This is a genomic window from Vibrio sp. KUL80, assembly GCF_059725495.1.
In genome coordinates, this window is the sequence record NZ_AP045841.1 from 1,784,660 (window position 1) to 1,842,330 (window position 57,671).

Genomic DNA, 57,671 nt, shown 5'->3' on the forward strand with positions numbered 1-57,671 from the left:
TGATGTTCAATTTACCTTTGATGTATCCGACGGTGACCAAATCGTCACAACGAATCTGGATCTTACTGTCTCACCAGTTAACGATGGTCCCGTGGCACAAGACCTCGCTTATACTGTCGAAGAAGATGGTTCTCTCACCTTTACCGATGCACAGCTACTTGCCAATGCAACTGATGTCGATGGCGACGCGCTTACTGTTGAATCTGTTGACTACAACGGCGCCGAAGGGGTCTTTACTAACAACGGTGACGGCACCTATACCTTTGCGCCAAATGAGAACTTCTCTGGCGATGTTGATCTATCATTCCAAGTTTCAGATGGTACAGAGACAGTCACTGCCAATATCGATATCACCGTCACCGAAGTGAATGATGCGCCTGTCGCTGGTTCGACATCCTATTCGGTTCTTGAAGATAATTCGATCACTATTAATGATGGTCAGCTCCTTGCGAACTCAAGCGATGTAGAGGGAGGAGTGTCTGTTTCAGAGGTAACATACAGTGGCACCGATGGCGTGTTTGCCGATAACGGTGATGGCACTTATACCTTCACGCCAAACGAAAACTTCTCCGGTGATATCAGCCTAGATGTCAAAGTGGCAGATGAAACTGGTGAAGTGGTAGAAACAAGCGCTGGTATTAACGTTATAGAAGTTAATGATCCTCCAATAGCAGGTCCAACTTCATACACCATCAACGAAGATAGTGTCTTAACATTTAACGAGTCTCAGGTTCTTGCGAATGCTTCAGATATTGAAGGCGAAGTATCGCTCGTTGGCGTGAGTTATGACGGTCCAGATGGTATCTTCTCGGTCAACGATGATGGTACTTGTAGCTTTGCTCCGAACGAAAACTTCAACGGTGAAGTCCAGCTTAATGTTACGATTCAAGATGAAGACGGCGCCACGGTCGATACAGTCATTAATGTTGATGTACTGCCTATTAACGATGCACCAGTTTCTGGAGATTTGGCTTACTCAGTAGATGAAGATGGCAGTGTTACATTGTCACAAGAACAGCTTCTGTCACAAGCATCTGACGTAGAAGGTGATGATTTAACCGCTTCAAATCTCACCGCTGGCGATAATGCAACCGTCACCGTGAACGAAGACGGCTCATTTACCATTACACCTGACGCCGACTTCAATGGCGATATCGACCTAAGCTTCGATATTTCTGACGGCACTGATACAACCGTTGCGACTGCTGATCTGACTGTTAATCCGGTTAATGATGCGGCCGTGGTAGAAAATGTCGGCTACACCATCCAAGAAGATGGTTCATTGACGTTTACTGATGAGCAACTCCTCGCTGGCGCCTCGGATATTGACGGCGATGATTTATCCGTAGCCGATGTTTCATACACAGGTACAGACGGTGTGTTCACCGACAATGGTGACGGTACCTACACATTCTCACCAAACGAAAACTTCAATGGTGACGTAGACTTAAGCTTCTCCGTTAGCGATGGCACAACAACCACCGAAGCAAACATTGATGTCACTGTAGAATCGGTGAATGACGTTCCGGTTGCAGGCTCAACGTCATATTCAGTAGACGAAGATGGCATCATCACACTGTCTGATGACCAGCTTCTTGCCAATAGTTCCGATGTTGAGGGCGACGTGAGCGTTAGTGACGTCTCATACTCTGGAGCGGATGGTATCTTCACGGATAACGGCGATGGTACCTATAGTTTTGCACCAAACGAAAACTTCAATGGAAATGTAGCACTCGATGTAACCATCGTCGATGAAGATGGTGCAACGGCAGAGACGACCGCAGGCATTGACGTTATCGCTGTAAATGATGCGCCAGTATCGGGCAATTTAGCCTACAGCGTTGATGAAGATGGTTCGATAACCATCAGTCAAGAACAGCTATTGGCACAAGCATCGGATGTCGAAGGTGACGTACTTACTGCCGCGAACCTTGAAGCAGGAGACAATGCGACAGTTACGGCGAATGATGATGGCTCATTTACCATCACACCGGATGCAGATTTTAACGGCGATATCGACCTGACTTTTGATATCTCGGATGGTACAGACACCATCGTGGCTAACGCTGATCTCACAGTCAACCCGATGAACGATGCGGCTGTTGTAGAAGATGTTGGCTATACGATTCAAGAGGATGGGTCGCTTACCTTTACAGACGAACAGCTATTGGCTGGCGCTTCGGATATAGATGGCGATGACCTGTCTGTGGCCGATGTGTATTATACCGGCGCTGATGGTGTCTTCACTGATAATGGCGACGGCACCTATACCTTCTCACCAAACGAAAACTTCAATGGCGAAGTGGACCTAAACTTCTCAGTAAGTGATGGCACGACTACGACTGAAGCTAATATCGATGTGACTGTTGAGTCGGTAAACGATATCCCTGTGGCAGGTTCAACATCTTACTCTGTAAATGAAGATGGTGTTATTACCATCTCTGACGACCAGCTTCTTGCAAACAGCTCCGATGTCGAAGGAGAGGTCGCGGTTGATGATGTCTCTTACTCAGGTTCTGATGGTATCTTCACCGATAACGGCGATGGTACATACAGCTTCGCACCTAACGAGAACTTTAACGGTAATGTGAGCTTAGACGTCGTCGTGGTCGATGAAGACGGCGCATCGGTCAGTACCTCTGCGGGTATAGAAGTCATTGCTGTCAATGATGCTCCGGTCTCCGGTGACTTAGCGTATAGCATTGAAGAAGATGGTTCTATCACGCTATCGCAAGAGCAGCTATTGTCACAAGCAAGCGATGTCGATGGTGATGAACTGACGGCTGCAAACCTAAGTGCAGGAGCAAACGCTACAGTCACTGAAAATGAAGATGGGTCATTTACCATCACGCCAGATGCGAACTTCAATGGCAGCATCGACCTAAGCTTCGATATCTCTGACGGCACTGAAACCATCAATGCGGGCGTGGATTTAACTGTCGATCCTGTCAATGATCTACCAACTACTTCCGATACATCGGCTAGGGTAGATGAAGACCACTCAATTACTATCACTCAAGAGCAGTTGTTGGCGAACGCGGCTGATATCGATGGTGATGATTTAACAGCTTATGATCTCACGGCTGAGAATGCGACTATCGCCGATAATGGCGACGGTATGTTCACTATTACACCGGATGAAAACTTCAATGGATACATCGATGTAGGTTACAGCATTAGCGATGGTGATACTCCAATCGCTGCTAATTTAGGTCTAACCGTCGATCCGGTTAACGACGCACCAATAGTCTCTGCCGATGTAGCCATCACCATTGAAGAAGATGGCTCGTACACCATCACCCAAGAAGAGCTACTGCAGTTTGCGACTGATATCGAAGACGATGATATGACCGCAATCATCGGCGAGCAGGGTGATGACACGACTGTCACTGGTACTGTATTGGATGCTGAAACCAGTAATCCAATAGTTGGAGCAGAAGTAACGCTCACAGATTCGGCAGGCAACAGCTATACCACAGTGACGGATGAATCAGGTAACTACTCAGTTAGCGGCTCTGTCGTCGACCAAGGTACCGTATCCATTGAACAAGAAGGTTCTATCAGCACCAGCTTTATTGTCCCTGCAGGTGAAGACACTAACGGTGGTGTGACTGCACTATCGGAAGTGTTAGAAGAAACTGATATGCGTGTTGTTGTCACCTGGGGTCAGCAGCCAACGGATATGGATAACCACCTATGGCTATATGACACCGAGACAGGCGCAGAGCTTGACCACATCTTCTGGGCGGACATGAGCCATGACCTAGGCGAGGGTAACGTTGTCCAACAAGACGTTGACGACGTGAATGGGCATGGTCCAGAAACCATTACTATCCCTAACTATCAAGATGCCAATATGCACTATTCGGTGCATAACTACTCTGACCGCAGTTGGGATGTCGATGGCGTTGAAGATGTACAGGTACAGATCTTTGTAGGTGATACACTTGTCCAAACCTTTACCCCAGATCTTCCTGATAATCCTACCGGTGATCACTGGCACGTATTCGACATCGTCGATGGCGTAATCATCCCAAGCCAAGATGTAGGGTCGATGTCTAGCTTCGAACTCCCTACGTCAGAAGAAGCAGCGAATGCCGAAAACGGCATCGATATTTCTGAAGTAATGTCGCCAGAGAGTGATGACGACAGTTCTGCAAGCGAAGAAGGTGGCAACGAACAGAGTATCAGCGACATTGCCATTGAGAACGCACTAATCACCGACAACGGTGATGGCACCTATACCATTACCCCAGAAGAAAACTTCAATGGTGAGTTCTCGATAAGCTACAACGTGGATGACGGCAATGGTGGTGTTACACCAGCAGAACTAGACGTCACAGTTACAGCGGCCAATGATGAATCGATAATCTACGATCATGACTACACCATTAACGAAGACGGCTCACTCACCTTTACCGATGAGCAGCTTCTTCAAGGTGCAACGGATATTGATGGTGATGTCCTGACCGTAGAATCCGTCAACTACGATGGCGCGGAAGGTGTGTTTACCGACAACGGAGATGGCACTTATACCTTCGCTCCAAACGAGAACTTCAACGGTAGCGTTGACCTAAGCTATAGCGTTAGCGATGGTACAGACACAGTCACTGCAAACATTGATGTCCAAGTAGTGCCTATTAATGATGTGCCAGTTGCAGGTTCAACCACTTACTCGGTTGAAGAAGACAACTCGATCACTATTTCAGACGAGCAATTACTGGCAAATAGCTCTGACGTCGAGGGCGAAGTATCCGTTCAAGATGTCTCTTACTCAGGAACAGATGGCGTCTTTGCCGACAATGGAGATGGAACCTATACCTTCACACCAAATGAGAACTTCTCTGGCGATGTCAGTTTCGATGTCACTATTGAGGACTCAGAAGGCGCGACGGCAACCACTACTGCTGGGCTAGATGTCATAGAAGTTAACGACCCACCAATCGCTGGACCAACGTCTTACACCGTAAACGAAGATAGCGTGTTGACCTTCAATGAGTCTCAAGTACTGGCAAATGCTTCTGACATCGAGGGAGATGTATCGCTCGTCGGTATTAGCTATGACGGGCCAGATGGTATTTTCTCTGTAAACGGTGATGGTACCTGCAGTTTTGCTCCCAATGAAAATTTCAATGGAGAAGTGCAGCTTAACGTCACCATTCAAGATGAAGATGGCGCAACGGTAGACACTGTAATCAATGTCGACGTATTGCCGGTTAATGACCTACCAATCGCAGGCACGACTTCATATTCGGTTGATGAAGATGGCGTAATCACATTAAGCGAAGATCAGCTACTAGCGAACAGTACTGATGTTGAGGGCGAGCTTTCAGTCAGCGACTTATCATACTCTGGAGACAACGGTACGCTAACTGCCAATGATGACGGTACCTATAGTTTTGCGCCGAGCGAAAACTTCAGTGGTGACCTCACACTTGATATGACCGTTGTAGATTCAGACGGAGCAACGGCAGAAGCCAGCGTCGGTATTGAAGTTCAATCCATTGTTGATATGCCTGAACTGTCTATCACGCCAGATCTCTCTATTACACCGGATCTTATCCTTGCAACCGACAACTTTGAGTCTGGATCTGAGGGTTGGAACACGGGCACTGAGAGCTCTCAAGGCTTTGATAGTGGCGATATGCTCGGTCGAATAGGTGGCACGGACGGCGAAGAAGCGGTCAGTAAAACCTATAATATTCCGACTGATGTCGATGAGGTCGATATTTCATTCAGTTTCTATGAAATAGATTCTTGGGATGGTGAATCATTCCAGATCTTCGTTGGGGGTGAAGAGCTAACATCGTTCGATAATTCTGCATTTAGAACACAAGATGGCACCACAACACTTTATGACTCAGATGGAAATGAAGTAGGCGAAGTCGTGCATGGCACTTCACAAGGCGAAGGTTTCAGTGGTTGGAATGAACAAGCGCATGAGGTTCACCTCACAGTGCCAATTGAAGACGGACAACTTCAACTCGGGTTTGGTTCGACACTCAACCAAGAGCTAAGAGATGAATCCTTCGGTATCGATAATATCGAGATTTCAGTCGCTAATGCCGACTTCCAAATCATTGGTGTTGAAGACTCGAGTATTCCTATCGAGATTAACGCGAATCTAACCGACACAGATGGCTCCGAAGCACTATCAATCCTCATTGAAAACGTTCCAGAGGATGGCGCGCTTTCCGCAGGTACTGATAACGGTGATGGAACATGGTCGCTTGAGCCCGGAGAGCTTGAAGGGTTGGAATTCACGCCAGCGGCTGATTTCAGTGGCAGCGTTTCTCTGACAGTGAATGCAACCTCAACAGATCTTAATACCGGGGATACCGCCACTGCCACGGAAGAAGTAAATATTTATGTATCTCCAATCAATGATGGCCCAGAAGCTGAGGATAAGGCTTACACCATAGAAGAGGATGGCTCGCTTACCTTTACCAATGAGCAATTGCTGGTTGGAGCCACCGATATCGAAGGGGATGACCTGTCTATCGCCGATGTTTCTTATTCGGGAACAGATGGTGTGTTTACCGACAATGGTGATGGAACCTATACCTTCTCTCCAAACGAGAACTTTAATGGCGAAGTCGACATCAGCTTCTCTGTCAGTGATGGTACTGACACGACCCAAGCTAACATCGATATTACCGTTGACGCGGTGAACGATATACCAGTCGCTGGGTCTACAACGTATTCTGTCAATGAAGATGGCATCATAACCATTTCGGACGCTCAGCTTCTCGCTAATAGTTCAGATGTCGAAGGTGAGGTGAGTGTAAGCGATGTCTCTTACTCAGGTACGGACGGTATCTTTACCGACAATGGTGACGGCACGTATAGCTTCGCTCCAAATGAAAACTTCAACAGAGATGTCTCTCTCGACGTAACAATTGTTGATGAAGATGGTGCCACAGCCGATACAACGGCCGGGATTGAAGTCATTGCTATCAATGATGCACCGGTCTCCGGAGACTTGGCTTACTCTGTCGATGAAGACGGTTCAATCACACTATCTCAAGAACAATTGCTGTCCCAAGCATCGGATGTTGATGGTGATGATCTTACGGCCTCTAATCTAAATGCAGGCGACAACGCCACAGTGACGCAAAATGAAGATGGTTCATTCACTATCACACCAAATGCGGATTTCAATGGCGATATCGATTTAAGCTTCGAAATCTCAGACGGTACAGACACCATCGTTGCTAACGCTGATCTCACAGTTAATCCTGTCAATGATGCTGCTGTGGTAGAAGATGTCGGTTATACCATCGAAGAGGATGGCTCACTTACGTTTACTGACGAGCAATTGCTTGCTGGAGCCTCAGATGTAGACGGTGATGACCTGACTGTGGCTGACGTGTCGTATACCGGCACTGACGGTATCTTCACTGACAACGGAGACGGTACTTACACCTTTGCACCAAACGAGAACTTCAATGGTGAAGTCGACCTAAGTTTCTCGGTCAGCGACGGCACGACAACGACTGATGCAAACATCGATGTTACTGTTAATTCGGTGAATGATCTTCCAATAGCGGGGTCAACGACGTATTCAGTTGATGAAGACGGCGTCATTACCTTAAGTGAAGCGCAACTACTCGCGAATAGTTCGGATGTAGAAGGGGAGCTCTCTGTCAGTGATGTGTCTTATAGCGGTGATAATGGAACCTTAACGCCAAACGATGATGGCAGCTATAGTTTCGCGCCGAGCGAAAACTTCAGCGGCGACTTGACGTTGAACATGACAGTGGTTGACTCTGACGGTGCCACTGCTGAAACGACAGTGGGTATTGAAGTTCAGTCCGTAGTGGATATGCCGGAGCTATCGGTAACACCAGACTTGTCTATCACTCCAGATTTAATTTTGGCAACCGACAATTTTGAATCAGGCTCTGAAGGGTGGAATGCTGGCACCGAAAGTTCTCAGGGCTTTGATAGCGGAGACATGTTGGGTCGAATTGGTGGTACAGACGGCGAAGAGGCCGTCAGTAAAACCTACAACATTCCTACCGATGTCGATGAAGTCGATATCTCGTTCAGCTTCTATGAGATAGATTCTTGGGATGGTGAATCATTCCAGATATTTGTTGGCGGTGAACCACTAACTTCTTTCGATAACTCCGCATTTAACACGCAAGACGGAACGACCACACTGTATGACTCTGAAGGCAACCAAGTCGGCGAAGTCATTCATGGAGGCACACAAGGTGAAGGGTTCAGTCAATGGAACGAGCAATCTCATGAAGTACACCTCACTGTTCCAATCGAGGATGGCCAGTTGCAATTGGGCTTTGGCTCAACGCTAAATCAAGAACTTAGCGATGAGTCATTTGGCATCGATAACATCGAGATATCTGTCGCTAACGCTGACTTCCAGATCATCGGTGTTGAAGACTCGACAATTCCAATCGAAATCAACGCAAACCTTACCGATACAGATGGCTCTGAAGCTCTGTCGATTCTCATTGAAAATGTACCTGAAGATGGCGAGCTATCAGCTGGTATCAATAATGGAGACGGAACTTGGTCGCTGGAACCACAAGATCTAGCCGGACTTGAATTTACGCCTGCGAGTGACTTTAGCGGTAGCGTTTCACTCACTGTAAATGCCACATCTACTGACCTAAACACAGGTGACACAGCAACTGCGACCGAAGAGGTCAATATCTATGTGTCTCCAATCAACGATGGTCCAGAAGCAGAAGACAAAACATACACTATCGAAGAGGATGGTTCGCTTACCTTTACCAATGAACAGCTATTAGTAGGGGCGACGGACATCGAAGGTGACGATTTGTCTATCGCTGATGTTTCGTATTCTGGCACTGATGGTGTGTTTACCGATAATGGCGACGGCACCTATACCTTCGCACCAAATGAGAACTTCAGTGGCAACGTTGAACTGCTGTTCGAGGTATCGGATGGTGAAGATGTTACTCCTGCAACCATTGACGTCACCGTGACTGAAGTTAACGATGCGCCTGTTGCCGGCTCGACGTCTTACAGCGTTGACGAAGATAATGTGCTCACTTTCAGTAACGAACAGCTTCTCGCCAACAGCTCTGATATCGAAGGCGAGGTAGCGGTAAGTGACGTAAGTTACTCCGGCTCAGATGGCATATTCACCGACAATGGTGATGGCACCTACAGTTTTGCACCGAACGAAAACTTCAATGGAGATGTGTCTCTCGATGTTAGCGTTGTTGATGAAAGCGGAGAAGTCGTCAATACAAGCGCAAACATAGAAGTGATCGCGGTGAATGATGCTCCGGTCACTGGAGATTTGTCTTACTCAGTCAGTGAAGATGGCGCGATTACTCTGTCGCAAGAACAGCTCCTATCTCAAGCATCTGATATCGACGGAGATGACTTAACAGCAACCGACCTAAGTGCCGGCGGTAATGCGACTATAACCGCAAATGAAGATGGTTCATTTACCGTTACTCCAGATGCGGATTTCAACGGCAATATTGACTTAACCTTCAATATCTCAGACGGCACGGATACGATCGTAGCGAATGCAGATCTCACTGTTAATCCAGAGAATGACGCAGCGGTTGTTGAAGATGTGGGTTACACCATTCAAGAAGATGGCTCGTTAACCTTTACTGATGAACAACTACTTGCTGGCGCGTCAGATATTGATGGTGATGACTTGTCTGTCGCTGACGTCAGTTATTCTGGTACAGAGGGTGTGTTCACCGACAATGGTGACGGTACCTATACCTTTGCTCCTAACGAGAACTTCAATGGCGAGGTAGACCTAAGCTTCTCGGTAAGTGACGGTACTACCACTACTGAAGCCAACATTGATGTAACTGTTGAATCGGTGAATGATATCCCAGTTGCTGGGCCAACTTCATACACCGTCAATGAAGACAGTGTGCTGACATTCAGTGAGTCTCAAGTACTTGCCAATGCATCTGACATAGAAGGCGATGTATCTCTAGTCGGTATCAGCTACGATGGACCACACGGAATCTTCTCAGTCAATGGTGATGGAACTTGTAGCTTTGCGCCAAATGAAAACTTCAATGGCGAGGTTCAATTAAACGTCACCATTCAAGATGAAGATGGTGCTACTGTTGATACTGTGATTAACGTAGATGTGCTTCCAATCAACGACGCACCGGTATCAGGTGATCTAGCGTACAGTGTTGATGAAGATGGAAGTGTGACATTGTCACAAGAACAGCTTCTATCACAAGCGAGTGATGTAGAAGGTGATGACCTCACAGCAGCCAACCTAAGTGCTGGCGACAACGCTACGGTGATGGCTAACGAAGACGGCTCATTCACCATTACACCGGATGCGGACTTCAATGGCGACATTGACCTAAGCTTCGACATCTCTGATGGTACAGATACCATCGTGGCGAATGCTGACCTCACTGTGAATCCGGTGAACGATGCAACAGTTGTCGAAGATGTGGGTTACACCATCCAAGAAGACGGTTCATTGACCTTCACTGATGAGCAGCTTCTTGCTGGCGCGTCAGATATTGATGGCGATGACCTATCTGTAGCGGATGTTAGCTACTCAGGTACAGAAGGTGTGTTTACCGACAATGGTGATGGCACGTATACCTTCGCTCCAAATGAAAACTTCAATGGCGAAGTCGACTTAAGTTTCTCCGTAAGTGACGGAACAACCACCACAGAAGCCAACATCGATGTCACAGTTGAGTCTGTTAATGACATTCCAGTTGCAGGTTCGACCACGTACTCAGTCGATGAAGACGGCATCATCACTATTTCTGATGACCAACTCCTCGCGAACAGCTCAGACGTTGAAGGTGAAGTCGCGGTTGATGATGTTTCTTACTCAGGTACAGACGGTATCTTTACGGACAACGGTGATGGCACCTACAGCTTCGCACCAAACGAAAACTTCAACGGCAATGTCTCGCTTGATGTCACTGTTGCTGACGAAGATGGGGCAACGGCAGAGACCACAGCGGGTATTGACGTCATCGCAGTGAACGACGCACCAGTATCAGGTGACCTAGCTTACTCAGTTGATGAAGATGGCTCGATTACTCTGACTCAAGAGCAATTGTTATCGCAAGCGAGTGATGTGGACGGCGATGATCTCACTGCGGCTAACCTAAGCGCAGGTGATAACGCCACGGTCACGGCTAACGAAGACGGCTCATTCACCATCACACCGGATACGGATTTCAATGGTGACATTGACCTCAGAATCGATATCTCTGATGGCACCGACACCATCGTCGCCAATGCAGATTTGACTGTGAATCCAGTGAATGACGCAGCGGTTGTTGAAGATGTGGGTTACACCATCCAAGAAGATGGCTCGTTGACCTTTACTGATGAGCAACTTTTAGCAGGTGCATCCGATATTGATGGAGACGACCTATCAGTTGCTGATGTTAGCTACTCAGGCACAGAAGGTGTGTTCACCGACAATGGTGATGGCACTTATACCTTTGCGCCAAACGAGAACTTCAATGGTGACGTGGACTTGAGCTTCTCAGTAAGTGATGGCACGACCACCACAGAAGCTAACATTGGTGTGACCGTAGAGTCTGTCAATGACATTCCAGTTGCTGGCTCAACCACGTACTCAGTCGATGAAGATGGCATCATCACCATCTCTGACGACCAATTGCTTGCTAACTCAAGTGATGTTGAAGGCGAGGTGAGTGTCAGTGATGTGTCGTACTCAGGCACTGATGGTATCTTCACTGACAACGGTGACGGTACCTACAGCTTCGCACCAAACGAGAATTTCAACGGCAACGTTTCTCTTGACGTGACCATTGCTGATGAAGATGGTGCAACGGCAGAAACTACGGCAGGTATTGACGTCATCGCAGTGAACGATGCACCAGTCTCAGGTGACTTAGCTTACTCGGTTGACGAAGACGGCTCTATCACGCTGACTCAAGAGCAACTTCTGTCACAAGCAAGTGATGTGGACGGTGATGATCTGACGGCCGCTAACTTGTCAGCAGGTGACAATGCTACAGTTACCGCCAACGAAGACGGATCATTCACTATTACTCCCGATGCGGACTTCAATGGTGACATTGACCTCAGCTTCGACATTTCTGATGGCACCGATACCATCGTCGCCAATGCAGATTTGACTGTGAATCCAGTTAATGACGCAGCAGTCGTGGAAGATGTCGGTTACACCATCCAAGAAGATGGCTCGTTGACCTTTACTGACGAGCAACTCCTTGCGGGTGCGTCTGATATTGATGGCGACGAGCTATCTGTTGCGGATGTTAGCTACTCAGGCACGGAAGGTGTGTTCACTGACAACGGTGATGGCACTTATACCTTTGCACCAAACGAGAACTTCAACGGTGAAGTGGACCTAAGCTTCTCAGTAAGTGACGGTACAACCACCACAGAAGCTAACATTGATGTGACGGTTGAGTCGGTAAACGACATTCCTGTGGCCGGTTCTACCACATACTCAGTCAATGAAGACGGCATTATCACTATCTCAGATGATCAGCTTCTAGCGAACAGCTCAGACGTTGAAGGCGAGGTGAGTGTCAGTGATGTGTCTTACTCAGGCACAGACGGTATCTTCACTGATAATGGTGATGGTACGTATAGCTTCGCGCCAAACGAAAACTTCAACGGCAACGTATCGCTTGATGTGACTATTGTTGACGAAGACGGTGCAACGGCAGATACCACTGCGGGTATTGATGTCATCGCAGTGAACGATGCGCCAGTCTCAGGTGACTTAGCTTACTCAGTTGATGAAGATGGCTCGATTACTCTGACTCAAGAGCAATTACTATCACAAGCGAGTGATGTAGACGGTGATGACCTCACAGCGGCCAACCTGAGCGCGGGTGACAACGCCACAGTCACTGCCAACGAAGATGGGTCATTTACCATCACACCAGATGCAGACTTCAATGGCGACATTGACTTAAGCTTCGATATCTCTGATGGCACCGACACCATCGTCGCCAATGCTGACCTCACTGTGAACCCAGTGAATGACGCAGCGGTTGTTGAAGATGTGGGTTACACCATCCAGGAGGATGGTTCATTGACGTTTACTGACGAACAGCTTCTTGCTGGCGCGTCAGATATTGATGGCGATGACCTATCTGTAGCGGATGTTAGCTACTCAGGAACAGAGGGTGTGTTTACCGACAACGGTGACGGCACATATACCTTCGCTCCAAATGAAAACTTCAACGGTGACGTGGACTTGAGCTTCTCCGTAAGTGACGGAACAACCACCACAGAGGCCAACATTGATGTGACTGTAGAGTCGGTCAACGATATTCCGGTGGCGGGCTCAACCACATACTCAGTCAATGAAGACGGCATTATCACTATCTCAGATGATCAGCTTCTAGCGAACAGCTCAGACGTTGAAGGCGAGGTGAGCGTAAGTGATGTGTCTTACTCAGGCACTGACGGAATCTTCACAGACAACGGCGACGGCACCTACAGCTTCGCGCCAAACGAAAACTTCAACGGCAATGTCTCGCTTGATGTCACTGTTGCTGACGAAGATGGGGCAACGGCAGAGACCACCGCGGGTATTGATGTTATCGCTGTAAACGATGCTCCGGTATCAGGCGATTTAGCATACTCGGTCGATGAAGATGGTTCTATTACGCTGACTCAAGATCAATTGCTCGCTCAAGCAGGGGACGTCGATGGAGATGCGCTAACTGCATCGAACCTCAGTGCGGGAGACAACGCAACAGTAACGGACAATGGCGATGGTAGCTTTACTATTACGCCAGATGCCAATTTCAACGGAGATATCGACCTTAACTTTGATATCTCTGACGGAGCAGAAACGATCGTTGCAAACGCTGATCTTACGGTCAATCCGGTAAATGACGCTGCAACATCGGATCCTGTGAGTCTTGAAGGTGTAGAAGACAACGCCATCATCATTTCTCAAGAAGATTTGTTGAAGCATGCTCAAGACATTGATGGAGACGACCTAACCGCGAAAGATCTATCTATCGATGAATCGTTTGGTTCACTGGTTGATAATACTGATGGCACTTGGACATTCACACCAACGGAAAACTTCAACGGCGACGTTCCATTCAACTTTAACGTTGATGACGGTACTGAGCTGACACCGGTTCAAGGCAATATCGACATTGCTGCTGTTAACGATGAACCTCAGGCTCCTGCAATCGAAATGCAGGGAGAGGAAGACCAAGTTATGGTCATCGATCCTGAATTCATCTTGGCACAAGCAAGTGACTTAGATGGCGACGAACTCACACTTGAAAGTATCAGTGTTAAGTCACCACAAAATGCGCAGTTGCAACAGCAACCGGATGGTATGTATCACCTCGTTACTTCACAAGATTTCAACGGATTAGTTGAACTGGCTTACGAAATCACAGATGGAGAAGCGACGGCAGAAGGCTCGTTAAATGTTGATGTCATTCCTGTAAATGATGCTCCATTTGCAGATGGAAACGCCTTCTTAACGACCAATGAGGATGGGGCATTTACCTTCGATTCATCCGATATGCTCGACCTGTTTGGCGATATAGACACCGAGAACCTAGTTATTTCACGCATCATCATGCCAGATGGTGAGGATGCCGGTGATCTGAATGACAACGGTGATGGTACCTGGACATTCACACCAACGGGTGATTTCGCCGGAACGTCAGGGCTTCAGGTTATCGCTTCAGATGGAGAGTTTGAAACCTCACTCGATGTCCCTGTATTTGTTCGTCCAGTAGCGGATGGAGCCGTTATTACAACCGATCATGACGGACCATTGGTGTTCTCTGAAGATTCAACCGGTCACTTAGGGCTTAACGTTGACCTCATTGATGATTCGGAAATGCTCAGCAACTTGGTTATGACTGGTTTCCCTGTCGGGTTTGAAGTAAGCGACGGTGAAAATACTGTCATTATTACAGAACCTGGACAAATGATCAGTATCACCAATTGGAATATAGATGATCTACAGTTAACACCACCTGAAGACTTCTCTGGAAACTTCTTCGTGACTGTCAGTGCAACCACGGTTGACTATGGTGATGAACCGTTGCCAGAACCAGAAGGTAGTGAAATTGCAGGCGACTTTGATACAACGCTAGGCGAACCAATTATCCTCACAGAAGAAGACTTAATTGGCATGGCACAAAACATCGACGCTAATGATGATGACGCTATCCAGATGGTTCACTTGGTTGATCCTAACCAAGGTTCGATGGTTGACAATGGTGACGGTACCTGGACCTTCAGCCCGGCCGATGGCTTTACAGGCGAAGTAGACTTTGCGTATGTCGTTGAACGTGATGGCATTCTTCATGATGAACAAAGCACTATTGGTGTTCACGAAAATGAAGAACAAATCAACGATGGACCGCAGATTGAATCAATCGCTTCTGCTAATGTTGAAGAAAGTGAACCACTTAACTTCACAGATAGCGATATGCTAAGCACCTTAAGCTCCGACACTGGAGAAATGAGCATTGAATCCGTTACATTGCTTGAAGGTGAAGGGCTAATTGAATCTGACGGGCAGGGTGGTTATCAGTTCACCCCGGCTGAAGGATACACTGGAAGTGCTCAAATCGGCTTTGTCGCGAGTGATGGTGAGAACAGTGTCGAAAGCCACTTCAATATCAATGTTGACGAGCAAGAACCTTCAACGGTTGAAGCGCTAAGTCAAGCGGATGATGGTTCGGTTAGCATCAGTGGCGAACAAGTGCTTTCAAGTCTTGATGTCGCGGACGATGTAAGCTTATCTGACCTAAGCTATACAGGCGACGAAGGCGCACTAGTTCCTGCTGGAGAAGATCAATGGACATTCTGGCCAGACTCTGAGTTTAGCGGTGATATTCCGCTGGAAGCAACCGTTCAATCTGGTGGCGAAGAGCAAACTCTAACTACAACAATGAACGTTGAGACTGCACCTGAATCGACAGAAGCAGCTACTGAGCAAGCGACGGCTGAAACAGAAACTATACAAGAATCTGTAGAAGCTTCAGCAAGCGACGATTCAGCCACACAAGATGACGAAGCCGCTGACGTGACAGCTGCGCCAGGCGATGATGTCAGTCTATCAATTCCTGATGAGGTAGCGTCAGTTGAAGGTGTTGAACAGGTTGAACTATCGGGTATTCCAGATGGTGCATCTGTGAGTGGAGCGCTAGATAATGGCGATGGTACTTACACGGTATCTGGTGACTTGTCACAACCGGTCACGATGTCGCTGGGTGATTCGTTTGAAGGTGAAGCAGAGATCTCGTTCCAAGGTGTGGATGAACTTGATACTCCAATAGATGGCGCTTCGGCAACAACAACAATTGAAGTTGATGACCAGTATGCGATGCAAGCAAGTAGCCAAAGTCCGGCAGATACGTCAGGTCTACAAGATGCAGGCGGCAACGGCGATTGGACATCTGGAGACAACACTGATACTGGTGTTGACTTTACAGATGACTCCGGAAGCTTCGGTCATGATGATCAATCATCAGGAGGCAGTCAACACGACTTTGACGATAACAACTTCTAGTGAGTAGTTGATAAGAACTAGAGTTATAAAGCCCATGTGAATTATTGAAATGATCATGGGCTTTTTCTAATGGTCACAGTTACTAATCTCTGATTAAGTAATGTGATTATTAGGTATTTTATGGTAAATCATGATTATCGTTAAATACGATGATGAAACGAGGGAATAGTGGCTAGAACAAAATATATTTCAATCTCACACAAACACAGCTTATTTAACATAAGATAGATAATACGCACTTAATGTGGGAGCAAAGTAGAAATGTCCTAATCAACTAAAAACGCCTTCGAATACTGGACTCAAAGGCGTTTTGTTCGACACTCACAAAACTTAAAAGCAAGAGCGGCCTAGCAGGATGAAGGTTTTCGATTCAATCAAAATCATCGAATGCTAACCGCGCCCATTAGCAACAGTGACCAAATTAGATTATGTGCGGGGCTTGGTGCCTCGGTCGCGCACACGCTCCCTTATATCGCTACGCGATTCTAGTCTAGCAATCGCCTTTTCTAAGTCGCAAAGCCGCAAATACAAATCATACGTTGGCCTCTGCATGTACTTTGCGCGAACATAATAAAGATCACGATACAAATTATTAACCATTGTACTTTTTACATTACACATCAAATCCCCATCATATCGACAATACCTTTGTTGGTATCTGCCATCTGCTTACATGTAATAATCGTTTCGTTACTATCCCATATTAACTTAAAGACACATTCAGATAGCATCTCTATTTTATAACCAACGCTTGATAGTTGTATGTTATCGCTACTAAATAAAAGCTCACTACCTTTGTAGATATCGACATATACTTTGAAAAACGTCAAATCACTAACCAATTCTCCAGACCCAGATCCTCGATTTGTCATTGCGAGCTGCTTTGCGTAACCTGTTACGTAAAACTGTACATCTCCCAACGGACCCAATTTACCACCGCTCCTTCTGCCAACAGTTCTCTTTGTAACCTCCTCTACGACTACTTTGGTTTCAGTTCTATTAGACGTCTCAGGGATAATTGGATCTTTAAACGTGATCGCAAGTGCTACTAGCCCAACAGGTACCAAAACAGCACTGCCAATCACCGGCCAACGTTTCCAAAACGGTACTATGTCCTTTCCTTGAGCCTCCATAACCGCATTGTTAGATTGTGAATGGCTTTTATAAAACGGAAAATAAACCTTCTCATACTTTCTGATAGATTCATTCACGACGTCGCCAGAGGAACCATCACGAACCTTACGAACATAGCGATTTGAGCTACCCAACGCAGTTGCTTTAGTACACTGATAAGTAACCTCAATCATATCCTTAATATCACGGTTCAACTTTCTAAGGTTTTGGGTAATGACCACAATATCTAAGCCGTAATGACGGTGCATTGAATACCATTCAAGTATCTCTGCATTTGTTTGCCTACCCAAAGGCAAGTGGGCCTCATCAATTAAATATAAAGGCCCTTGCCCCTTTTCATTTCTCCAGTCATCTTGATAATCTTCGATTGCACTGAAAGGCCGCGTTCTGCTACCAAACTCCTCTAATTTTCCATCTACAATTTTTATCAGTGACTTTATATCCTCCCCGAAGAACTTTACAAAATGGTCTATGTTCAACGTTAAATTTGTTATGACTTTTCTACCATCCTTTAGCGCTGGAATAACATGATAAGCAACTGCCTCGTAACTTTTCCCCCGCCGGGCCTTCCCACTATCGCGTATATCATGACCCCAACCTCGTAAACGGTATTAATTGCATCAACAATCTTATCCCTATTGCAGACATCACTATAACCAAACATTGTGGAATCCCGATTGCAGATAACATCCATGATACAGAAGGAGGAAATCCCGTTAAATATTGACTTATATCTATAGGCTCAAACATCGCTAACACTAAACCTAAAATTGAATCCAAAGCGTTAAAAACTTGCTCAATCGCCCATAGAAAAACGTCCTTAATCATATCAACCAAAGACAAGATCAACTTATAAAGAAATTCCAATAGATAATTAAATAAATCAACAACCCATCCCATAATCAACCTCCAAATATCAACTTTCTTGCAGTCATCGCAGCATAGAAAAGCATACAAACCCTTATAAATGAAAATATAAATGATAAGTCTATATAATCTTCAATATTGAACACCCCAAAATCAAGTATTGGGAACTCAAAACTAGGTCTAGCCGCATTGCTCACGTCTAACGTACCAAATGAACTAACGAATTTATCTACAACATTTACTTGCAAATTAGACATATGCTCATTCAACAAGCCCGTTAAACCTTCAGGATACTTACTATCGTAGAAACCTTCACAGTTTCCATTAGTGATACAACTACCTTCAATACCAACGTTACTCGTATCTACGCTTACCAAACTCTCTATTCTATCGCCAAGCTCCCCAATTGCTTCCACATTGCTATCCCCAGATTCAATAGAGCCTATAGCACTTACAATGCGGTCTGCACTATTATGTATTGCGGATTCAGTAGAAACACGATTCGAATCTATTGCGTTAACCATATTGCTATCGTCACTATCCTTGTTTACTAACTTATTAACGTATTCTGTGTTTTGTCGAACATTTGCATTTAATAACCGTAACTGATAGTCGTTATTACCCTTAAACCTCACAAAATTCTCATTTAGCGCATACAGTTGATTCGTATTGTCAAAATAAAAATCAGCTAACAAACCAGCCATAACATCGTCGGGTAATTGAGTACCAGGACGACCTGGGGGATCTGTAGGATCTATAACTGGGGGCGGAACATCTATATCTGGTACTTCATTACCACCACCACCTTCTTCTTTGCTCACGAAATCAGTGCAAGTTGCATCCTTGCAAAAACTATCGTCACTACTCTCTGATAAATTGCACTCTGGGCCAATCACTGTGTATTTTGCAATACAATCGTATTGACCAACAGAAACTGTACCGCAAAAATGCGTACCCGCGTTATAAGCCGCAATACAACCACCGCCACTAGACGCACACCAATAGTTAGATACCAAATCTTTACCGTAAACAGTTGAGAACCAACCTACATCTAAATCCGTCCCTGTCACCGCGCCACATTGTGAAGGATTAGGACCTGTATATTCACAATAATCATCCTCCTTTCCGTTACATCCTTCTCTCGACACCACGTACGTTCCCGTCGTATAACAAATACCCGCTTCTGTGCACCGCTCATATACGTATCTGGTTTCTGTCTGACTTTTTATTTGTACTGAAAAACAACTAGATTGGTCGCCACAACGTAGCATCGCTACGGCAAAAGATGTGGAAGCATTGAATCCGCCACTTGTCCAATAATAACCTTGAACTTGCGTTTTATCGTCATCTTCGCCATATGCACGAGTGGATGAAAGCATAATTACGAGCAATATTAATTTAATTATATCCGTGTATTTTTTCATAATAGGCCTACAAAAAAAGGAGGGTAATACCCTCCTCCTCCATTACCTGAAATTTTGCGTTGCTACGTAACCAGCTAAGCCACCTAACAACACAAATATCATCAACTGAACGTCATGCAATACTATTAACATTAGGCTTTATTAACGGCTTTCTTACCAATAGTAATTGCTTTAAACGCCATCGCGATACCGATAATAATAATACCTAGAGCGATGATCTTTGCGGAAAGCCCACTCAAATCAATAGCATCGAATATGGCATCTGTTGGGTCACCTTCTGTTGAAGCAAAAGTAGGCAAACTAACCATACAACACGCTAAAACATAAAAATAAACACTTTTAATTTTCTTAAACATAGACAATGTCCTTATATTAATCTTATAAGTTTAAGGGCAACTTTCACCCCATACGTTGAGAGGTAGCCAATACCAAAGACTAATGCAAAACCTAAGCTAAAATATTCAGCTGCCTCAGAACCCGTTAAGCGTGTATAATCCATCAAAAAAATTGTATTCGTCATAAGTAACTAATATATAACTTTGACAATCTTCTAACTCGACTTGTGAAGGTACTAATAAGTATCCTTCGTCATCAATTAATACACACTTTGGCATCTTGATATCTCCTTAACCTTTCGATTTTAAAGATGTTTCAAAATGCTTTTTGATTTCGTCGTCAACTGGAATAAGCTCGACAACCTTTGCACCTGCAAGTGGGTCCTCATAGTCAAGTTGAGTATCTACCTCATACTCGCGCCTAGGAACTAGTGCCCCCGTATCACGCAACTTAGCCGCGTAGTCGTAATCAATAACAAGAGGATTATCGAATTGCATATTCACCTCACCAGATTCACCATAAACTTCACGTTTAAAATTCTCAGTATCGATTGGGCGAAGTGGACGAGATATATTAAGCACTGCCGTTTTTCCGCGCTTCCCATCCATGAAGGTAATACCAAGAACAAATAAGCCTTTTTTCATTTTATGTTTCCTCAATAAGAACTTAAGATTTCATCAACCAAGTGGTTGTAAGTGTCAGGGAATCCGATTTTCGGACTACCACGGCAAAGCATCCCTAATGCTTTTTCAGCATCCCCATTACAAACGTCGAGAACATCATTAACTACCCGTCCCCACTGACGACGGAGCCAGTAAGTAGAAGACAGAACATCTAACGCCGCACGTTTTTCGGGTTTGGGTTTTGTATCGAAAGGTTCAGAGCTAACGATTGAAGCGGCAAAATCATTGATGGCCGCAAAAGCCCCTTCAATATCTTTGAGGACATCGACAGTCCATTTTTTCAATTCAACTTCAGAGCGATACCAGCTCAACGAAGTATCAGAAAGATTCTGTTCGAGCGCTTTGTTGTAAATACGCCAGTAGATTTGAGATTGACGAGAGCCAACAGAAACTTGTTCCTTACAAAATTCTTTAGAACCATCAGCAAGAATGTTGTATTCGAAATCCTCTTTGACTTTCGGATTACGTCCACGAACGGAAGGCTTGAAAGCACCCTCATAGGCAGCAATCAGGGCATATTTACAAGTAAATAGCCCGTGAAAATCGTCAAAGGCCAAGTCACAGCGAGACAGAGAAGTGCAGTGAAGGACATTGTTAAGCCAGTGATATAAAGAGAATAGAGAACGCCTAGCAAGAACATGCTTACAGCCAACGCCGTTGATAGAAATATGTACAGTATCATTTTGCCCACCGATACCAATTTTGCCGCAGTGACTTTCGCCGCAAGGGGAAACCAAGTTAAAGGAATCGTCGTAAAACTGAAATGATTTACCGGTGGGAGCAGAGAGGGAAAGACCAAGAACCTTAGTAATGAAAACCTTAAGGCATTCTTCCAAATACTGACGCATCACAGCATCAGTGTAAGCTTTGTAATCTTCAAAACTTTGACCGTCACGGATAAGCTGACGATGAATTTTTGGAGCCTTAGGGAAGTAAGGCTGAGTCTTACTGGTAAAGCCCATAAAACCAGCTTTTTCGCAGTGACGCAGGTCTTTAAGCTTAATGGTGAAAGCTAACCAGTCGAGCTTAACAGATTCAGAGTTACCCTCACCTGTTAAGTTAGCTTGAATCTGTTGTGCACTATTCATCAGCTAACCCCATGATGGCCAAACGCTCATCGAGTGTTGTGTTAGTCACCGAAACAAGCTCGAAATCGTCGTAACTATCCTCACAGTAACTAATCAGATTTTGGTACGAAGCAAAGAAATCCCAATGACCATCTAGGTAAACCGAGACGGTGTAATCAGGTTGCATGTCGTAGTAAATCGTTACCATTTCAAAATCTGTCAAGTTCAATTTATAGTGATACGATATACCAATTTTTTGTGATTGAAAAGTAATGTTCAAAAAAACAGGGATTATAATGTGCAGGAAATCATACCTAAGTAAGGGTTTTACGATGTTCACATCAAAAATTAGGGAACTGAGGCTCAAAAAGGACTTAAGCCAAGAGGACGTAGCAAATGGAATTGGAGTAGGTAAAAACACCTATCTTGCATATGAAAAAGGGACACAGTCGCCAAAACTAGAGACCATTAAAAAAAATCGCCATGTTCTATGGAGTACCAGTTTTCGAACTAGTTTGCGAAGAGGAGGCAGATTTAGACGAAGCGTTAAAATCAAAGCTACATATGATCAAAAACCTAGGGGAAAAAGAAAAAGAATCCTTACTGATCATTATGGAAAGTTTGTTCATGAGAAACCAAAACTTAGCAATACACGAACAGTTTAAAGAGACTCGCTAACGCTCAAACACTGGCGCACTACGTTTGCGGATACATGGGGAAAGCCCATAGTATGGTGGAATAAACCCCCGTATTACTAGACGGGGGTTTTCTCCGTTTCGGGGCCCTCCCGACGAAACGGGCCCCTCCCAAAACGGAAGAAAACGCGCATTTAATATGAATGCGTTTATAAGGAGATAAACACATGTCTACAGTACTTACAAAAACAACAATCATCCTATTGCTTTTAGTTATCGGATGGATCAATTGGGAAGGTCAAAGAAACAAAATCATACTATCTGCAATAGTGATACTGATGCTACTAGTCGCTAAAGCTTAAGAAAACACCTCAAGTGCGTATTGTCAGAATTATGTTACGGGCTTCGTTTCTAAAGCGATTCTCCCTCCTAACATGTACGGCTATGCAGCCGACAATGAGTAAGGCACTCGCCCACCCTTTAGTTCTCTCAGGCCTACGGCAAACCTCAACATAACTCTTACTGATAATACGCACTTAATGTGGGAGCAAAGTAGAAATGTCCTAATCAACTAAAAACGCCTTCGAATACTGGACTCAAAGGCGTTTTGTTCGACACTCACAAAACTTAAAAGCAAGAGCGGCCTAGCAGGATGAAGGTTTTCGATTCAATCAAAATCATCGAATGCTAACCGCGCCCATTAGCAACAGTGACCAAATTAGATTATGTGCGGGGCTTGGTGCCTCGGTCGCGCACACGCTCCCTTATATCGCTACGCGATTCTAGTCTAGCAATCGCCTTTTCTAAGTCGCAAAGCCGCAAATACAAATCATACGTTGGCCTCTGCATGTACTTTGCGCGAACATAATAAAGATCACGATACAAATTATTAACCATTGTACTTTTTACATTACACATCAAATCCCCATCATATCGACAATACCTTTGTTGGTATCTGCCATCTGCTTACATGTAATAATCGTTTCGTTACTATCCCATATTAACTTAAAGACACATTCAGATAGCATCTCTATTTTATAACCAACGCTTGATAGTTGTATGTTATCGCTACTAAATAAAAGCTCACTACCTTTGTAGATATCGACATATACTTTGAAAAACGTCAAATCACTAACCAATTCTCCAGACCCAGATCCTCGATTTGTCATTGCGAGCTGCTTTGCGTAACCTGTTACGTAAAACTGTACATCTCCCAACGGACCCAATTTACCACCGCTCCTTCTGCCAACAGTTCTCTTTGTAACCTCCTCTACGACTACTTTGGTTTCAGTTCTATTAGACGTCTCAGGGATAATTGGATCTTTAAACGTGATCGCAAGTGCTACTAGCCCAACAGGTACCAAAACAGCACTGCCAATCACCGGCCAACGTTTCCAAAACGGTACTATGTCCTTTCCTTGAGCCTCCATAACCGCATTGTTAGATTGTGAATGGCTTTTATAAAACGGAAAATAAACCTTCTCATACTTTCTGATAGATTCATTCACGACGTCGCCAGAGGAACCATCACGAACCTTACGAACATAGCGATTTGAGCTACCCAACGCAGTTGCTTTAGTACACTGATAAGTAACCTCAATCATATCCTTAATATCACGGTTCAACTTTCTAAGGTTTTGGGTAATGACCACAATATCTAAGCCGTAATGACGGTGCATTGAATACCATTCAAGTATCTCTGCATTTGTTTGCCTACCCAAAGGCAAGTGGGCCTCATCAATTAAATATAAAGGCCCTTGCCCCTTTTCATTTCTCCAGTCATCTTGATAATCTTCGATTGCACTGAAAGGCCGCGTTCTGCTACCAAACTCCTCTAATTTTCCATCTACAATTTTTATCAGTGACTTTATATCCTCCCCGAAGAACTTTACAAAATGGTCTATGTTCAACGTTAAATTTGTTATGACTTTTCTACCATCCTTTAGCGCTGGAATAACATGATAAGCAACTGCCTCGTAACTTTTCCCCCCGCCGGGCCTTCCCACTATCGCGTATATCATGACCCCAACCTCGTAAACGGTATTAATTGCATCAACAATCTTATCCCTATTGCAGACATCACTATAACCAAACATTGTGGAATCCCGATTGCAGATAACATCCATGATACAGAAGGAGGAAATCCCGTTAAATATTGACTTATATCTATAGGCTCAAACATCGCTAACACTAAACCTAAAATTGAATCCAAAGCGTTAAAAACTTGCTCAATCGCCCATAGAAAAACGTCCTTAATCATATCAACCAAAGACAAGATCAACTTATAAAGAAATTCCAATAGATAATTAAATAAATCAACAACCCATCCCATAATCAACCTCCAAATATCAACTTTCTTGCAGTCATCGCAGCATAGAAAAGCATACAAACCCTTATAAATGAAAATATAAATGATAAGTCTATATAATCTTCAATATTGAACACCCCAAAATCAAGTATTGGGAACTCAAAACTAGGTCTAGCCGCATTGCTCACGTCTAACGTACCAAATGAACTAACGAATTTATCTACAACATTTACTTGCAAATTAGACATATGCTCATTCAACAAGCCCGTTAAACCTTCAGGATACTTACTATCGTAGAAACCTTCACAGTTTCCATTAGTGATACAACTACCTTCAATACCAACGTTACTCGTATCTACGCTTACCAAACTCTCTATTCTATCGCCAAGCTCCCCAATTGCTTCCACATTGCTATCCCCAGATTCAATAGAGCCTATAGCACTTACAATGCGGTCTGCACTATTATGTATTGCGGATTCAGTAGAAACACGATTCGAATCTATTGCGTTAACCATATTGCTATCGTCACTATCCTTGTTTACTAACTTATTAACGTATTCTGTGTTTTGTCGAACATTTGCATTTAATAACCGTAACTGATAGTCGTTATTACCCTTAAACCTCACAAAATTCTCATTTAGCGCATACAGTTGATTCGTATTGTCAAAATAAAAATCAGCTAACAAACCAGCCATAACATCGTCGGGTAATTGAGTACCAGGACGACCTGGGGGATCTGTAGGATCTATAACTGGGGGCGGAACATCTATATCTGGTACTTCATTACCACCACCACCTTCTTCTTTGCTCACGAAATCAGTGCAAGTTGCATCCTTGCAAAAACTATCGTCACTACTCTCTGATAAATTGCACTCTGGGCCAATCACTGTGTATTTTGCAATACAATCGTATTGACCAACAGAAACTGTACCGCAAAAATGCGTACCCGCGTTATAAGCCGCAATACAACCACCGCCACTAGACGCACACCAATAGTTAGATACCAAATCTTTACCGTAAACAGTTGAGAACCAACCTACATCTAAATCCGTCCCTGTCACCGCGCCACATTGTGAAGGATTAGGACCTGTATATTCACAATAATCATCCTCCTTTCCGTTACATCCTTCTCTCGACACCACGTACGTTCCCGTCGTATAACAAATACCCGCTTCTGTGCACCGCTCATATACGTATCTGGTTTCTGTCTGACTTTTTATTTGTACTGAAAAACAACTAGATTGGTCGCCACAACGTAGCATCGCTACGGCAAAAGATGTGGAAGCATTGAATCCGCCACTTGTCCAATAATAACCTTGAACTTGCGTTTTATCGTCATCTTCGCCATATGCACGAGTGGATGAAAGCATAATTACGAGCAATATTAATTTAATTATATCCGTGTATTTTTTCATAATAGGCCTACAAAAAAAAGGAGGGTAATACCCTCCTCCTCCATTACCTGAAATTTTGCGTTGCTACGTAACCAGCTAAGCCACCTAACAACACAAATATCATCAACTGAACGTCATGCAATACTATTAACATTAGGCTTTATTAACGGCTTTCTTACCAATAGTAATTGCTTTAAACGCCATCGCGATACCGATAATAATAATACCTAGAGCGATGATCTTTGCGGAAAGCCCACTCAAATCAATAGCATCGAATATGGCATCTGTTGGGTCACCTTCTGTTGAAGCAAAAGTAGGCAAACTAACCATACAACACGCTAAAACATAAAAATAAACACTTTTAATTTTCTTAAACATAGACAATGTCCTTATATTAATCTTATAAGTTTAAGGGCAACTTTCACCCCATACGTTGAGAGGTAGCCAATACCAAAGACTAATGCAAAACCTAAGCTAAAATATTCAGCTGCCTCAGAACCCGTTAAGCGTGTATAATCCATCAAAAAATTGTATTCGTCATAAGTAACTAATATATAACTTTGACAATCTTCTAACTCGACTTGTGAAGGTACTAATAAGTATCCTTCGTCATCAATTAATACACACTTTGGCATCTTGATATCTCCTTAACCTTTCGATTTTAAAGATGTTTCAAAATGCTTTTTGATTTCGTCGTCAACTGGAATAAGCTCGACAACCTTTGCACCTGCAAGTGGGTCCTCATAGTCAAGTTGAGTATCTACCTCATACTCGCGCCTAGGAACTAGTGCCCCCGTATCACGCAACTTAGCCGCGTAGTCGTAATCAATAACAAGAGGATTATCGAATTGCATATTCACCTCACCAGATTCACCATAAACTTCACGTTTAAAATTCTCAGTATCGATTGGGCGAAGTGGACGAGATATATTAAGCACTGCCGTTTTTCCGCGCTTCCCATCCATGAAGGTAATACCAAGAACAAATAAGCCTTTTTCATTTTATGTTTCCTCAATAAGAACTTAAGATTTCATCAACCAAGTGGTTGTAAGTGTCAGGGAATCCGATTTTCGGACTACCACGGCAAAGCATCCCTAATGCTTTTTCAGCATCCCCATTACAAACGTCGAGAACATCATTAACTACCCGTCCCCACTGACGACGGAGCCAGTAAGTAGAAGACAGAACATCTAACGCCGCACGTTTTTCGGGTTTGGGTTTTGTATCGAAAGGTTCAGAGCTAACGATTGAAGCGGCAAAATCATTGATGGCCGCAAAAGCCCCTTCAATATCTTTGAGGACATCGACAGTCCATTTTTTCAATTCAACTTCAGAGCGATACCAGCTCAACGAAGTATCAGAAAGATTCTGTTCGAGCGCTTTGTTGTAAATACGCCAGTAGATTTGAGATTGACGAGAGCCAACAGAAACTTGTTCCTTACAAAATTCTTTAGAACCATCAGCAAGAATGTTGTATTCGAAATCCTCTTTGACTTTCGGATTACGTCCACGAACGGAAGGCTTGAAAGCACCCTCATAGGCAGCAATCAGGGCATATTTACAAGTAAATAGCCCGTGAAAATCGTCAAAGGCCAAGTCACAGCGAGACAGAGAAGTGCAGTGAAGGACATTGTTAAGCCAGTGATATAAAGAGAATAGAGAACGCCTAGCAAGAACATGCTTACAGCCAACGCCGTTGATAGAAATATGTACAGTATCATTTTGCCCACCGATACCAATTTTGCCGCAGTGACTTTCGCCGCAAGGGGAAACCAAGTTAAAGGAATCGTCGTAAAACTGAAATGATTTACCGGTGGGAGCAGAGAGGGAAAGACCAAGAACCTTAGTAATGAAAACCTTAAGGCATTCTTCCAAATACTGACGCATCACAGCATCAGTGTAAGCTTTGTAATCTTCAAAACTTTGACCGTCACGGATAAGCTGACGATGAATTTTTGGAGCCTTAGGGAAGTAAGGCTGAGTCTTACTGGTAAAGCCCATAAAACCAGCTTTTTCGCAGTGACGCAGGTCTTTAAGCTTAATGGTGAAAGCTAACCAGTCGAGCTTAACAGATTCAGAGTTACCCTCACCTGTTAAGTTAGCTTGAATCTGTTGTGCACTATTCATCAGCTAACCCCATGATGGCCAAACGCTCATCGAGTGTTGTGTTAGTCACCGAAACAAGCTCGAAATCGTCGTAACTATCCTCACAGTAACTAATCAGATTTTGGTACGAAGCAAAGAAATCCCAATGACCATCTAGGTAAACCGAGACGGTGTAATCAGGTTGCATGTCGTAGTAAATCGTTACCATTTCAAAATCTGTCAAGTTCAATTTATAGTGATACGATATACCAATTTTTTGTGATTGAAAAGTAATGTTCAAAAAAACAGGGATTATAATGTGCAGGAAATCATACCTAAGTAAGGGTTTTACGATGTTCACATCAAAAATTAGGGAACTGAGGCTCAAAAAGGACTTAAGCCAAGAGGACGTAGCAAATGGAATTGGAGTAGGTAAAAACACCTATCTTGCATATGAAAAAGGGACACAGTCGCCAAAACTAGAGACCATTAAAAAAATCGCCATGTTCTATGGAGTACCAGTTTTCGAACTAGTTTGCGAAGAGGAGGCAGATTTAGACGAAGCGTTAAAATCAAAGCTACATATGATCAAAAACCTAGGGGAAAAAGAAAAAGAATCCTTACTGATCATTATGGAAAGTTTGTTCATGAGAAACCAAAACTTAGCAATACACGAACAGTTTAAAGAGACTCGCTAACGCTCAAACACTGGCGCACTACGTTTGCGGATACATGGGGAAAGCCCATAGTATGGTGGAATAAACCCCCGTATTACTAGACGGGGGTTTTCTCCGTTTCGGGGCCCTCCCGACGAAACGGGCCCCTCCCAAAACGGAAGAAAACGCGCATTTAATATGAATGCGTTTATAAGGAGATAAACACATGTCTACAGTACTTACAAAAACAACAATCATCCTATTGCTTTTAGTTATCGGATGGATCAATTGGGAAGGTCAAAGAAACAAAATCATACTATCTGCAATAGTGATACTGATGCTACTAGTCGCTAAAGCTTAAGAAAACACCTCAAGTGCGTATTGTCAGAATTATGTTACGGGCTTCGTTTCTAAAGCGATTCTCCCTCCTAACATGTACGGCTATGCAGCCGACAATGAGTAAGGCACTCGCCCACCCTTTAGTTCTCTCAGGCCTACGGCAAACCCTCAACATAACTCTTACTGATAATACGCACTTAATGTGGGAGCAAAGTAGAAATGTCCTAATCAACTAAAAACGCCTTCGAATACTGGACTCAAAGGCGTTTTGTTCGACACTCACAAAACTTAAAAGCAAGAGCGGCCTAGCAGGATGAAGGTTTTCGATTCAATCAAAATCATCGAATGCTAACCGCGCCCATTAGCAACAGTGACCAAATTAGATTATGTGCGGGGCTTGGTGCCTCGGTCGCGCACACGCTCCCTTATATCGCTACGCGATTCTAGTCTAGCAATCGCCTTTTCTAAGTCGCAAAGCCGCAAATACAAATCATACGTTGGCCTCTGCATGTACTTTGCGCGAACATAATAAAGATCACGATACAAATTATTAACCATTGTACTTTTTACATTACACATCAAATCCCCATCATATCGACAATACCTTTGTTGGTATCTGCCATCTGCTTACATGTAATAATCGTTTCGTTACTATCCCATATTAACTTAAAGACACATTCAGATAGCATCTCTATTTTATAACCAACGCTTGATAGTTGTATGTTATCGCTACTAAATAAAAGCTCACTACCTTTGTAGATATCGACATATACTTTGAAAAACGTCAAATCACTAACCAATTCTCCAGACCCAGATCCTCGATTTGTCATTGCGAGCTGCTTTGCGTAACCTGTTACGTAAAACTGTACATCTCCCAACGGACCCAATTTACCACCGCTCCTTCTGCCAACAGTTCTCTTTTGTAACCTCCTCTACGACTACTTTGGTTTCAGTTCTATTAGACGTCTCAGGGATAATTGGATCTTTAAACGTGATCGCAAGTGCTACTAGCCCAACAGGTACCAAAACAGCACTGCCAATCACCGGCCAACGTTTCCAAAACGGTACTATGTCCTTTCCTTGAGCCTCCATAACCGCATTGTTAGATTGTGAATGGCTTTTATAAAACGGAAAATAAACCTTCTCATACTTTCTGATAGATTCATTCACGACGTCGCCAGAGGAACCATCACGAACCTTACGAACATAGCGATTTGAGCTACCCAACGCAGTTGCTTTAGTACACTGATAAGTAACCTCAATCATATCCTTAATATCACGGTTCAACTTTCTAAGGTTTTGGGTAATGACCACAATATCTAAGCCGTAATGACGGTGCATTGAATACCATTCAAGTATCTCTGCATTTGTTTGCCTACCCAAAGGCAAGTGGGCCTCATCAATTAAATATAAAGGCCCTTGCCCTTTTCATTTCTCCAGTCATCTTGATAATCTTCGATTGCACTGAAAGGCCGCGTTCTGCTACCAAACTCCTCTAATTTTCCATCTACAATTTTTATCAGTGACTTTATATCCTCCCCGAAGAACTTTACAAAATGGTCTATGTTCAACGTTAAATTTGTTATGACTTTTCTACCATCCTTTAGCGCTGGAATAACATGATAAGCAACTGCCTCGTAACTTTTCCCCCGCCGGGCCTTCCCACTATCGCGTATATCATGACCCCAACCTCGTAAACGGTATTAATTGCATCAACAATCTTATCCCTATTGCAGACATCACTATAACCAAACATTGTGGAATCCCGATTGCAGATAACATCCATGATACAGAAGGAGGAAATCCCGTTAAATATTGACTTATATCTATAGGCTCAAACATCGCTAACACTAAACCTAAAATTGAATCCAAAGCGTTAAAAACTTGCTCAATCGCCCATAGAAAAACGTCCTTAATCATATCAACCAAAGACAAGATCAACTTATAAAGAAATTCCAATAGATAATTAAATAAATCAACAACCCATCCCATAATCAACCTCCAAATATCAACTTTCTTGCAGTCATCGCAGCATAGAAAAGCATACAAACCCTTATAAATGAAAATATAAATGATAAGTCTATATAATCTTCAATATTGAACACCCCAAAATCAAGTATTGGGAACTCAAAACTAGGTCTAGCCGCATTGCTCACGTCTAACGTACCAAATGAACTAACGAATTTATCTACAACATTTACTTGCAAATTAGACATATGCTCATTCAACAAGCCCGTTAAACCTTCAGGATACTTACTATCGTAGAAACCTTCACAGTTTCCATTAGTGATACAACTACCTTCAATACCAACGTTACTCGTATCTACGCTTACCAAACTCTCTATTCTATCGCCAAGCTCCCCAATTGCTTCCACATTGCTATCCCCAGATTCAATAGAGCCTATAGCACTTACAATGCGGTCTGCACTATTATGTATTGCGGATTCAGTAGAAACACGATTCGAATCTATTGCGTTAACCATATTGCTATCGTCACTATCCTTGTTTACTAACTTATTAACGTATTCTGTGTTTTGTCGAACATTTGCATTTAATAACCGTAACTGATAGTCGTTATTACCCTTAAACCTCACAAAATTCTCATTTAGCGCATACAGTTGATTCGTATTGTCAAAATAAAAATCAGCTAACAAACCAGCCATAACATCGTCGGGTAATTGAGTACCAGGACGACCTGGGGGATCTGTAGGATCTATAACTGGGGGCGGAACATCTATATCTGGTACTTCATTACCACCACCACCTTCTTCTTTGCTCACGAAATCAGTGCAAGTTGCATCCTTGCAAAAACTATCGTCACTACTCTCTGATAAATTGCACTCTGGGCCAATCACTGTGTATTTTGCAATACAATCGTATTGACCAACAGAAACTGTACCGCAAAAATGCGTACCCGCGTTATAAGCCGCAATACAACCACCGCCACTAGACGCACACCAATAGTTAGATACCAAATCTTTACCGTAAACAGTTGAGAACCAACCTACATCTAAATCCGTCCCTGTCACCGCGCCACATTGTGAAGGATTAGGACCTGTATATTCACAATAATCATCCTCCTTTCCGTTACATCCTTCTCTCGACACCACGTACGTTCCCGTCGTATAACAAATACCCGCTTCTGTGCACCGCTCATATACGTATCTGGTTTCTGTCTGACTTTTTATTTGTACTGAAAAACAACTAGATTGGTCGCCACAACGTAGCATCGCTACGGCAAAAGATGTGGAAGCATTGAATCCGCCACTTGTCCAATAATAACCTTGAACTTGCGTTTTATCGTCATCTTCGCCATATGCACGAGTGGATGAAAGCATAATTACGAGCAATATTAATTTAATTATATCCGTGTATTTTTTCATAATAGGCCTACAAAAAAAAAGGAGGGTAATACCCTCCTCCTCCATTACCTGAAATTTTGCGTTGCTACGTAACCAGCTAAGCCACCTAACAACACAAATATCATCAACTGAACGTCATGCAATACTATTAACATTAGGCTTTATTAACGGCTTTCTTACCAATAGTAATTGCTTTAAACGCCATCGCGATACCGATAATAATAATACCTAGAGCGATGATCTTTTGCGGAAAGCCCACTCAAATCAATAGCATCGAATATGGCATCTGTTGGGTCACCTTCTGTTGAAGCAAAAGTAGGCAAACTAACCATACAACACGCTAAAACATAAAAATAAACACTTTTAATTTTCTTAAACATAGACAATGTCCTTATATTAATCTTATAAGTTTAAGGGCAACTTTCACCCCATACGTTGAGAGGTAGCCAATACCAAAGACTAATGCAAAACCTAAGCTAAAATATTCAGCTGCCTCAGAACCCGTTAAGCGTGTATAATCCATCAAAAAATTGTATTCGTCATAAGTAACTAATATATAACTTTGACAATCTTCTAACTCGACTTGTGAAGGTACTAATAAGTATCCTTCGTCATCAATTAATACACACTTTGGCATCTTGATATCTCCTTAACCTTTCGATTTTAAAGATGTTTCAAAATGCTTTTTGATTTCGTCGTCAACTGGAATAAGCTCGACAACCTTTGCACCTGCAAGTGGGTCCTCATAGTCAAGTTGAGTATCTACCTCATACTCGCGCCTAGGAACTAGTGCCCCCGTATCACGCAACTTAGCCGCGTAGTCGTAATCAATAACAAGAGGATTATCGAATTGCATATTCACCTCACCAGATTCACCATAAACTTCACGTTTAAAATTCTCAGTATCGATTGGGCGAAGTGGACGAGATATATTAAGCACTGCCGTTTTTCCGCGCTTCCCATCCATGAAGGTAATACCAAGAACAAATAAGCCTTTTTTCATTTTATGTTTCCTCAATAAGAACTTAAGATTTCATCAACCAAGTGGTTGTAAGTGTCAGGGAATCCGATTTTCGGACTACCACGGCAAAGCATCCCTAATGCTTTTTCAGCATCCCCATTACAAACGTCGAGAACATCATTAACTACCCGTCCCCACTGACGACGGAGCCAGTAAGTAGAAGACAGAACATCTAACGCCGCACGTTTTTCGGGTTTGGGTTTTGTATCGAAAGGTTCAGAGCTAACGATTGAAGCGGCAAAATCATTGATGGCCGCAAAAGCCCCTTCAATATCTTTGAGGACATCGACAGTCCATTTTTTCAATTCAACTTCAGAGCGATACCAGCTCAACGAAGTATCAGAAAGATTCTGTTCGAGCGCTTTGTTGTAAATACGCCAGTAGATTTGAGATTGACGAGAGCCAACAGAAACTTGTTCCTTACAAAATTCTTTAGAACCATCAGCAAGAATGTTGTATTCGAAATCCTCTTTGACTTTCGGATTACGTCCACGAACGGAAGGCTTGAAAGCACCCTCATAGGCAGCAATCAGGGCATATTTACAAGTAAATAGCCCGTGAAAATCGTCAAAGGCCAAGTCACAGCGAGACAGAGAAGTGCAGTGAAGGACATTGTTAAGCCAGTGATATAAAGAGAATAGAGAACGCCTAGCAAGAACATGCTTACAGCCAACGCCGTTGATAGAAATATGTACAGTATCATTTTGCCCACCGATACCAATTTTGCCGCAGTGACTTTCGCCGCAAGGGGAAACCAAGTTAAAGGAATCGTCGTAAAACTGAAATGATTTACCGGTGGGAGCAGAGAGGGAAAGACCAAGAACCTTAGTAATGAAAACCTTAAGGCATTCTTCCAAATACTGACGCATCACAGCATCAGTGTAAGCTTTGTAATCTTCAAAACTTTGACCGTCACGGATAAGCTGACGATGAATTTTTGGAGCCTTAGGGAAGTAAGGCTGAGTCTTACTGGTAAAGCCCATAAAACCAGCTTTTTCGCAGTGACGCAGGTCTTTAAGCTTAATGGTGAAAGCTAACCAGTCGAGCTTAACAGATTCAGAGTTACCCTCACCTGTTAAGTTAGCTTGAATCTGTTGTGCACTATTCATCAGCTAACCCCATGATGGCCAAACGCTCATCGAGTGTTGTGTTAGTCACCGAAACAAGCTCGAAATCGTCGTAACTATCCTCACAGTAACTAATCAGATTTTGGTACGAAGCAAAGAAATCCCAATGACCATCTAGGTAAACCGAGACGGTGTAATCAGGTTGCATGTCGTAGTAAATCGTTACCATTTCCAAAATCTGTCAAGTTCAATTTATAGTGATACGATATACCAATTTTTTGTGATTGAAAAGTAATGTTCAAAAAAACAGGGATTATAATGTGCAGGAAATCATACCTAAGTAAGGGTTTTACGATGTTCACATCAAAAATTAGGGAACTGAGGCTCAAAAAGGACTTAAGCCAAGAGGACGTAGCAAATGGAATTGGAGTAGGTAAAAACACCTATCTTGCATATGAAAAAGGGACACAGTCGCCAAAACTAGAGACCATTAAAAAAAATCGCCATGTTCTATGGAGTACCAGTTTTCGAACTAGTTTGCGAAGAGGAGGCAGATTTAGACGAAGCGTTAAAATCAAAGCTACATATGATCAAAAACCTAGGGGAAAAAGAAAAAGAATCCTTACTGATCATTATGGAAAGTTTGTTCATGAGAAACCAAAACTTAGCAATACACGAACAGTTTAAAGAGACTCGCTAACGCTCAAACACTGGCGCACTACGTTTGCGGATACATGGGGAAAGCCCATAGTATGGTGGAATAAACCCCCGTATTACTAGACGGGGGTTTTCTCCGTTTCGGGGCCCTCCCGACGAAACGGGCCCCTCCCAAAACGGAAGAAAACGCGCATTTAATATGAATGCGTTTATAAGGAGATAAACACATGTCTACAGTACTTACAAAAACAACAATCATCCTATTGCTTTTAGTTATCGGATGGATCAATTGGGAAGGTCAAAGAAACAAAATCATACTATCTGCAATAGTGATACTGATGCTACTAGTCGCTAAAGCTTAAGAAAACACCTCAAGTGCGTATTGTCAGAATTATGTTACGGGCTTCGTTTCTAAAGCGATTCTCCCTCCTAACATGTACGGCTATGCAGCCGACAATGAGTAAGGCACTCGCCCACCCTTTAGTTCTCTCAGGCCTACGGCAAACCCTCAACATAACTCTTACTGATAATACGCACTTAATGTGGGAGCAAAGTAGAAATGTCCTAATCAACTAAAAACGCCTTCGAATACTGGACTCAAAGGCGTTTTGTTCGACACTCACAAAACTTAAAAGCAAGAGCGGCCTAGCAGGATGAAGGTTTTCGATTCAATCAAAATCATCGAATGCTAACCGCGCCCATTAGCAACAGTGACCAAATTAGATTATGTGCGGGGCTTGGTGCCTCGGTCGCGCACACGCTCCCTTATATCGCTACGCGATTCTAGTCTAGCAATCGCCTTTTCTAAGTCGCAAAGCCGCAAATACAAATCATACGTTGGCCTCTGCATGTACTTTGCGCGAACATAATAAAGATCACGATACAAATTATTAACCATTGTACTTTTTACATTACACATCAAATCCCCATCATATCGACAATACCTTTGTTGGTATCTGCCATCTGCTTACATGTAATAATCGTTTCGTTACTATCCCATATTAACTTAAAGACACATTCAGATAGCATCTCTATTTTATAACCAACGCTTGATAGTTGTATGTTATCGCTACTAAATAAAAGCTCACTACCTTTGTAGATATCGACATATACTTTGAAAAACGTCAAATCACTAACCAATTCTCCAGACCCAGATCCTCGATTTGTCATTGCGAGCTGCTTTGCGTAACCTGTTACGTAAAACTGTACATCTCCCAACGGACCCAATTTACCACCGCTCCTTCTGCCAACAGTTCTCTTTGTAACCTCCTCTACGACTACTTTGGTTTCAGTTCTATTAGACGTCTCAGGGATAATTGGATCTTTAAACGTGATCGCAAGTGCTACTAGCCCAACAGGTACCAAAACAGCACTGCCAATCACCGGCCAACGTTTCCAAAACGGTACTATGTCCTTTCCTTGAGCCTCCATAACCGCATTGTTAGATTGTGAATGGCTTTTATAAAACGGAAAATAAACCTTCTCATACTTTCTGATAGATTCATTCACGACGTCGCCAGAGGAACCATCACGAACCTTACGAACATAGCGATTTGAGCTACCCAACGCAGTTGCTTTAGTACACTGATAAGTAACCTCAATCATATCCTTAATATCACGGTTCAACTTTCTAAGGTTTTGGGTAATGACCACAATATCTAAGCCGTAATGACGGTGCATTGAATACCATTCAAGTATCTCTGCATTTGTTTGCCTACCCAAAGGCAAGTGGGCCTCATCAATTAAATATAAAGGCCCTTGCCCCTTTTCATTTCTCCAGTCATCTTGATAATCTTCGATTGCACTGAAAGGCCGCGTTCTGCTACCAAACTCCTCTAATTTTCCATCTACAATTTTTATCAGTGACTTTATATCCTCCCCGAAGAACTTTACAAAATGGTCTATGTTCAACGTTAAATTTGTTATGACTTTTCTACCATCCTTTAGCGCTGGAATAACATGATAAGCAACTGCCTCGTAACTTTTCCCCCGCCGGGCCTTCCCACTATCGCGTATATCATGACCCCAACCTCGTAAACGGTATTAATTGCATCAACAATCTTATCCCTATTGCAGACATCACTATAACCAAACATTGTGGAATCCCGATTGCAGATAACATCCATGATACAGAAGGAGGAAATCCCGTTAAATATTGACTTATATCTATAGGCTCAAACATCGCTAACACTAAACCTAAAATTGAATCCAAAGCGTTAAAAACTTGCTCAATCGCCCATAGAAAAACGTCCTTAATCATATCAACCAAAGACAAGATCAACTTATAAAGAAATTCCAATAGATAATTAAATAAATCAACAACCCATCCCATAATCAACCTCCAAATATCAACTTTCTTGCAGTCATCGCAGCATAGAAAAGCATACAAACCCTTATAAATGAAAATATAAATGATAAGTCTATATAATCTTCAATATTGAACACCCCAAAATCAAGTATTGGGAACTCAAAACTAGGTCTAGCCGCATTGCTCACGTCTAACGTACCAAATGAACTAACGAATTTATCTACAACATTTACTTGCAAATTAGACATATGCTCATTCAACAAGCCCGTTAAACCTTCAGGATACTTACTATCGTAGAAACCTTCACAGTTTCCATTAGTGATACAACTACCTTCAATACCAACGTTACTCGTATCTACGCTTACCAAACTCTCTATTCTATCGCCAAGCTCCCCAATTGCTTCCACATTGCTATCCCCAGATTCAATAGAGCCTATAGCACTTACAATGCGGTCTGCACTATTATGTATTGCGGATTCAGTAGAAACACGATTCGAATCTATTGCGTTAACCATATTGCTATCGTCACTATCCTTGTTTACTAACTTATTAACGTATTCTGTGTTTTGTCGAACATTTGCATTTAATAACCGTAACTGATAGTCGTTATTACCCTTAAACCTCACAAAATTCTCATTTAGCGCATACAGTTGATTCGTATTGTCAAAATAAAAATCAGCTAACAAACCAGCCATAACATCGTCGGGTAATTGAGTACCAGGACGACCTGGGGGATCTGTAGGATCTATAACTGGGGGCGGAACATCTATATCTGGTACTTCATTACCACCACCACCTTCTTCTTTGCTCACGAAATCAGTGCAAGTTGCATCCTTGCAAAAACTATCGTCACTACTCTCTGATAAATTGCACTCTGGGCCAATCACTGTGTATTTTGCAATACAATCGTATTGACCAACAGAAACTGTACCGCAAAAATGCGTACCCGCGTTATAAGCCGCAATACAACCACCGCCACTAGACGCACACCAATAGTTAGATACCAAATCTTTACCGTAAACAGTTGAGAACCAACCTACATCTAAATCCGTCCCTGTCACCGCGCCACATTGTGAAGGATTAGGACCTGTATATTCACAATAATCATCCTCCTTTCCGTTACATCCTTCTCTCGACACCACGTACGTTCCCGTCGTATAACAAATACCCGCTTCTGTGCACCGCTCATATACGTATCTGGTTTCTGTCTGACTTTTTATTTGTACTGAAAAACAACTAGATTGGTCGCCACAACGTAGCATCGCTACGGCAAAAGATGTGGAAGCATTGAATCCGCCACTTGTCCAATAATAACCTTGAACTTGCGTTTTATCGTCATCTTCGCCATATGCACGAGTGGATGAAAGCATAATTACGAGCAATATTAATTTAATTATATCCGTGTATTTTTTCATAATAGGCCTACAAAAAAAAGGAGGGTAATACCCTCCTCCTCCATTACCTGAAATTTTGCGTTGCTACGTAACCAGCTAAGCCACCTAACAACACAAATATCATCAACTGAACGTCATGCAATACTATTAACATTAGGCTTTATTAACGGCTTTCTTACCAATAGTAATTGCTTTAAACGCCATCGCGATACCGATAATAATAATACCTAGAGCGATGATCTTTGCGGAAAGCCCACTCAAATCAATAGCATCGAATATGGCATCTGTTGGGTCACCTTCTGTTGAAGCAAAAGTAGGCAAACTAACCATACAACACGCTAAAACATAAAAATAAACACTTTTAATTTTCTTAAACATAGACAATGTCCTTATATTAATCTTATAAGTTTAAGGGCAACTTTCACCCCATACGTTGAGAGGTAGCCAATACCAAAGACTAATGCAAAACCTAAGCTAAAATATTCAGCTGCCTCAGAACCCGTTAAGCGTGTATAATCCATCAAAAAATTGTATTCGTCATAAGTAACTAATATATAACTTTGACAATCTTCTAACTCGACTTGTGAAGGTACTAATAAGTATCCTTCGTCATCAATTAATACACACTTTGGCATCTTGATATCTCCTTAACCTTTCGATTTTAAAGATGTTTCAAAATGCTTTTTGATTTCGTCGTCAACTGGAATAAGCTCGACAACCTTTGCACCTGCAAGTGGGTCCTCATAGTCAAGTTGAGTATCTACCTCATACTCGCGCCTAGGAACTAGTGCCCCCGTATCACGCAACTTAGCCGCGTAGTCGTAATCAATAACAAGAGGATTATCGAATTGCATATTCACCTCACCAGATTCACCATAAACTTCACGTTTAAAATTCTCAGTATCGATTGGGCGAAGTGGACGAGATATATTAAGCACTGCCGTTTTTCCGCGCTTCCCATCCATGAAGGTAATACCAAGAACAAATAAGCCTTTTTTCATTTTATGTTTCCTCAATAAGAACTTAAGATTTCATCAACCAAGTGGTTGTAAGTGTCAGGGAATCCGATTTTCGGACTACCACGGCAAAGCATCCCTAATGCTTTTTCAGCATCCCCATTACAAACGTCGAGAACATCATTAACTACCCGTCCCCACTGACGACGGAGCCAGTAAGTAGAAGACAGAACATCTAACGCCGCACGTTTTTCGGGTTTGGGTTTTGTATCGAAAGGTTCAGAGCTAACGATTGAAGCGGCAAAATCATTGATGGCCGCAAAAGCCCCTTCAATATCTTTGAGGACATCGACAGTCCATTTTTTCAATTCAACTTCAGAGCGATACCAGCTCAACGAAGTATCAGAAAGATTCTGTTCGAGCGCTTTGTTGTAAATACGCCAGTAGATTTGAGATTGACGAGAGCCAACAGAAACTTGTTCCTTACAAAATTCTTTAGAACCATCAGCAAGAATGTTGTATTCGAAATCCTCTTTGACTTTCGGATTACGTCCACGAACGGAAGGCTTGAAAGCACCCTCATAGGCAGCAATCAGGGCATATTTACAAGTAAATAGCCCGTGAAAATCGTCAAAGGCCAAGTCACAGCGAGACAGAGAAGTGCAGTGAAGGACATTGTTAAGCCAGTGATATAAAGAGAATAGAGAACGCCTAGCAAGAACATGCTTACAGCCAACGCCGTTGATAGAAATATGTACAGTATCATTTTGCCCACCGATACCAATTTTGCCGCAGTGACTTTCGCCGCAAGGGGAAACCAAGTTAAAGGAATCGTCGTAAAACTGAAATGATTTACCGGTGGGAGCAGAGAGGGAAAGACCAAGAACCTTAGTAATGAAAACCTTAAGGCATTCTTCCAAATACTGACGCATCACAGCATCAGTGTAAGCTTTGTAATCTTCAAAACTTTGACCGTCACGGATAAGCTGACGATGAATTTTTGGAGCCTTAGGGAAGTAAGGCTGAGTCTTACTGGTAAAGCCCATAAAACCAGCTTTTTCGCAGTGACGCAGGTCTTTAAGCTTAATGGTGAAAGCTAACCAGTCGAGCTTAACAGATTCAGAGTTACCCTCACCTGTTAAGTTAGCTTGAATCTGTTGTGCACTATTCATCAGCTAACCCCATGATGGCCAAACGCTCATCGAGTGTTGTGTTAGTCACCGAAACAAGCTCGAAATCGTCGTAACTATCCTCACAGTAACTAATCAGATTTTGGTACGAAGCAAAGAAATCCCAATGACCATCTAGGTAAACCGAGACGGTGTAATCAGGTTGCATGTCGTAGTAAATCGTTACCATTTCAAAATCTGTCAAGTTCAATTTATAGTGATACGATATACCAATTTTTTTGTGATTGAAAAGTAATGTTCAAAAAAACAGGGATTATAATGTGCAGGAAATCATACCTAAGTAAGGGTTTTACGATGTTCACATCAAAAATTAGGGAACTGAGGCTCAAAAAGGACTTAAGCCAAGAGGACGTAGCAAATGGAATTGGAGTAGGTAAAAACACCTATCTTGCATATGAAAAAGGGACACAGTCGCCAAAACTAGAGACCATTAAAAAAAATCGCCATGTTCTATGGAGTACCAGTTTTCGAACTAGTTTGCGAAGAGGAGGCAGATTTAGACGAAGCGTTAAAATCAAAGCTACATATGATCAAAAACCTAGGGGAAAAAGAAAAAGAATCCTTACTGATCATTATGGAAAGTTTGTTCATGAGAAACCAAAACTTAGCAATACACGAACAGTTTAAAGAGACTCGCTAACGCTCAAACACTGGCGCACTACGTTTGCGGATACATGGGGAAAGCCCATAGTATGGTGGAATAAACCCCCGTATTACTAGACGGGGGTTTTCTCCGTTTCGGGGCCCTCCCGACGAAACGGGCCCCTCCCAAAACGGAAGAAAACGCGCATTTAATATGAATGCGTTTATAAGGAGATAAACACATGTCTACAGTACTTACAAAAACAACAATCATCCTATTGCTTTTAGTTATCGGATGGATCAATTGGGAAGGTCAAAGAAACAAAATCATACTATCTGCAATAGTGATACTGATGCTACTAGTCGCTAAAGCTTAAGAAAACACCTCAAGTGCGTATTGTCAGAATTATGTTACGGGCTTCGTTTCTAAAGCGATTCTCCCTCCTAACATGTACGGCTATGCAGCCGACAATGAGTAAGGCACTCGCCCACCCTTTAGTTCTCTCAGGCCTACGGCAAACCCTCAACATAACTCTTACTGATAATACGCACTTAATGTGGGAGCAAAGTAGAAATGTCCTAATCAACTAAAAACGCCTTCGAATACTGGACTCAAAGGCGTTTTGTTCGACACTCACAAAACTTAAAAGCAAGAGCGGCCTAGCAGGATGAAGGTTTTCGATTCAATCAAAATCATCGAATGCTAACCGCGCCCATTAGCAACAGTGACCAAATTAGATTATGTGCGGGGCTTGGTGCCTCGGTCGCGCACACGCTCCCTTATATCGCTACGCGATTCTAGTCTAGCAATCGCCTTTTCTAAGTCGCAAAGCCGCAAATACAAATCATACGTTGGCCTCTGCATGTACTTTGCGCGAACATAATAAAGATCACGATACAAATTATTAACCATTGTACTTTTTACATTACACATCAAATCCCCATCATATCGACAATACCTTTGTTGGTATCTGCCATCTGCTTACATGTAATAATCGTTTCGTTACTATCCCATATTAACTTAAAGACACATTCAGATAGCATCTCTATTTTATAACCAACGCTTGATAGTTGTATGTTATCGCTACTAAATAAAAGCTCACTACCTTTGTAGATATCGACATATACTTTGAAAAACGTCAAATCACTAACCAATTCTCCAGACCCAGATCCTCGATTTGTCATTGCGAGCTGCTTTGCGTAACCTGTTACGTAAAACTGTACATCTCCCAACGGACCCAATTTACCACCGCTCCTTCTGCCAACAGTTCTCTTTGTAACCTCCTCTACGACTACTTTGGTTTCAGTTCTATTAGACGTCTCAGGGATAATTGGATCTTTAAACGTGATCGCAAGTGCTACTAGCCCAACAGGTACCAAAACAGCACTGCCAATCACCGGCCAACGTTTCCAAAACGGTACTATGTCCTTTCCTTGAGCCTCCATAACCGCATTGTTAGATTGTGAATGGCTTTTATAAAACGGAAAATAAACCTTCTCATACTTTCTGATAGATTCATTCACGACGTCGCCAGAGGAACCATCACGAACCTTACGAACATAGCGATTTGAGCTACCCAACGCAGTTGCTTTAGTACACTGATAAGTAACCTCAATCATATCCTTAATATCACGGTTCAACTTTCTAAGGTTTTGGGTAATGACCACAATATCTAAGCCGTAATGACGGTGCATTGAATACCATTCAAGTATCTCTGCATTTGTTTGCCTACCCAAAGGCAAGTGGGCCTCATCAATTAAATATAAAGGCCCTTGCCCCTTTTCATTTCTCCAGTCATCTTGATAATCTTCGATTGCACTGAAAGGCCGCGTTCTGCTACCAAACTCCTCTAATTTTCCATCTACAATTTTTATCAGTGACTTTATATCCTCCCCGAAGAACTTTACAAAATGGTCTATGTTCAACGTTAAATTTGTTATGACTTTTCTACCATCCTTTAGCGCTGGAATAACATGATAAGCAACTGCCTCGTAACTTTTCCCCCCGCCGGGCCTTCCCACTATCGCGTATATCATGACCCCAACCTCGTAAACGGTATTAATTGCATCAACAATCTTATCCCTATTGCAGACATCACTATAACCAAACATTGTGGAATCCCGATTGCAGATAACATCCATGATACAGAAGGAGGAAATCCCGTTAAATATTGACTTATATCTATAGGCTCAAACATCGCTAACACTAAACCTAAAATTGAATCCAAAGCGTTAAAAACTTGCTCAATCGCCCATAGAAAAACGTCCTTAATCATATCAACCAAAGACAAGATCAACTTATAAAGAAATTCCAATAGATAATTAAATAAATCAACAACCCATCCCATAATCAACCTCCAAATATCAACTTTCTTGCAGTCATCGCAGCATAGAAAAGCATACAAACCCTTATAAATGAAAATATAAATGATAAGTCTATATAATCTTCAATATTGAACACCCCAAAATCAAGTATTGGGAACTCAAAACTAGGTCTAGCCGCATTGCTCACGTCTAACGTACCAAATGAACTAACGAATTTATCTACAACATTTACTTGCAAATTAGACATATGCTCATTCAACAAGCCCGTTAAACCTTCAGGATACTTACTATCGTAGAAACCTTCACAGTTTCCATTAGTGATACAACTACCTTCAATACCAACGTTACTCGTATCTACGCTTACCAAACTCTCTATTCTATCGCCAAGCTCCCCAATTGCTTCCACATTGCTATCCCCAGATTCAATAGAGCCTATAGCACTTACAATGCGGTCTGCACTATTATGTATTGCGGATTCAGTAGAAACACGATTCGAATCTATTGCGTTAACCATATTGCTATCGTCACTATCCTTGTTTACTAACTTATTAACGTATTCTGTGTTTTGTCGAACATTTGCATTTAATAACCGTAACTGATAGTCGTTATTACCCTTAAACCTCACAAAATTCTCATTTAGCGCATACAGTTGATTCGTATTGTCAAAATAAAAATCAGCTAACAAACCAGCCATAACATCGTCGGGTAATTGAGTACCAGGACGACCTGGGGGATCTGTAGGATCTATAACTGGGGGCGGAACATCTATATCTGGTACTTCATTACCACCACCACCTTCTTCTTTGCTCACGAAATCAGTGCAAGTTGCATCCTTGCAAAAACTATCGTCACTACTCTCTGATAAATTGCACTCTGGGCCAATCACTGTGTATTTTGCAATACAATCGTATTGACCAACAGAAACTGTACCGCAAAAATGCGTACCCGCGTTATAAGCCGCAATACAACCACCGCCACTAGACGCACACCAATAGTTAGATACCAAATCTTTACCGTAAACAGTTGAGAACCAACCTACATCTAAATCCGTCCCTGTCACCGCGCCACATTGTGAAGGATTAGGACCTGTATATTCACAATAATCATCCTCCTTTCCGTTACATCCTTCTCTCGACACCACGTACGTTCCCGTCGTATAACAAATACCCGCTTCTGTGCACCGCTCATATACGTATCTGGTTTCTGTCTGACTTTTTATTTGTACTGAAAAACAACTAGATTGGTCGCCACAACGTAGCATCGCTACGGCAAAAGATGTGGAAGCATTGAATCCGCCACTTGTCCAATAATAACCTTGAACTTGCGTTTTATCGTCATCTTCGCCATATGCACGAGTGGATGAAAGCATAATTACGAGCAATATTAATTTAATTATATCCGTGTATTTTTTCATAATAGGCCTACAAAAAAAAGGAGGGTAATACCCTCCTCCTCCATTACCTGAAATTTTGCGTTGCTACGTAACCAGCTAAGCCACCTAACAACACAAATATCATCAACTGAACGTCATGCAATACTATTAACATTAGGCTTTATTAACGGCTTTCTTACCAATAGTAATTGCTTTAAACGCCATCGCGATACCGATAATAATAATACCTAGAGCGATGATCTTTTGCGGAAAGCCCACTCAAATCAATAGCATCGAATATGGCATCTGTTGGGTCACCTTCTGTTGAAGCAAAAGTAGGCAAACTAACCATACAACACGCTAAAACATAAAAATAAACACTTTTAATTTTCTTAAACATAGACAATGTCCTTATATTAATCTTATAAGTTTAAGGGCAACTTTCACCCCATACGTTGAGAGGTAGCCAATACCAAAGACTAATGCAAAACCTAAGCTAAAATATTCAGCTGCCTCAGAACCCGTTAAGCGTGTATAATCCATCAAAAAATTGTATTCGTCATAAGTAACTAATATATAACTTTGACAATCTTCTAACTCGACTTGTGAAGGTACTAATAAGTATCCTTCGTCATCAATTAATACACACTTTGGCATCTTGATATCTCCTTAACCTTTCGATTTTAAAGATGTTTCAAAATGCTTTTTGATTTCGTCGTCAACTGGAATAAGCTCGACAACCTTTGCACCTGCAAGTGGGTCCTCATAGTCAAGTTGAGTATCTACCTCATACTCGCGCCTAGGAACTAGTGCCCCGTATCACGCAACTTAGCCGCGTAGTCGTAATCAATAACAAGAGGATTATCGAATTGCATATTCACCTCACCAGATTCACCATAAACTTCACGTTTAAAATTCTCAGTATCGATTGGGCGAAGTGGACGAGATATATTAAGCACTGCCGTTTTTCCGCGCTTCCCATCCATGAAGGTAATACCAAGAACAAATAAGCCTTTTTTCATTTTATGTTTCCTCAATAAGAACTTAAGATTTCATCAACCAAGTGGTTGTAAGTGTCAGGGAATCCGATTTTCGGACTACCACGGCAAAGCATCCCTAATGCTTTTTCAGCATCCCCATTACAAACGTCGAGAACATCATTAACTACCCGTCCCCACTGACGACGGAGCCAGTAAGTAGAAGACAGAACATCTAACGCCGCACGTTTTTCGGGTTTGGGTTTTGTATCGAAAGGTTCAGAGCTAACGATTGAAGCGGCAAAATCATTGATGGCCGCAAAAGCCCCTTCAATATCTTTGAGGACATCGACAGTCCATTTTTTCAATTCAACTTCAGAGCGATACCAGCTCAACGAAGTATCAGAAAGATTCTGTTCGAGCGCTTTGTTGTAAATACGCCAGTAGATTTGAGATTGACGAGAGCCAACAGAAACTTGTTCCTTACAAAATTCTTTAGAACCATCAGCAAGAATGTTGTATTCGAAATCCTCTTTGACTTTCGGATTACGTCCACGAACGGAAGGCTTGAAAGCACCCTCATAGGCAGCAATCAGGGCATATTTACAAGTAAATAGCCCGTGAAAATCGTCAAAGGCCAAGTCACAGCGAGACAGAGAAGTGCAGTGAAGGACATTGTTAAGCCAGTGATATAAAGAGAATAGAGAACGCCTAGCAAGAACATGCTTACAGCCAACGCCGTTGATAGAAATATGTACAGTATCATTTTGCCCACCGATACCAATTTTGCCGCAGTGACTTTCGCCGCAAGGGGAAACCAAGTTAAAGGAATCGTCGTAAAACTGAAATGATTTACCGGTGGGAGCAGAGAGGGAAAGACCAAGAACCTTAGTAATGAAAACCTTAAGGCATTCTTCCAAATACTGACGCATCACAGCATCAGTGTAAGCTTTGTAATCTTCAAAACTTTGACCGTCACGGATAAGCTGACGATGAATTTTTGGAGCCTTAGGGAAGTAAGGCTGAGTCTTACTGGTAAAGCCCATAAAACCAGCTTTTTCGCAGTGACGCAGGTCTTTAAGCTTAATGGTGAAAGCTAACCAGTCGAGCTTAACAGATTCAGAGTTACCCTCACCTGTTAAGTTAGCTTGAATCTGTTGTGCACTATTCATCAGCTAACCCCATGATGGCCAAACGCTCATCGAGTGTTGTGTTAGTCACCGAAACAAGCTCGAAATCGTCGTAACTATCCTCACAGTAACTAATCAGATTTTGGTACGAAGCAAAGAAATCCCAATGACCATCTAGGTAAACCGAGACGGTGTAATCAGGTTGCATGTCGTAGTAAATCGTTACCATTTCAAAATCTGTCAAGTTCAATTTATAGTGATACGATATACCAATTTTTTGTGATTGAAAAGTAATGTTCAAAAAAAACAGGGATTATAATGTGCAGGAAATCATACCTAAGTAAGGGTTTTACGATGTTCACATCAAAAATTAGGGAACTGAGGCTCAAAAAGGACTTAAGCCAAGAGGACGTAGCAAATGGAATTGGAGTAGGTAAAAACACCTATCTTGCATATGAAAAAGGGACACAGTCGCCAAAACTAGAGACCATTAAAAAAAATCGCCATGTTCTATGGAGTACCAGTTTTCGAACTAGTTTGCGAAGAGGAGGCAGATTTAGACGAAGCGTTAAAATCAAAGCTACATATGATCAAAAACCTAGGGGAAAAAGAAAAAGAATCCTTACTGATCATTATGGAAAGTTTGTTCATGAGAAACCAAAACTTAGCAATACACGAACAGTTTAAAGAGACTCGCTAACGCTCAAACACTGGCGCACTACGTTTGCGGATACATGGGGAAAGCCCATAGTATGGTGGAATAAACCCCCGTATTACTAGACGGGGGTTTTCTCCGTTTCGGGGCCCTCCCGACGAAACGGGCCCCTCCCAAAACGGAAGAAAACGCGCATTTAATATGAATGCGTTTATAAGGAGATAAACACATGTCTACAGTACTTACAAAAACAACAATCATCCTATTGCTTTTAGTTATCGGATGGATCAATTGGGAAGGTCAAAGAAACAAAATCATACTATCTGCAATAGTGATACTGATGCTACTAGTCGCTAAAGCTTAAGAAAACACCTCAAGTGCGTATTGTCAGAATTATGTTACGGGCTTCGTTTCTAAAGCGATTCTCCCTCCTAACATGTACGGCTATGCAGCCGACAATGAGTAAGGCACTCGCCCACCCTTTAGTTCTCTCAGGCCTACGGCAAACCCTCAACATAACTCTTACTGATAATACGCACTAAAGATATTAAATGTTAACAATCAAAGAGCTAGATTTGAAGCCGCCAAATCCGCAACCCACCAGACAAAAAAAAGCCAGCCACGTCGTGACTGGCTTATTCCTTCAATTTCAGCGGTTTTGTTATTCGGCTTTCATGAACAAATCTTTTGAATAGATTCGTCCTTCAACGTTATTCATTGGAAAGCCTCCAACAGTTGGCCTCACTAAGCGCGCTTGCATGTAATAATAAATCGGTGCGATTGGCATATCTTCTGCCAACAAAGTTTCAGCTTGATCATAAAACTTGGCGCGCTCCTCGTCACTGGTTGCTCCAAGCGCATTCACGATGATTTTATCGTACGCGTCGCTCTTGTAGAACGCTCGGTTGCCGGCGTTGTCTGATGTCATTAGGCTCAAGAATGTTGATGCTTCATTATAGTCACCACACCATGATGTTCTTAACACATCAAAGTTGCCTTCACGACGCGCGACCAAATACGATTTCCATTCTTGATTCTCCAACTCGACTTTCGCTCCTAAGTTCTTACCAAGCATTGACGCTACTGCCACCGCAATAGCCTTATTGCTTTCACTAGTGTTATACAGCAGTTTAATATCTAATGGATTCTCTTCGTTGTAGCCGGCCTCAGAGAGTAACTTTTTAGCTTCCTCATCACGTTGTTTCTGACTCATCGCACTGTATTTTGGTTGGCTTGCTTCAAATCCGGCAACGTATTTGTGTGCGAAGGTATATGCAGGTAGATTACCTACCTGAGTAACACCGTTTGTAATAACATCCCGCATTATCGTATAAGACACCGCCTTGCGAACACGCGGATCGTCAAATGGTGCCTTTGTCGTGTTGAATGCATAGTAATACGTACACAGCAGTGGAACTACAGTATAAGACTCTGGTCGCTCTTTCTTTAGCTTCGGTGCCATCGCTGTCGGCACATCGGAAGTAATATCCACTTCGCCCGTTGCAAAACGGTTCATTGCAGCCGTTTGGCTTTCAAATGGAATGTAAGTGACTTGGTTTAATACGGTATTATCGTTATCCCAATATTGCTGGTTTCTAATAAGCTCAATCCGCTCATTAATAACCCAATTTTCTAATGTAAACGCGCCGTTTGATACCATATTGCCTGGTCGAGTCCACTTGTCTCCATATTCCGCTAGGGCCTCTTTATGAACAGGCATCATGGATGAATGAGCAGTCATCGCAACAAAGTACGGAACCTGACTCTCTAGTTCATACTGTAAAGTATGATCATCAAGTGCCCTAACCCCAAGTGAATCTAGAGAAGCCTTCCCATCTATAATAGATTCAATATTCTTAATTTTAGTAAGTTTCAAATACCAACCATTCGCTGATGCAAAATTGGGATCGGCAGCTCTTTTGATACTGTAGACGAAGTCGTGAGCGGTAACCGGGTCTCCATTTGACCATTTCGCATCTTTTCTTAACTCGAACGTGAAAGTTTTGTTGTCTTTTGTACTCCAAGATTTTGCGACGCCTGGTATTACATTGCCGTCCTTGTCTTGGATAACTAGTCCTTCAAACAAATCCCTGAGCACGTGCATCTCAGGGAGACCTTCTGCATTTGCTGGATCTAAGGTTGCTACTTCTGCGTCGTTACCGCGTACCAGTTTCTGAACCTCGGCTAAACGTGCGTTTTCCGGTATCACTGCAGCTGATACAGAGAACGCCGCAGAGACCATTGCTGTAAGTAGCGAGACTTTCCATGAAATATGATGCTTCATCCTAAACCGCCTGATTGGTATAAAGTAATAGATGCCCTACTGTATTCTTAACAAGCAAACACTCTTAAAGAATACGAGAGCTGTAATATATTAATACTGTTTTAGTTATGGCATATATGCATCTAGAATGCCGTGAGGAAAGACAAGAAGTTGATAGTAAGTTATGAACAATGCAAATCAAAACAGGCCTATATTGCGACCAAGACCCGAAAGAGCAGAGTTTCAACAGAAACCCTCAACTTACGGGCATTCAGTCTTGGGTGCACCTCTACTTTACTTTGAAGGTTGTTCACCTGAGGAAGAGCGTGGCCTTATCCTCGCTGGCACGCATGGGGACGAAATAGCATCGACTGTCGCTTTATCTTGTGCATTACGTTCGCTTCCTTCCGAGTATCTTAAACACGATGTCATACTTTCCATGAACCCAGACGCTAACCAACTGGGAACTCGTGCCAATGCCAACCAAGTCGATCTTAATCGAGCGTTTCCGACTAAAACTTGGACCGATAAAGAGACTGTGTATAGATGGAGCTCTTCTGCGCGTGAGCGAGATGTAAAAGTAAAAACGGGAAACGCAGGTTCTTTGGAACCGGAGGTTGCTGCTCTAATTGAGCTAATCGAAACACGAAAGCCACGCTTTATTGTGTCACTGCATGAACCCCTAGCCTGCGTCGACGACCCGGAGGACTCAAAACTTGGGAACTGGCTATCACAACAATTTTCGCTGCCGCTAGTGAAACAGATCGGTTATGAAACACCAGGTTCATTTGGGAGTTGGTGTAACGAGAATGAGTTACTTTGCATCACTCTTGAACTTCCCGCGATTTCTGCTGATGCCGCCATTGATAAATATCTCAGTGCGCTCGTCGATTTATTAAGTCTAGACTACAACAACACAATATATTAACGTCACTTATCTGATTTAGATAAATATTACAATCGACTCAGCTCAGAGAAATTAATAAAAGGAACGCAATACATTCACAGAACTTCTCGGTTGGAATAATACGCTCCGTAACAATTAAAAAACTTAAAAGCACTACCCCTATAAATTTTCAAGCCTCAGCCCAAAAGCATTCACAGAAATCAACTGAAGCCTCACGTTGCATTGATGTGCTGTATGACATGTAACTGTCCATACCCTTGAACTTGGTTGTCACCCATACGCGCATCATTTTTCAACTAAATAACTTCCATAAAACCAATAAGCAAAAAGCCAGCCTGAGCGATATAAAGCACACCCAGAAATTCACAGTGAAAATACTAAATTACTTTTATAAATTTTTATTGTGTTTATTTCATTTTTAACTTTACACGATAAAGAAAATATTCAATCCTTATCCCAACGCAAAGACACGATGTCTTTTAATGAAATACTAATTAAGCTTGTAGAAAAGGAGATTTCTATGACTCTACCAATTGAATGGTTCAAAAATAGCTACGTACGTGTGCAGAAGTGGGATGCGGAAGGACTTTCGTTGATTGAAGCAGAATCAGCACTGGAGACCTACTTAACGGATAACAACCCTATTTCCCTAGAAATGGCTGATTACATTGCTGAGAATTGGACATGCCGTCGTATTCAAATGCTAGACTCAGAATCCCGAAGGACACTAATGAAGATTTGGGATGAGCGGGAAATTGCCGCTAAAGCATAGTCATTTATTGATCACACCTGCTTTAGTTATAGTGCATTAGAGAATCTAAAAAAAGGGCATCAATGCCCTTTCTTTTTCTACGTTAACGGCTCTTTTTTCGACCTTTAGATTTGAAGCTTTGGTGAGGGAATATGTTTCTAATTCTTTGTTGTATGTTCTTGGAAATCGTTTTACTGAACTTGAGTTTCATCCCGCTTCGAGTCTGGTATACCTTCAACTCTCCGCTTGTTTTATCTCTTTCTACGATCTCTCTTAAATTGTGCTTAAATGTTGGCGGTAAGTGCCCTTTCGTATGGGTGATCTCACCTTGGTCCATCTTTACGACTAAAGACGGTCTATCTATGGCAACAAGCCAAAAGACTAATATGGCACCAACTAAAACGACATACAGCATCCTTAACCCCTATTTTAATCACCGAGTAACTTACTCAAGTCCTCTTTCAAACTACTAACCTTTTGCGTCGCCTTTTCACTTCTAGATGCTTCGCTCAGCAAGTATTCGATCGCCTCTGATAGTGTACATCCCAGATCATTGGCTCGATGAGAAAGCTTTTCCCATACACGGAAATCCAAATCGATTGACTTCTTTTTGGTATGCACTTGTTCGGCATTGTAATGACGCTTTCGCTTTGCCCTAATAGCTTGCTTTAGCTTGTTGTCTAACTCAACCGACATGTGTTCATTGATCCAATCAAGGACGAGAGTAGGTTCATGCTCAAGTTGCTTAAGCTTTGATACGGCGTGTTCAATTTCACTAGTATCGACATAACGAGTGATGTTCTCGCCTTCACGCCACTTCTTTGTTAAATACTGCCACTTCCAACCACATTCTAAGTTTTCAAGTTGTTGGTATTTCATTGGTTTGCATCCCTACTCTGTTTACAGTGACAGCGTAACCCAAGTTACTAAACTTCTCAATAATAAAGGTTGTTTTATGAGATTTTGCTCGCTTTACGTCAGTTCGAAAAACTAACGTTACAGCCCTATTCATTGTATACTTCGTGCAAATCTAAATTAAGTAAAGACATAATGAATCAAGTCTCTTGGCAAGAAGTTTGCCCCCTGTACAACGATTTTAGCGATCTCTTAGACACTGCTTCCATTCTCCCTTCGGTTGAGCCCATTGAGTTACAACCGCGTCTCAAAGCTGCACTGTCTTACTTCGTTTCAGACAACTGCCCTTCAAAAGTGCTAGTGATTAAAGATGGAGATAACTTAGCTTATCGACAACTGGTTAGCGCTTCGATCGAAAAGCTTGGTCACAGTACAATTATTGGTGTTGATGCGAACCCAAACCTACTTTTTGACCGCTATAAAAATGTGCAAGGCGAAAACCACATTTCTAAGGGCCTTGTCTCACAAGCCAATAAAGGTGTTTTGGTATGCTCGGCGCAGAGCGCACTGGCAAATCTTGGTGTATGGACCAATCTAAAGTCTCTGTTGCAAGGTGCTAAGCTTGAGTGTCTTGCGGTGGACTCAGAGAATGTGTCAGTACAACCACCAACGTTTAGCTCTGATTTCAAACTGGTGATTATCGGTGATCGTGAACAACTTTCAGATTTAGACCTGATAGATAGCGATTACCGTTCTGGATTTATGCAGTACACCGAAGTCGAAAGCGATTTAAAAGTGACCGAAACAAGCGCAGAACAATACCTATCGCTCGTAAATTATGTGGTTCACTCTTGTCTCGAGGAAAAGCAACTTGACCGTTCAGCTTATCTCAAACTACTGCAAGCCGGTGCGCGTGAGACTGAGGATAAGCAATACTGGCCACTGTCACTTGATTGGCACAAAGCGTTATTATGCGAAGCATCATCCTACAGTCACACTTCCGTGATATCTTGCGAGCATATCGAGTCAGCAATCAACGCAAAACGAAATCGTGAGTCGTATTTACCTGAGCGTGCTATCGATGACATTTTAGAAGGCCAAGTCGTTATCGAAACCCAAGGAAAGCAAGTCGGTCAAGTTAATGGACTGACCGTCATTGATATTCCTGGCCATCCTATATCTTATGGTGAGCCGGCACGTATTTCCTGTGTCGTCCACTTTGGCGATGGTGACATTTCAGACGTGGAACGCAAAGTAGACCTAGGAGGCAATATCCACGCCAAAGGCATGATGATCATGCAAGCATTTGTCTCATCTGAGCTCGACTTGGATGCACCTCTGCCTTACTCTGCTTCAATTGTATTTGAGCAATCATATTGTGAAGTTGACGGAGACAGCGCCTCACTTGCAGAGCTTTGCTCTTTAGTCAGTGCCTTGTCAGGTTATCCTATCGACCAACAAATCGCTGTAACCGGTGCGGTCGATCAGTTTGGTCGCGTCCAAGCCGTAGGTGGACTCAATGAAAAAGTTGAAGGCTTTTACAACGTGTGTAAGCACCAAGGCCTCACGGGCAAACAAGGTGTCATTTTGCCCAAGACAAATGTACAGCACTTGGCATTGAACAAAGAGCTTGTTGAGAGCATCAAGAACGGAGAGTTTCACATCTGGTCAGCGACACACGTTGATGAAGTCATCCCACTTTTACTTGGTAAACCCTTCAATAGTGAAAGTGAAGAAAGTGTGATCGGCAAGATTGCTGAACGTATTGAAAACTTTGAAAAACATGAGATGCCAGATTCAATTGTGACAAGGATTAAAAACTGGTTTGTCTAGTCGTGGTCGGACTTGTCTAGCGTACACCTGTTCACTAAGATGGCCTAACGAAAATTTGGAGTAATTATATAATGCAAAACAGACGTGATTCTTATAGCCGTGAAGACCTTCTAGCCTCTAGCCGTGGAGAACTATTCGGCGAGGGCTATCCTCAACTTCCAGCACCTAACATGCTGATGATGGACCGTGTGACAAAAATGTCGGAAACTGAAGGTGACTTTGGCAAAGGTTTGATCGTTGCGGAACTCGATATTACTCCTGACCTATGGTTCTTCGATTGTCACTTCATCGGTGATCCGGTTATGCCAGGCTGTCTTGGCCTTGATGCAATGTGGCAACTTGTTGGCTTCTACCTAGGTTGGATTGGCGGTGAAGGCAAAGGTCGTGCACTAGGTGTTGGTGAGCTTAAGTTTACTGGTCAAGTACTACCTACGGCTAAGAAAGTAACGTACGAGCTGCACATGAAGCGCGTTGTGAATCGTAAGCTAGTCATGGGTATTGCTGACGGTCGTGTACTCGTTGATGGTAAAGAAATCTACGTAGCAAAAGATCTGAAAGTTGGTCTGTTTAAAGACACTTCTGCTTTCTAAGATAGAATTTCAGCAAGCGACTCTTCGGAGTCGTTTATTTTTAATAAAGTTCATTAGTTATAGTGCGTTAGAGTGTTCATTAAAAGGCCTCTTTTGAGGCCCTTTGTTACTTCAATTTCGCTCCCGACTACTTGAAGAGTCCTGATTGTTTATCATCTCTCGCGTCACGCCAACCGCCAAGCCAATATGACTTTGCATCCATTTGTTGATAGGGACAGGCTTCCATCGATCGCCCATTCAATCCAGCTTTGTAACCCTGTGATTGAGCTCGTTCTAGACGATCACGCTTTTGTCTCTTCATAGTACGGTCCTCGCTATACAAAATCGGTTTCCCGACTTTCTATCATTAAAGATTTGTGGAGTTTTTGTGACTCCTCTTTAATAATTGCGCATTTTTCCGCTGATCTCAAGATACAAAAAATCCCAGATTCAGAACTGTGAACCTGGGATTTTCGTCACTTGTGACTACTTGTTACGACGTAACCCGAAGAATCCAAGAAGAATCAATGCCATCCAACCTAGGCTTCCGCCTTTACGCTGGACAGGTGGAGCTTCAACACCTCGTGTCTGGATTGAACGTTCCGCTTCATTTGCGATCGGGATCAACTTAACCGCTACGACACGCTCACGTTTTTGACCATTACCGCAGTAAGAGTTATGGCTAGTCGTGTCATAACCACCTTCACATTTCAATGCAGAAGCGACTATTATACCATCATCATTTATGTCAGCCGCATCTACGATTCGATACTGATTATTCCCATCTAGCTTGCCATCATTCGTAAGATCATCCAGCAGCCATGGTCGGTTTTGAAATATTTCACGTCTCTCAACCATATCTGGGTCGTTTGAGTCAGCGACATTATATGGGTAGATAAAGCCTCGTTGTCGACGTTTTTTACCAAAGTATTCTGTTGACTGCTCAGCATCCACTGCACCAACTATTTCATTGAAATTGTTAATTGCACCTGTTTTACCACCAGCTCCGCGGAAGAAAATACCACTATTCCCATTAAGCTCATCAAAATACTGCGCAGACCCAACGTTACCACTTGAATCGATCGATGCCAAAAACATGCGGTTTGGAGCTGCACCGTTTTCTCGTTTATCTCCTCGACGTTTAGCCTCACCTATTACGACTAAGTTCTGGTTGATGTCAGTAGCAACCGAATTACTGTAAACGAAGTCATCTCCGCTTTTGACCGTCGCTCGGGAAATAACTCGAGAAGTAACCTTATCGAGATTACCAGTAGAAAAGTCATCGTTCGGCGTAAATACAGTAGCTTGCATAAATAAGTTGCTACCATCTTGAGTACTATTGATGCCAACGAATACCGGTTTCCCTGAATATGCGGTCGCAGAAGAAATTGCTACACCACGAATACTACCTTGGCTCGCTTTTCTATCGACATTAGAGTTCCCAGTGTTTTGCCAACCATAGAAGGTATCAGGTTGAATTTCCGCTGTACCACTCGCTCCCGTTACCCTCCAGATAGTCGCTTGAGTCGCAAACGCAAAATTCTGACAATCAGCATAAGCCGCAGGGTCTGCATTAATCGTGCTGTTGTTAATACAGTTGGCAACGGAGCCACGGTAGTTTTTGTTAGAATCTCCATAGTCAAATGGACCTACAGAGGCACTTCCGACGACATAATCCTCACCATCGAGATTAAAAGAGTCAAACGCCATTGTCCGCCCCATCTTCTCTGTGATGTCCCCGTCTTGTTTAGGAAGTAGGATTGAAGGTGTGTCGCTATTTCCCCAGAACCCTCGATGACGATAAATCAGTGCACTGTTAGAGCCATTACTGTAATAACCGCTGCTAGTATTACCGATAGCAACATTGTTCTCATCTAGCCCGTTAACCACTGCGTTACTCGAGGTCGGAGAGTAGGTAAACCCGCTAGGTGAATAATTAGCTGCAGACGGCTGCCCTAAAGAAAAGACCTGCCCATCTTGGAACACTTGGGCATTTGACCTATAACTGTCTATCAACCAAGCATCTCTTTCTCTGCGCAATCCC

At 42.7% G+C, this 57,671-nt stretch carries 55 protein-coding genes and 1 pseudogene (2 of these 56 running past the window's edge); 10 read left to right on the top strand and 46 right to left on the bottom strand.

Features of this window, described 5'->3' with window-relative positions:
• Window positions 1-16,525: the 3' portion of a tandem-95 repeat protein gene (locus AC6I8U_RS08200; RefSeq protein WP_498018289.1), read on the top strand. 13,412 nt of this gene lie to the left of the window's left edge; the window shows 16,525 of its 29,937 coding nt (coding positions 13,413-29,937); its start codon lies beyond the left edge, outside the window; the stop codon is at window positions 16,523-16,525.
• Between the two features lie 620 nt (window positions 16,526-17,145).
• On the opposite strand, the gene AC6I8U_RS08205 is transcribed toward AC6I8U_RS08200, so the two are convergent.
• The 7 genes from AC6I8U_RS08205 to AC6I8U_RS08235 all read right to left on the bottom strand — a co-directional run bounded on the left by AC6I8U_RS08205 (window position 17,146) and on the right by AC6I8U_RS08235 (window position 22,244).
• On the bottom strand, window positions 17,146-18,243 hold the full coding sequence (locus tag AC6I8U_RS08205) for a zonular occludens toxin domain-containing protein (protein WP_498018334.1): 1,098 nt from the start codon (window positions 18,241-18,243) through the stop codon (window positions 17,146-17,148).
• Between the two features lies 1 nt (window position 18,244).
• On the bottom strand, window positions 18,245-18,559 hold the full coding sequence (locus AC6I8U_RS08210) for a DUF2523 family protein (RefSeq protein ID WP_498016525.1): 315 nt from the start codon (window positions 18,557-18,559) through the stop codon (window positions 18,245-18,247).
• 2 nt (window positions 18,560-18,561) lie between these two features.
• Window positions 18,562-19,950, bottom strand: coding sequence for a hypothetical protein (locus AC6I8U_RS08215; RefSeq protein WP_498016526.1), 1,389 nt, complete (start codon window positions 19,948-19,950; stop codon window positions 18,562-18,564).
• A 131-nt stretch (window positions 19,951-20,081) separates the two neighbouring features.
• Complete coding sequence (locus tag AC6I8U_RS08220; protein ID WP_498016527.1) at window positions 20,082-20,306, bottom strand: phage coat protein; 225 nt, start codon at window positions 20,304-20,306, stop codon at window positions 20,082-20,084.
• 270 nt (window positions 20,307-20,576) lie between these two features.
• Window positions 20,577-20,930 carry a DUF1293 family protein gene (locus tag AC6I8U_RS08225; protein WP_498016528.1) on the bottom strand — a complete coding sequence of 118 codons (354 nt, stop codon included), beginning with the start codon at window positions 20,928-20,930 and terminating at the stop codon, window positions 20,577-20,579.
• A gap of 11 nt (window positions 20,931-20,941) precedes the next feature.
• Window positions 20,942-22,057, bottom strand: a complete 1,116-nt coding sequence (locus tag AC6I8U_RS08230) for a replication initiation factor domain-containing protein (protein WP_498016529.1) — start codon at window positions 22,055-22,057, stop codon at window positions 20,942-20,944.
• Window positions 22,050-22,244 carry a hypothetical protein gene (locus tag AC6I8U_RS08235; RefSeq protein ID WP_498016530.1) on the bottom strand — a complete coding sequence of 65 codons (195 nt, stop codon included), beginning with the start codon at window positions 22,242-22,244 and terminating at the stop codon, window positions 22,050-22,052. The genes AC6I8U_RS08230 and AC6I8U_RS08235 overlap by 8 nt, the downstream gene beginning before the upstream one ends.
• A gap of 124 nt (window positions 22,245-22,368) precedes the next feature.
• Here AC6I8U_RS08235 and AC6I8U_RS08240 point away from each other — a divergent pair, with 124 nt between their 5' ends.
• Entirely contained in the window at window positions 22,369-22,701 is a 333-nt protein-coding gene (locus tag AC6I8U_RS08240) for a helix-turn-helix transcriptional regulator (RefSeq protein ID WP_498016531.1), read from the top strand.
• 887 nt (window positions 22,702-23,588) lie between these two features.
• Here the strand turns inward: AC6I8U_RS08240 and AC6I8U_RS08245 are convergent.
• The 8 genes from AC6I8U_RS08245 to AC6I8U_RS08280 all read right to left on the bottom strand — a co-directional run bounded on the left by AC6I8U_RS08245 (window position 23,589) and on the right by AC6I8U_RS08280 (window position 28,687).
• Entirely contained in the window at window positions 23,589-24,767 is a 1,179-nt protein-coding gene (locus AC6I8U_RS08245; RefSeq protein WP_498016532.1) for a zonular occludens toxin domain-containing protein, read from the bottom strand.
• Window positions 24,689-25,003 (bottom strand): DUF2523 family protein, encoded by a 315-nt coding sequence (locus AC6I8U_RS08250; RefSeq protein ID WP_498016525.1) that lies wholly within the window; start codon window positions 25,001-25,003, stop codon window positions 24,689-24,691. The genes AC6I8U_RS08245 and AC6I8U_RS08250 overlap by 79 nt, the downstream gene beginning before the upstream one ends.
• Before the next feature lie 2 nt (window positions 25,004-25,005).
• Window positions 25,006-26,394 carry a hypothetical protein gene (locus tag AC6I8U_RS08255; protein ID WP_498016526.1) on the bottom strand — a complete coding sequence of 463 codons (1,389 nt, stop codon included), beginning with the start codon at window positions 26,392-26,394 and terminating at the stop codon, window positions 25,006-25,008.
• Between the two features lie 132 nt (window positions 26,395-26,526).
• Window positions 26,527-26,751, bottom strand: a complete 225-nt coding sequence (locus AC6I8U_RS08260) for a phage coat protein (protein WP_498016527.1) — start codon at window positions 26,749-26,751, stop codon at window positions 26,527-26,529.
• Window positions 26,752-26,762: 11 nt separating this feature from the next.
• The gene (locus AC6I8U_RS08265; protein ID WP_498016533.1) at window positions 26,763-27,008 is read right to left on the bottom strand and encodes a single-stranded DNA-binding protein; all 246 of its coding nucleotides are present in this window, start codon (window positions 27,006-27,008) and stop codon (window positions 26,763-26,765) included.
• A gap of 12 nt (window positions 27,009-27,020) precedes the next feature.
• Window positions 27,021-27,338: a DUF1293 family protein gene (locus AC6I8U_RS08270; protein ID WP_498016534.1), complete on the bottom strand. Its 318-nt coding sequence runs from the start codon at window positions 27,336-27,338 to the stop codon at window positions 27,021-27,023.
• A gap of 46 nt (window positions 27,339-27,384) precedes the next feature.
• Window positions 27,385-28,500 (bottom strand): replication initiation factor domain-containing protein, encoded by a 1,116-nt coding sequence (locus AC6I8U_RS08275; RefSeq protein WP_498016529.1) that lies wholly within the window; start codon window positions 28,498-28,500, stop codon window positions 27,385-27,387.
• Window positions 28,493-28,687: a hypothetical protein gene (locus AC6I8U_RS08280; RefSeq protein WP_498016530.1), complete on the bottom strand. Its 195-nt coding sequence runs from the start codon at window positions 28,685-28,687 to the stop codon at window positions 28,493-28,495. Before AC6I8U_RS08280 ends, AC6I8U_RS08275 begins: the two co-directional genes overlap by 8 nt.
• Before the next feature lie 124 nt (window positions 28,688-28,811).
• Here AC6I8U_RS08280 and AC6I8U_RS08285 point away from each other — a divergent pair, with 124 nt between their 5' ends.
• Entirely contained in the window at window positions 28,812-29,156 is a 345-nt protein-coding gene (locus AC6I8U_RS08285) for a helix-turn-helix domain-containing protein (RefSeq protein WP_498016535.1), read from the top strand.
• 875 nt (window positions 29,157-30,031) lie between these two features.
• Here the strand turns inward: AC6I8U_RS08285 and AC6I8U_RS08290 are convergent.
• The 10 genes from AC6I8U_RS08290 to AC6I8U_RS08335 all read right to left on the bottom strand — a co-directional run bounded on the left by AC6I8U_RS08290 (window position 30,032) and on the right by AC6I8U_RS08335 (window position 35,132).
• The gene (locus tag AC6I8U_RS08290) at window positions 30,032-30,283 is read right to left on the bottom strand and encodes a hypothetical protein (protein ID WP_498016536.1); all 252 of its coding nucleotides are present in this window, start codon (window positions 30,281-30,283) and stop codon (window positions 30,032-30,034) included.
• A gap of 58 nt (window positions 30,284-30,341) precedes the next feature.
• Window positions 30,342-30,842, bottom strand: coding sequence for a zonular occludens toxin domain-containing protein (locus AC6I8U_RS08295; protein ID WP_498016537.1), 501 nt, complete (start codon window positions 30,840-30,842; stop codon window positions 30,342-30,344).
• Window positions 30,843-30,856: 14 nt separating this feature from the next.
• Window positions 30,857-31,129 carry a zonular occludens toxin domain-containing protein gene (locus tag AC6I8U_RS08300; RefSeq protein WP_498018335.1) on the bottom strand — a complete coding sequence of 91 codons (273 nt, stop codon included), beginning with the start codon at window positions 31,127-31,129 and terminating at the stop codon, window positions 30,857-30,859.
• A 1-nt stretch (window position 31,130) separates the two neighbouring features.
• Window positions 31,131-31,445 carry a DUF2523 family protein gene (locus AC6I8U_RS08305; protein ID WP_498016525.1) on the bottom strand — a complete coding sequence of 105 codons (315 nt, stop codon included), beginning with the start codon at window positions 31,443-31,445 and terminating at the stop codon, window positions 31,131-31,133.
• Window positions 31,446-31,447: 2 nt separating this feature from the next.
• A complete protein-coding gene (locus AC6I8U_RS08310; RefSeq protein WP_498016526.1) occupies window positions 31,448-32,836 on the bottom strand; it encodes a hypothetical protein in 1,389 nt (462 codons plus the stop codon).
• A 173-nt stretch (window positions 32,837-33,009) separates the two neighbouring features.
• Window positions 33,010-33,195: a hypothetical protein gene (locus tag AC6I8U_RS08315; RefSeq protein ID WP_498016538.1), complete on the bottom strand. Its 186-nt coding sequence runs from the start codon at window positions 33,193-33,195 to the stop codon at window positions 33,010-33,012.
• A gap of 11 nt (window positions 33,196-33,206) precedes the next feature.
• Window positions 33,207-33,452, bottom strand: a complete 246-nt coding sequence (locus AC6I8U_RS08320; protein ID WP_498016533.1) for a single-stranded DNA-binding protein — start codon at window positions 33,450-33,452, stop codon at window positions 33,207-33,209.
• 12 nt (window positions 33,453-33,464) lie between these two features.
• A complete protein-coding gene (locus AC6I8U_RS08325) occupies window positions 33,465-33,818 on the bottom strand; it encodes a DUF1293 family protein (protein WP_498016528.1) in 354 nt (117 codons plus the stop codon).
• Between the two features lie 11 nt (window positions 33,819-33,829).
• Window positions 33,830-34,945 carry a replication initiation factor domain-containing protein gene (locus tag AC6I8U_RS08330; protein ID WP_498016529.1) on the bottom strand — a complete coding sequence of 372 codons (1,116 nt, stop codon included), beginning with the start codon at window positions 34,943-34,945 and terminating at the stop codon, window positions 33,830-33,832.
• Window positions 34,938-35,132 carry a hypothetical protein gene (locus tag AC6I8U_RS08335; protein WP_498016530.1) on the bottom strand — a complete coding sequence of 65 codons (195 nt, stop codon included), beginning with the start codon at window positions 35,130-35,132 and terminating at the stop codon, window positions 34,938-34,940. The genes AC6I8U_RS08330 and AC6I8U_RS08335 overlap by 8 nt, the downstream gene beginning before the upstream one ends.
• 125 nt (window positions 35,133-35,257) lie before the next feature.
• On the opposite strand from AC6I8U_RS08335, the gene AC6I8U_RS08340 reads away from it, so the two are divergent.
• Window positions 35,258-35,590, top strand: coding sequence for a helix-turn-helix transcriptional regulator (locus AC6I8U_RS08340; protein WP_498016531.1), 333 nt, complete (start codon window positions 35,258-35,260; stop codon window positions 35,588-35,590).
• A gap of 888 nt (window positions 35,591-36,478) precedes the next feature.
• Here AC6I8U_RS08340 and AC6I8U_RS08345 read toward each other — a convergent pair.
• From AC6I8U_RS08345 to AC6I8U_RS08380, 8 genes are all read right to left on the bottom strand, one after another.
• Window positions 36,479-37,576 carry a zonular occludens toxin domain-containing protein gene (locus tag AC6I8U_RS08345; protein WP_498018334.1) on the bottom strand — a complete coding sequence of 366 codons (1,098 nt, stop codon included), beginning with the start codon at window positions 37,574-37,576 and terminating at the stop codon, window positions 36,479-36,481.
• A gap of 1 nt (window position 37,577) precedes the next feature.
• Window positions 37,578-37,892, bottom strand: coding sequence for a DUF2523 family protein (locus tag AC6I8U_RS08350; protein ID WP_498016525.1), 315 nt, complete (start codon window positions 37,890-37,892; stop codon window positions 37,578-37,580).
• A gap of 2 nt (window positions 37,893-37,894) precedes the next feature.
• Window positions 37,895-39,283: a hypothetical protein gene (locus AC6I8U_RS08355; protein WP_498016526.1), complete on the bottom strand. Its 1,389-nt coding sequence runs from the start codon at window positions 39,281-39,283 to the stop codon at window positions 37,895-37,897.
• 132 nt (window positions 39,284-39,415) lie between these two features.
• Window positions 39,416-39,640 (bottom strand): phage coat protein, encoded by a 225-nt coding sequence (locus tag AC6I8U_RS08360; protein ID WP_498016527.1) that lies wholly within the window; start codon window positions 39,638-39,640, stop codon window positions 39,416-39,418.
• Window positions 39,641-39,651: 11 nt separating this feature from the next.
• The gene (locus AC6I8U_RS08365; protein ID WP_498016533.1) at window positions 39,652-39,897 is read right to left on the bottom strand and encodes a single-stranded DNA-binding protein; all 246 of its coding nucleotides are present in this window, start codon (window positions 39,895-39,897) and stop codon (window positions 39,652-39,654) included.
• Window positions 39,898-39,909: 12 nt separating this feature from the next.
• Window positions 39,910-40,263 carry a DUF1293 family protein gene (locus tag AC6I8U_RS08370; RefSeq protein WP_498016528.1) on the bottom strand — a complete coding sequence of 118 codons (354 nt, stop codon included), beginning with the start codon at window positions 40,261-40,263 and terminating at the stop codon, window positions 39,910-39,912.
• A gap of 11 nt (window positions 40,264-40,274) precedes the next feature.
• Window positions 40,275-41,390, bottom strand: a complete 1,116-nt coding sequence (locus AC6I8U_RS08375; RefSeq protein WP_498016529.1) for a replication initiation factor domain-containing protein — start codon at window positions 41,388-41,390, stop codon at window positions 40,275-40,277.
• Window positions 41,383-41,577: a hypothetical protein gene (locus AC6I8U_RS08380; protein WP_498016530.1), complete on the bottom strand. Its 195-nt coding sequence runs from the start codon at window positions 41,575-41,577 to the stop codon at window positions 41,383-41,385. The genes AC6I8U_RS08375 and AC6I8U_RS08380 overlap by 8 nt, the downstream gene beginning before the upstream one ends.
• Window positions 41,578-41,702: 125 nt before the next feature.
• Between AC6I8U_RS08380 and AC6I8U_RS08385 the strand changes: the two genes are divergently transcribed.
• Window positions 41,703-42,035, top strand: a complete 333-nt coding sequence (locus AC6I8U_RS08385) for a helix-turn-helix transcriptional regulator (protein ID WP_498016531.1) — start codon at window positions 41,703-41,705, stop codon at window positions 42,033-42,035.
• 888 nt (window positions 42,036-42,923) lie between these two features.
• Here the strand turns inward: AC6I8U_RS08385 and AC6I8U_RS08390 are convergent.
• The 8 genes and pseudogenes from AC6I8U_RS08390 to AC6I8U_RS08425 all read right to left on the bottom strand — a co-directional run bounded on the left by AC6I8U_RS08390 (window position 42,924) and on the right by AC6I8U_RS08425 (window position 48,023).
• The gene (locus tag AC6I8U_RS08390; RefSeq protein ID WP_498016532.1) at window positions 42,924-44,102 is read right to left on the bottom strand and encodes a zonular occludens toxin domain-containing protein; all 1,179 of its coding nucleotides are present in this window, start codon (window positions 44,100-44,102) and stop codon (window positions 42,924-42,926) included.
• Complete coding sequence (locus AC6I8U_RS08395; RefSeq protein WP_498016525.1) at window positions 44,024-44,338, bottom strand: DUF2523 family protein; 315 nt, start codon at window positions 44,336-44,338, stop codon at window positions 44,024-44,026. Before AC6I8U_RS08395 ends, AC6I8U_RS08390 begins: the two co-directional genes overlap by 79 nt.
• Window positions 44,339-44,340: 2 nt before the next feature.
• Window positions 44,341-45,729 carry a hypothetical protein gene (locus AC6I8U_RS08400; protein ID WP_498016526.1) on the bottom strand — a complete coding sequence of 463 codons (1,389 nt, stop codon included), beginning with the start codon at window positions 45,727-45,729 and terminating at the stop codon, window positions 44,341-44,343.
• A 172-nt stretch (window positions 45,730-45,901) separates the two neighbouring features.
• Window positions 45,902-46,087 carry a hypothetical protein gene (locus AC6I8U_RS08405; protein WP_498016538.1) on the bottom strand — a complete coding sequence of 62 codons (186 nt, stop codon included), beginning with the start codon at window positions 46,085-46,087 and terminating at the stop codon, window positions 45,902-45,904.
• An 11-nt stretch (window positions 46,088-46,098) separates the two neighbouring features.
• A complete protein-coding gene (locus tag AC6I8U_RS08410) occupies window positions 46,099-46,344 on the bottom strand; it encodes a single-stranded DNA-binding protein (RefSeq protein ID WP_498016533.1) in 246 nt (81 codons plus the stop codon).
• A 12-nt stretch (window positions 46,345-46,356) separates the two neighbouring features.
• Window positions 46,357-46,709 (bottom strand): annotated as a pseudogene (locus AC6I8U_RS08415) (DUF1293 family protein).
• An 11-nt stretch (window positions 46,710-46,720) separates the two neighbouring features.
• On the bottom strand, window positions 46,721-47,836 hold the full coding sequence (locus tag AC6I8U_RS08420; protein WP_498016529.1) for a replication initiation factor domain-containing protein: 1,116 nt from the start codon (window positions 47,834-47,836) through the stop codon (window positions 46,721-46,723).
• A complete protein-coding gene (locus AC6I8U_RS08425) occupies window positions 47,829-48,023 on the bottom strand; it encodes a hypothetical protein (protein ID WP_498016530.1) in 195 nt (64 codons plus the stop codon). The genes AC6I8U_RS08420 and AC6I8U_RS08425 overlap by 8 nt, the downstream gene beginning before the upstream one ends.
• A 125-nt stretch (window positions 48,024-48,148) precedes the next feature.
• On the opposite strand from AC6I8U_RS08425, the gene AC6I8U_RS08430 reads away from it, so the two are divergent.
• On the top strand, window positions 48,149-48,481 hold the full coding sequence (locus AC6I8U_RS08430; RefSeq protein ID WP_498016531.1) for a helix-turn-helix transcriptional regulator: 333 nt from the start codon (window positions 48,149-48,151) through the stop codon (window positions 48,479-48,481).
• Between the two features lie 629 nt (window positions 48,482-49,110).
• Here the strand turns inward: AC6I8U_RS08430 and AC6I8U_RS08435 are convergent.
• Window positions 49,111-50,733, bottom strand: coding sequence for an ABC transporter substrate-binding protein (locus tag AC6I8U_RS08435; protein WP_498016539.1), 1,623 nt, complete (start codon window positions 50,731-50,733; stop codon window positions 49,111-49,113).
• 163 nt (window positions 50,734-50,896) lie between these two features.
• Here AC6I8U_RS08435 and mpaA point away from each other — a divergent pair, with 163 nt between their 5' ends.
• Window positions 50,897-51,640: a murein tripeptide amidase MpaA gene (mpaA, locus tag AC6I8U_RS08440; protein WP_498016540.1), complete on the top strand. Its 744-nt coding sequence runs from the start codon at window positions 50,897-50,899 to the stop codon at window positions 51,638-51,640.
• 499 nt (window positions 51,641-52,139) lie between these two features.
• Complete coding sequence (locus AC6I8U_RS08445) at window positions 52,140-52,391, top strand: hypothetical protein (protein ID WP_042475725.1); 252 nt, start codon at window positions 52,140-52,142, stop codon at window positions 52,389-52,391.
• A gap of 82 nt (window positions 52,392-52,473) precedes the next feature.
• Here the strand turns inward: AC6I8U_RS08445 and AC6I8U_RS08450 are convergent, their stop codons facing one another.
• Together AC6I8U_RS08450 and matP are read right to left on the bottom strand one after the other, a co-directional pair.
• Window positions 52,474-52,785 carry a DUF3634 family protein gene (locus AC6I8U_RS08450; protein ID WP_498016541.1) on the bottom strand — a complete coding sequence of 104 codons (312 nt, stop codon included), beginning with the start codon at window positions 52,783-52,785 and terminating at the stop codon, window positions 52,474-52,476.
• A gap of 14 nt (window positions 52,786-52,799) precedes the next feature.
• Complete coding sequence (gene matP, locus AC6I8U_RS08455) at window positions 52,800-53,249, bottom strand: macrodomain Ter protein MatP (RefSeq protein ID WP_128650539.1); 450 nt, start codon at window positions 53,247-53,249, stop codon at window positions 52,800-52,802.
• Between the two features lie 171 nt (window positions 53,250-53,420).
• On the opposite strand from matP, the gene AC6I8U_RS08460 reads away from it, so the two are divergent.
• Together AC6I8U_RS08460 and fabA are read left to right on the top strand one after the other, a co-directional pair.
• On the top strand, window positions 53,421-55,058 hold the full coding sequence (locus AC6I8U_RS08460) for a S16 family serine protease (protein ID WP_498016542.1): 1,638 nt from the start codon (window positions 53,421-53,423) through the stop codon (window positions 55,056-55,058).
• Window positions 55,059-55,129: 71 nt separating this feature from the next.
• Window positions 55,130-55,648, top strand: a complete 519-nt coding sequence (gene fabA, locus AC6I8U_RS08465; protein WP_128650537.1) for a bifunctional 3-hydroxydecanoyl-ACP dehydratase/trans-2-decenoyl-ACP isomerase — start codon at window positions 55,130-55,132, stop codon at window positions 55,646-55,648.
• A gap of 127 nt (window positions 55,649-55,775) precedes the next feature.
• Here fabA and rmf read toward each other — a convergent pair whose 3' ends face one another.
• Together rmf and AC6I8U_RS08475 are read right to left on the bottom strand one after the other, a co-directional pair.
• On the bottom strand, window positions 55,776-55,949 hold the full coding sequence (gene rmf, locus AC6I8U_RS08470) for a ribosome modulation factor (protein ID WP_042475718.1): 174 nt from the start codon (window positions 55,947-55,949) through the stop codon (window positions 55,776-55,778).
• A 164-nt stretch (window positions 55,950-56,113) separates the two neighbouring features.
• Window positions 56,114-57,671 carry the 3' portion of a DUF3466 family protein gene (locus AC6I8U_RS08475; protein ID WP_498016543.1) on the bottom strand. 422 nt of this gene lie beyond the right edge of the window, so 1,558 of the gene's 1,980 nt are visible here — the last part of the coding sequence; its start codon lies beyond the right edge, outside the window — the gene reads right to left on this strand; the stop codon is at window positions 56,114-56,116.

Excerpts from the sequence above, each read along its gene's own strand:
- AC6I8U_RS08210 (WP_498016525.1), bottom strand. The coding sequence starts at position 18,559 with ATGGGATGGGTTGTTGATTTATTTAATTATCTATTGGAATTTCTTTAT.
- AC6I8U_RS08215 (WP_498016526.1), bottom strand. The coding sequence starts at position 19,950 with ATGAAAAAATACACGGATATAATTAAATTAATATTGCTCGTAATTATG.
- AC6I8U_RS08220 (WP_498016527.1), bottom strand. The coding sequence starts at position 20,306 with ATGTTTAAGAAAATTAAAAGTGTTTATTTTTATGTTTTAGCGTGTTGT.
- AC6I8U_RS08225 (WP_498016528.1), bottom strand. The coding sequence starts at position 20,930 with ATGAAAAAAGGCTTATTTGTTCTTGGTATTACCTTCATGGATGGGAAG.
- AC6I8U_RS08230 (WP_498016529.1), bottom strand. The coding sequence starts at position 22,057 with ATGAATAGTGCACAACAGATTCAAGCTAACTTAACAGGTGAGGGTAAC.
- AC6I8U_RS08235 (WP_498016530.1), bottom strand. The coding sequence starts at position 22,244 with ATGGTAACGATTTACTACGACATGCAACCTGATTACACCGTCTCGGTT.
- AC6I8U_RS08240 (WP_498016531.1), top strand. The coding sequence starts at position 22,369 with ATGTTCACATCAAAAATTAGGGAACTGAGGCTCAAAAAGGACTTAAGC.
- AC6I8U_RS08245 (WP_498016532.1), bottom strand. The coding sequence starts at position 24,767 with ATGTTTGGTTATAGTGATGTCTGCAATAGGGATAAGATTGTTGATGCA.
- AC6I8U_RS08250 (WP_498016525.1), bottom strand. The coding sequence starts at position 25,003 with ATGGGATGGGTTGTTGATTTATTTAATTATCTATTGGAATTTCTTTAT.
- AC6I8U_RS08255 (WP_498016526.1), bottom strand. The coding sequence starts at position 26,394 with ATGAAAAAATACACGGATATAATTAAATTAATATTGCTCGTAATTATG.
- AC6I8U_RS08260 (WP_498016527.1), bottom strand. The coding sequence starts at position 26,751 with ATGTTTAAGAAAATTAAAAGTGTTTATTTTTATGTTTTAGCGTGTTGT.
- AC6I8U_RS08265 (WP_498016533.1), bottom strand. The coding sequence starts at position 27,008 with ATGCCAAAGTGTGTATTAATTGATGACGAAGGATACTTATTAGTACCT.
- AC6I8U_RS08270 (WP_498016534.1), bottom strand. The coding sequence starts at position 27,338 with ATGGATGGGAAGCGCGGAAAAACGGCAGTGCTTAATATATCTCGTCCA.
- AC6I8U_RS08275 (WP_498016529.1), bottom strand. The coding sequence starts at position 28,500 with ATGAATAGTGCACAACAGATTCAAGCTAACTTAACAGGTGAGGGTAAC.
- AC6I8U_RS08280 (WP_498016530.1), bottom strand. The coding sequence starts at position 28,687 with ATGGTAACGATTTACTACGACATGCAACCTGATTACACCGTCTCGGTT.
- AC6I8U_RS08285 (WP_498016535.1), top strand. The coding sequence starts at position 28,812 with ATGTTCACATCAAAAATTAGGGAACTGAGGCTCAAAAAGGACTTAAGC.
- AC6I8U_RS08290 (WP_498016536.1), bottom strand. The coding sequence starts at position 30,283 with ATGACAAATCGAGGATCTGGGTCTGGAGAATTGGTTAGTGATTTGACG.
- AC6I8U_RS08305 (WP_498016525.1), bottom strand. The coding sequence starts at position 31,445 with ATGGGATGGGTTGTTGATTTATTTAATTATCTATTGGAATTTCTTTAT.
- AC6I8U_RS08310 (WP_498016526.1), bottom strand. The coding sequence starts at position 32,836 with ATGAAAAAATACACGGATATAATTAAATTAATATTGCTCGTAATTATG.
- AC6I8U_RS08315 (WP_498016538.1), bottom strand. The coding sequence starts at position 33,195 with ATGTTTAAGAAAATTAAAAGTGTTTATTTTTATGTTTTAGCGTGTTGT.
- AC6I8U_RS08320 (WP_498016533.1), bottom strand. The coding sequence starts at position 33,452 with ATGCCAAAGTGTGTATTAATTGATGACGAAGGATACTTATTAGTACCT.
- AC6I8U_RS08325 (WP_498016528.1), bottom strand. The coding sequence starts at position 33,818 with ATGAAAAAAGGCTTATTTGTTCTTGGTATTACCTTCATGGATGGGAAG.
- AC6I8U_RS08330 (WP_498016529.1), bottom strand. The coding sequence starts at position 34,945 with ATGAATAGTGCACAACAGATTCAAGCTAACTTAACAGGTGAGGGTAAC.
- AC6I8U_RS08335 (WP_498016530.1), bottom strand. The coding sequence starts at position 35,132 with ATGGTAACGATTTACTACGACATGCAACCTGATTACACCGTCTCGGTT.
- AC6I8U_RS08340 (WP_498016531.1), top strand. The coding sequence starts at position 35,258 with ATGTTCACATCAAAAATTAGGGAACTGAGGCTCAAAAAGGACTTAAGC.
- AC6I8U_RS08350 (WP_498016525.1), bottom strand. The coding sequence starts at position 37,892 with ATGGGATGGGTTGTTGATTTATTTAATTATCTATTGGAATTTCTTTAT.
- AC6I8U_RS08355 (WP_498016526.1), bottom strand. The coding sequence starts at position 39,283 with ATGAAAAAATACACGGATATAATTAAATTAATATTGCTCGTAATTATG.
- AC6I8U_RS08360 (WP_498016527.1), bottom strand. The coding sequence starts at position 39,640 with ATGTTTAAGAAAATTAAAAGTGTTTATTTTTATGTTTTAGCGTGTTGT.
- AC6I8U_RS08365 (WP_498016533.1), bottom strand. The coding sequence starts at position 39,897 with ATGCCAAAGTGTGTATTAATTGATGACGAAGGATACTTATTAGTACCT.
- AC6I8U_RS08370 (WP_498016528.1), bottom strand. The coding sequence starts at position 40,263 with ATGAAAAAAGGCTTATTTGTTCTTGGTATTACCTTCATGGATGGGAAG.
- AC6I8U_RS08375 (WP_498016529.1), bottom strand. The coding sequence starts at position 41,390 with ATGAATAGTGCACAACAGATTCAAGCTAACTTAACAGGTGAGGGTAAC.
- AC6I8U_RS08380 (WP_498016530.1), bottom strand. The coding sequence starts at position 41,577 with ATGGTAACGATTTACTACGACATGCAACCTGATTACACCGTCTCGGTT.
- AC6I8U_RS08385 (WP_498016531.1), top strand. The coding sequence starts at position 41,703 with ATGTTCACATCAAAAATTAGGGAACTGAGGCTCAAAAAGGACTTAAGC.
- AC6I8U_RS08390 (WP_498016532.1), bottom strand. The coding sequence starts at position 44,102 with ATGTTTGGTTATAGTGATGTCTGCAATAGGGATAAGATTGTTGATGCA.
- AC6I8U_RS08395 (WP_498016525.1), bottom strand. The coding sequence starts at position 44,338 with ATGGGATGGGTTGTTGATTTATTTAATTATCTATTGGAATTTCTTTAT.
- AC6I8U_RS08400 (WP_498016526.1), bottom strand. The coding sequence starts at position 45,729 with ATGAAAAAATACACGGATATAATTAAATTAATATTGCTCGTAATTATG.
- AC6I8U_RS08405 (WP_498016538.1), bottom strand. The coding sequence starts at position 46,087 with ATGTTTAAGAAAATTAAAAGTGTTTATTTTTATGTTTTAGCGTGTTGT.
- AC6I8U_RS08410 (WP_498016533.1), bottom strand. The coding sequence starts at position 46,344 with ATGCCAAAGTGTGTATTAATTGATGACGAAGGATACTTATTAGTACCT.
- AC6I8U_RS08420 (WP_498016529.1), bottom strand. The coding sequence starts at position 47,836 with ATGAATAGTGCACAACAGATTCAAGCTAACTTAACAGGTGAGGGTAAC.
- AC6I8U_RS08425 (WP_498016530.1), bottom strand. The coding sequence starts at position 48,023 with ATGGTAACGATTTACTACGACATGCAACCTGATTACACCGTCTCGGTT.
- AC6I8U_RS08430 (WP_498016531.1), top strand. The coding sequence starts at position 48,149 with ATGTTCACATCAAAAATTAGGGAACTGAGGCTCAAAAAGGACTTAAGC.
- AC6I8U_RS08435 (WP_498016539.1), bottom strand. The coding sequence starts at position 50,733 with ATGAAGCATCATATTTCATGGAAAGTCTCGCTACTTACAGCAATGGTC.
- mpaA (WP_498016540.1), top strand. The coding sequence starts at position 50,897 with ATGAACAATGCAAATCAAAACAGGCCTATATTGCGACCAAGACCCGAA.
- AC6I8U_RS08445 (WP_042475725.1), top strand. The coding sequence starts at position 52,140 with ATGACTCTACCAATTGAATGGTTCAAAAATAGCTACGTACGTGTGCAG.
- AC6I8U_RS08450 (WP_498016541.1), bottom strand. The coding sequence starts at position 52,785 with ATGCTGTATGTCGTTTTAGTTGGTGCCATATTAGTCTTTTGGCTTGTT.
- matP (WP_128650539.1), bottom strand. The coding sequence starts at position 53,249 with ATGAAATACCAACAACTTGAAAACTTAGAATGTGGTTGGAAGTGGCAG.
- AC6I8U_RS08460 (WP_498016542.1), top strand. The coding sequence starts at position 53,421 with ATGAATCAAGTCTCTTGGCAAGAAGTTTGCCCCCTGTACAACGATTTT.
- fabA (WP_128650537.1), top strand. The coding sequence starts at position 55,130 with ATGCAAAACAGACGTGATTCTTATAGCCGTGAAGACCTTCTAGCCTCT.
- rmf (WP_042475718.1), bottom strand. The coding sequence starts at position 55,949 with ATGAAGAGACAAAAGCGTGATCGTCTAGAACGAGCTCAATCACAGGGT.